We start from the raw sequence: 50,687 nt of genomic DNA, 5'->3' as shown, positions 1-50,687 counted from the left end.
CTGGACATGAATCGAGCGGGCGACCAACTCCTTGCCGGTGCCGTTTTCTCCGGTAATCAGGACCCATCCGGAGGTCGGAGCGGCCATGGCGATCTGCTCCTTGAGTTGCAGGATCGGCCCGCTGGTGCCGATCATCTCATATTCCTTGGCCAGCTTGGCCTTGAGGGAGCGATTTTCTTCCACCAGCTGCCCGACCTTCATGGCATTCTGAATGGCAAGGAGGACCTTCTCCAGGGACAGGGGCTTTTCGATGAAATCGAAGGCTCCGAGCTTGGTGGCCTTGACCGCCGTTTCAATGGTGCCGTGGCCGCTCATCATCACGACCAGCTGGTCGGGAGACGTACTGCGGATGCGGCGAAGCGCTTCAATGCCGTCGATCCCCGGCATCCAGATGTCGAGGAGCACAAGGTCCGGGTTCTCTTCGCGGACGAGAGCGACTCCTTCTTCCCCGTTCTCGGCAAAGAGAGTCCTGAACCCTTCGTCCTGCAGAATCCCCTTGAGGCTCTCACGGATACTTTTTTCGTCGTCAATAATCAGTATATTTTTCATTTCTTCCCTTGCCGGATCGTCAGGCCTGCAAATTGTCGCCGTTCACCGGAAGTTCGACTATGAACCTGGTCCCCTTCGGGTGGTTGTCCTTGACACGAATGTAGCCATTGTGGTCGGAAATTATCGTTGAGACAATGGCAAGGCCGAGACCGGTTCCAGCTTTCTTGGTGGAAAAATACGGCTCGAACAGGCGTGGTTTGTCTTCTGGCGGGATGCCGCAGCCGTTATCGGCCACGGAAAATGTGACCATCTGCATGTCGGGGTTGTAATTCGATTCGACCTCGATGGTCCCCTCTTCGTCGATGGCAGCGACGGCATTTTCGATCAGATTGATAAAAACCCGTTTGACCTGGTCACGATCGAGGCTGAAAACCGGGATGGCAGGATCGGGACTGAAGGAAAAATTGATCTCCTTGTGCCCTTCCTGATACAGGATCAAGGCCTCGCCGATGATTTCATTGAGGTTGTTGGGGGTCGGGTTGCTTGCCGGAAGGCGGGCGAAATTGGAGAATTCGTTGACGAGGTTCTTCAGTTCGTCCACCTGCTTGATAATCATCATGGTGCATTCGTCAAAGACCAGGTCGTCTTCGCCGAAGCGGTCCAGATAACGCCGACGCAACCGTTGGGCAGACAACTGGATCGGCGTCAGGGGGTTTTTGATTTCATGGGCAATACGCCGGGCAACTTCGCGCCAGGCCGCCATGCGCTGGGCTTTCAGCAGCTGAGTCAGATCGTCGAATACCACGACGGTTCCCATGAACTCTCCCGTTTCGTCCCTCAATGTGGTGACGTTGACCAGGAGAGTCACCTTGCTGTCCTGGACCGGAATGGTGACCTGCTTGCGAATGGAATCCTTGCCTGAGTCGAGCAGGTCCTTGAGGAAATCCTTGATCAGCGGCAAGTGCTCGTTACTGACCACCGTACGGAAATTCTTACCGATGACCTTTCCGGGTTTGATGCGCAAGAGCTTTTCCGCCGATTTGTTGATGGTGGTGATGTTCCCCTGCTTGTCCACCGAGATGACTCCGGCCGTGACATTTTTGAGGACGATCTCCATGTACCGCCGCCGCTGGTCGAGTTCGAAGTTGGAACTTTGCAGTTCACGGTTGGCTTCCCTGATCGTCTGCTGTCCGTTGCGCAGGTCGGCGGTCATCTGGTTGAAGGCATCGACAAGGGTACCGATTTCGTCGTCGCTGCGTACGTCGATGCGCACGTCGAGGTCTCCGGCCGCTATGCGGTTGGTCGCCATCGCCAGTTCCTGAATCGGGACCGTAATCCCCCGGGCGAGGTGGAACCCGAACCATGTGGCGAGAAAGATAATCACCAGGGCAATCAGGAGCAGGACAATGACGTAACCTTTTTTGATCTTTTTCTTGAGTAGTTTGGTCTCTTTGTATTGTTCGAAGGAGGTGGAAATCTCCTTCATCTTGTTGACCAGAGAGTAGGGGACGTAGTAGTTGACCACCATGACCCCCACCACATCATTGGGGTTCCAATTGGAATAGATCGGAACGATGCCTCTGATCAGGTCGGCACGCCCGATCGGGGTGATGCGTGTAAAGCGGTTACCCTGGAGGGCCTCGCGAATATTGTCCGATCCGGGGTCAGTAAATTCTGCAATCGGGACCTGCGGGTTGGCGGCACGGACCAGCTCTTCGAGTGTCGAGGAGAAGACCTCCACTATTCCGAGATTGTATTCCTGCTGTTTCAGCTTGATGAGTTCTCGGAGGGCCGGTAGATTTTCCTGGTTGAGAAGCTTATTCTCCTTGGCAATTCGCGCCAACTGTTCTGCATAATAGAGGGCGTTGGCGGCGGAGTTTTTGTAGTACGTCTGGGCAACTTCAAGGGATTCCTGCAGGGAGGATTCGATCTGGGAGTTGAACCAGTTTTCAATGGAGTTGGTGATGAATCCCGCCGAGACGAAGAAGAGAAGCATGGTCGGAACCAGGGAGAGGGCGATGAAGGCAATAACCAGCTTGCTGCGCAGGCGCGCCCCCGGAGTCCCCCGGCGTCGTTCGAGAATCAGTTTGAAAAGATTGCGGAAAATAAGAAACAGAAAGAGGATGATAAGAAGGATGTTGACGTTGATCAACGCCATCACCAGAATGCTGTTCGACTGGGGGAACTTGGAGGTCAGTTCGAAAAGCTGTGTTTCAAAGCGGGAAAAGATGACGACCAGAACAACGATGAAAAAGATCAGGATCCATTCCCGTTTGCGTTTCCGGCTTTCCGTTTTTTCCGTTTGGATGGGTGGAGTATCTGAAGTCATGCATTGTCTCGTGAGTCAAAGGCTAAATACCCAATAATAGGCTGATAACGATGGTTATTGCAAGGCGCAAGGATCGTTTTTGCATAAAAAAAGGCAGCCTCAGGCTGCCTTTTTTTCTTGATGATCAGGGGACTCAGGCCTTGGAGAAGGCCAGTTCCGAGGCGTAGGCCGGCGATTCATTCTGCAGGGACAGGCACAGATCGTCTTCGGTGAATTCCACCAGCTTCCAGCTGTCGGGTGTGGAGAGAATTTTTTCCACCATCTTGTGATTGATGTCATGCCCGGCCTTGAAGGCCTTGATGTGGCCGAGGATTGGGAAGCCCAGGAGACTGAAATCACCGACGGCATCGAGGATCTTGTGGCGGACAAACTCATCAGGGAAGCGAAGCCCCTCGGGGTTGAGAATGGCGTTTTCGTCGATGACAATGGCGTTTTCCATGGACCCCCCGCGGGCGAGACCGTTGGCTTTGAGGAACTCAACTTCCTTGAGAAAGCCGAAGGTGCGTGCGGCACTGATCTCTTTGCGAAAGGTCTCAGGTGTGACCTTGACTGTACGATTTTGCAGAGAAATACAGGGGTGATCAAAGGCGATATCGTAGGTAATGCGGAAGAAGCGCGAGGGGATGATGGTGAGCCGTTTTTCCCCCTCGATCAGGGTAATCGGCTTGCGAATAGAGAGATACTTCCGGCACCGGGGGAGGCTGCGGATGCCGGCCTTCTGGATGAGTTCCACGAAGGGGGCGGCGCTGCCGTCCATGATGGGGATTTCCGGTCCGTCAATGTCGATGTTCAGGTTGTCGATACCGCAGGCGGTCAGGGCGGCCAAAATGTGCTCTACGGTGGAAACGCTCAGGCCGCCCTTGCCGATAACGGTGGCCAGACGGGTGTCGACCACATTGGCGGAGATGGCCTCGATGGAAACGGTCCTGTCGCCTTCGGAGCGGTGAAAAACAATCCCCGTCTTTGCTTCGGCGGGTCGCAGGGTCATATTGATTCGTTGGCCCGAATGGAGGCCGATGCCGGAGATGAAAACAGAGTGAGCGATGGTGCATTGATAAATCATGGCGGAAACATCCTCCCGGGAAACGGCATTTAATATTTAGATATTTACAAAGAATGCAAATAATGTGCCCGCTATTTGTGTATTTTTAAGTACTTGAAAATGCGTTGGAAAGTCGGCTGCGGCATGATGCTTCGAGGGGATGTGTTGAAAATGTGCAAGGCAGGTTGTGGTGTGCGGACCACAGGAGGGGAGGGGGATGCGGCTACAGCCGTCCCGAGCGAAGGATGGCGATTGCCAGCCAGAGGCCGAGAAAAGCGGCAATGGAGTAGCCGAGAAAACCGAGAACGGGAAAGCCAAAAATGAGGGGACCCTTTTCCGTCTGCATGATCAGCGAGGAGCCGACGATCAGTGCCGCGATCAACAGGCTGAAAGAGAGACGGTTGCTCGATTTGTCGAGGTCGGTGATCAGCCTGTCGAGGCCGCGGTGTTCGAGATCAATCTTGAATTTGTTGCGGTTGACGCGGTTGATGAATTCCTTGAGGTCCCGGGGGAGATTTTTTGCCAGGGCGCCATAGGCCTGAACGGTGCGAACCATCTCCCGGGATATGCTGGCCGGAGTCACCCGGTCGGAAAGGAGGGTTTCCATGAAGGGCTTGAGGTGGGAAATCATGTTGAACTCGGGGTCGAGCTGCCGTCCGATCCCTTCTATCGTGACCAACGCCTTGGCGAGCAGCATCAGGTCGGAGGGGAATTTGATCCGGTAACAGCTGAGTATTTCTATGAATTCGGTGAGCATTCGCCCGGCATTGATCTCCTGGAGGGGAATCTCGTAATAGTCGTCGATAAATTCAGAAAGATCGCGTCTCAGGTTCCTTGTGTCGATTTCGTCGGTCAGGTCGCCGGAGTAGAGGAGCAAGGTGATGACCTTTTCGACGTCCCGCTGCAGGATCGCCATCAGCAGGTCGACCAGCTGGAACTTGAGATTCTCGTCGATCCGTCCGACCATGCCGAAGTCGAGGAAACAGACCCTGTTCCCTTCGAGGATGAAGATGTTGCCTGGATGGGGGTCGCCGTGGAAAAACCCGTGGATCAGGACCTGCTTGAGGATGGCATTGGCGCCGTTGCGGGCGATGGTCTGCGGATCGAGCCCCGCCTCGAGGAGACGCGGCAAGTCAGTGATTTTGATCCCTTCCACCAGTTCCATGGCCAGAACCGTCTCGCCCGTGTAGTCCCAATAGACCCGGGGTATGTGGACGGTCGGGTCATCGGCAAAATTGGCGGAAAAGCGATCGATGGTGTGTCCTTCCCGGATGAAGTCCATCTCCCGGTGCAGGGTGCGGCGAAACTCCTTGACGATGCCGATGGGGTCGTAGATTTCCTCGGTGGCGATGTGCTTTTCGATGAGGTAGGCCAGACCCATCAGGATGTCGAGGTCGGTTTCGACGACTTTCTCGATTCCGGGGCGGCGAATCTTGATGACGACTTCCTCGCCGCTGTGCAGACGGCCGCGGTGAACCTGGGCAATGGAGGCAGCGGCGATGGGGAGGGGGGAGAATTCGGCGAAAAGTTCGTGCGCCGGATAGCCGAGTTCGCGTTCCAGTTGCGCCAGAATTTCCGGGAGGGGCCCGGACGGAACGGTGTCCTGGAGTTTGCCGAATTCGTCGGCATACTCCCGGGGGATGACGTCGGGGCGGGTCGAAAGGATCTGCCCGAACTTGATGAACGTCGGTCCCAGCTCTTCCAGCGCCAGGCGCAGGCGCACCGGCTGGGTGAGGCGCTCGATCTCCTTGGGAGCACTGCCGAGGGTGACAATGCGGCGTCCGAGCTCAAGGTAGTAGTTGATATTGAGCTGCTCGATAACGTGGCCGAAGCCGTATTTGATCAGGATTCCGAGGATGTCACGGTAACGCCGGATAGAGCGGATATTGCGGTTGATCCGCGAAAAGGTCAGCATGAAATGAGGCCAGTGGTCGGGGGATTACTTCCCCGCCTCCTTGAGCTGCTTTTCCAAATGTTGAACCTTCTTTCGCACCTTGTCGAATTCATCCCGGGTCACGAGGCCGAGGCGCTCGCAAGCGGCCACGACCTCGTTCTGGGCAACCTCCTGGAGTTTTTTCTGGTTGTCCCGGGCCGTCTGTTGCAGCTTGTCGAAAAGTTCTCTCCCTTTTTCCTCGCTGAGGTTGAACTGGCTGCGCAGGTCGCTTATGAGGTCTTCGGCCTTTTTCTGGGTGAGGGAGATGGCACCGATGCCGGCCAGCATGGTTTTTTCGATGAGCTCAATCATCTTTACCTCCTGGTAAGTGTTTGTCATTTTAAGTAGTTAAAGAGTACCACACCCCTTCGGTCTTTCAATCCACCTCGACAAGGCGACGGATCTTCTCTATCTGGCGGTGGGTCGCCTCTTCGCCGGCGCGAATCGCCTCCTCGGCGCGGTTGAATTCGAGGAGTGTCAGTGCGCCGAGTTCCGGGCGGATAAGGACATCGATATCGTTGGACTCCAGGCGCAGGTCGTTGATCTGGTTTTCCATGATGGCAACGCTCTGGGCACAGACCTTGAAAATCCCCGGCGGCTTGCGCTCTCCCCGGTCTTCCGGGGTATTGTTGAACGGCCAAAGGTCCCTCAGTAGTCTCTCCACCCCCTTGGGAGTGAAGCGCCCCCGTAGCGGTTGCGCTGTCGGAATTTCTTCTGAGGGTAGGGGGATGTAGGTTTCTCTCCGTGATCGGTTCATGGCCGGGATGGCACAAACGCCGATCACGACGTCTGCACCCAGCGCGCGAACGACATCGGCGGGGATGGGGTTGCAGAGTCCGCCGTCGACCAGGAAGCGGTTGCCGAAGCGGACCGGTGTGAAGATTCCGGGGAAGGCCACCGCCGCCCGCAGGGCTTCGAGAAGGTTCCCCTGTCTGATCGTGAGCGCCTCGCCGGTCTCCACGTCGGTGGCGACCAGTGCCATGGGAATCGTCAACTCCTCGAAGGTCCGCACCGGCAGGAGTTCGGAAATGAATCGGGCGACTTTTTTGCCGTCGATGAGTCCGGACGTCGGGAAAATCGGGTCGACAAGGCGAACCAACTGCCGCCAGTCGACGCCGCAGGCGACCCGTTCGATTTCGGCGGCGGTGATCCCCGCCGCGTACAGGGCGCCGATCAGGGCGCCGATGGAGGTCCCGGCGATGAAATCGATGCGCACCCCTTCGGCATCGAGGGCCTTGAGGACCCCGATGTGGGCCAGGCCGCGGGCGGCACCGCTCCCCAGGGCCAATCCGAGGCTGTAACGGTCTCTTTTCAAATGATCTCCAGGAAAACGCCGTGCTGATCCCCCCGGTGTTCAATCGGGACCCCGTCAGCCTGGCCATTATAGAGGGCGGGTCGGCCCTTGGCAAGAGCCGACCGGGCGAAGTGGGGGGGCGGCAAATCCAGAGGAAGATGGAAAGGGGCTGGCCGGGAGGTGAGGGGCGATGTCCCCCGGAAAAGGGTCTTTCCGGGAAAACCTGCAGAGAATGGACGGGCAGCCCCCTTGAAGGAACCCTCCTGCCTCCGATGGCAGGTCGGCAGAGACGAGAAATTTTTTCCGATACTTCGGTCAGTTTCTATGGCTCGGGGAGTAACGATCCCTCTCCGAATAGATGCAGCCGCAGTACTGCTGGCGGTAGAGGCCCATGGCCTTGGATGTGTCGATCCCCTCGCGCCAACCGGAGCGAAAGTCCTGGTAGGCGAAGCTGATGCCGTGCTCACAGGCCAGGGCTTCGCCGATCTCCCGAATCCGCTCGTGCTGCTGATACCGGGAGTAGAGGAGGCTGGTGGTGAAACCGTCGAACCCTTCTGCGGCGGCGGTGCGGGCCGTCTCCTCCAGTCGCGAGCGGTAGCAGTAGTCGCAACGCCAGTCGGGCTTGTCGGCGACATTGCGCAGGAATTCATCGAGGAAATACTCCTGGCGGTAGTCCATTGGGAGTTCGACCTTCCCGGCATATTCCCGGACCGTATCGAGGCGGCGTCGAAATTCCTGGTAGGGGTGGATGTTCGGGTTGAAGAAGAGACCGCTGACGATGTGATTCTGCTGGCGCAGGACCTTGACCGGAATGATGGCGCAGTTGGCGCAGCAAACATGAATGAGGAGTTTCATTGAGCCCGTCCTTTGTCGTCCCATCGGACGTCCTGAAAGAGTCGATGCCGGCATTTTAGCAGCTCACGGAGGAAAAACAAAGGGTCTAAGGGGCCACCAGATCCCAGGCCGGGATGGGGAGCGAGGCCCAGACGCGTTCCGCCATGGCGTTTGCTGCCCGGGGTTCGGCTATCCTGCGGTGCGCCTGCTGGACCAGGGCGCGGTGCAGATTCCGCAGGTCCGTCAGGTAGCGTTCGAGAATCTCCTCTGTCAGTTGCCGGTCGCAGGGGAGGGCGATGTGGGTGCGGCCGTCGCAGGAGGCCAGGACAAGGGCCCGCGCGGTTTCCCTCCCCTCGACTTCGACGGCCGTCCCCTGGGGGTCGTAGAGAGTCAATCGTTCGAAGAACTCGTCGCCGATGACCAGGGGACCGGCGATGGCAAATTCCTGAAGCTTGGGCCGGTAATGATCATAGAGATACTGTTCGGGGAAACGCGGCAGGCCGTCGACGAAGATGTCCCGGATGAGCTCCTCGGCCAGATCAGGCGAATTTGCCGACCCCGCGGCAGGTGGCGGGAGGGGAACTGATTTGCCGGCCTGGGGGAGCGGGGGCCTCAGGAGCGGATCCGTTCCGAGCCACAGGGCCAATTCGGCATCGAGAACGGCGGTGCTCGGGAGCGGGTCGCCGTCCGACCAGGGAAGGAGGCGCAGATTTTTCAGGGTTTCGGTGGCAGGGAGGGGGAGCCCCTGCTGCAGGGCGTTTTCCCTGAGAAGCGCCCGGCGCGGCAGGGGCTGTCCTCCGCTTACGATCTGCCAGAGGAGGCGGCCGAGGGAGGACCGGGAGAAGAGAAAGACCTCTCTCTCCCAGGGCGTCGGCCAAGTCGCCGCCGAGGGGATGGCGAGGTCTCCCTCGTTGATCAGGGAAAGGATTTCCGTCGGCAGGTCGAGGGTCAAAGGATAGATGGCAGGATGGCTTCCCTGGAGGGCATGGCTGGGGATGGTCCGGGTTTCCGTAGGGCCTGTCAGGATCGTCAGGGCCTCACCCGGGGGCGTTTTGCTCAGCCGGATGCGCAGCCCCCCCTCGGGACGGCGGGCCAGGATGGCGAGGGTGAATTGTGCGCCCAATACGTCGAGGAGGGGGGTGCGGAAGTCGGCGCACAGCCAGTCGGGAGTATGGAGGTCGATCCGGCCACCCTCGGCGGCAAGGCCGAGGAGGTAGAGGAACTCATACCCCCAAAGGGGGGTGCCGGGTGGAAGGAGAAAACGTCGGCTCGGCCAGGAGCGGCGGAGATGGGCCGTCAGGATCCTGCGCTCACCGGAGCTTGGGATGCGGCTGGTGCCCAGGGTTCCGTAAATCCTGGCAGGATGGTCTACTGCGCCGAGGGAAAAGATGTCGCCGGCGAGGGCCAGGGCCGGGGGAAGGTCGGCCAGAAACCGGAGGAGGGCAGTGTAGGCGAGAATGGCCGCCGGCGCCACCTCGATCAGCGATTCCCTTCGGCGGAAAGGAAGGGTCGAATTGATGGTTAAAACAGGCGCCGCCACCGAATCGTCGGTCTCCGGTGGCCTTGCCCCCCCAAGGAGGCTCCCCTGGTGGGCCAGGAGGAGCTGCAGGGCCTCGGCTCCCCGCTCGGGGATTGCGTCGAGTCGGAGTTGGCTGAGTCGGCGGAAGAGGTGGTGAAAGCGGACGGCACTCTCGGCCGGCAGGGCGATCTCGTCCTCTGCCGCCCCCAGGGCGGCCCGCAGGTCCTCCGGGAGGGTGTCAAGGGCGAAGTGCATGGCTCTCTCCAGTCCCTCCGGTTGAACGGTGGCGGGGAGCCGGTCGAGAAGAACGAGGGCGATGAGCCGACACAGGGTCAGGGTCCCCTTGCTGTCGGCCAGAGCCCCGGCCGAAAGGGGTGGGGTCCGGTGCTGTTCACTCCGGCGAATCTGGCAGGCCTCGGCCAGAAAGGGGGCGGAAGCCTGCAGGGTGGCCAGGGAGAGGTTGGCCAGATAATGGGACGAAAGCTGATCGGGAGGGACGGCGCCGACGACCGACAGGATTTTCAGCTCCTCCAGAACGCCGTGCAGCGTTTCCTGAAATCCTTCGGCGCTTTCGGTGCCGGAGGCGGACAGAGGGATGGTTTTGAAACGGACAACGGCCTGTTGGCGAATTTCCCAGATGACCAGTTCCCGCGGCGCCCAGGCGACAAAGTGCCGCAGGCCCAGGGCATGGGCGCAGTGGATTCCGGCGTCGAGTCCCTGATCCGCCTCTTTCGGAGGGAAGAGGATGAACCCCCCGGCCATGAAGCTGTCGCGATTGATCCAGAAGACCAGGGGGGGGGAAAGGGGCCCGCCCGGGGTAAGGATCTCCGGAAGGACCTCGACCTTGCGGAAGGGCAACCGTCCCTGATGGATAGCTGCTTCGGCCCAATGAGCGAATTGACGGCAGAGGAGGAGAAGGGTTTCCTGGTTCATGAAGTATGGCTGTCTGGAGGAATTGGTGAAAAAAGCTTCGCCACCGGAGGGTGGTGCAGGCGGAGCAAGTTAAAAGAGGCCGTCACATCGACGGCCCCAGGGGGGGAATCAGCAGGGCTAGAGCTCAATTGCCCCCATTGGCAGAACCCTAACACAGCTCTTTTCCTGTGCCAAAGCAATTTTCCTCGAACGGGGTCATTTGGTGCGCTTCTCGATTTCGATCATCAGGTTTTTGAGCTTCTCCTGGTCGGCCTGGAGCTGGTTGTTTTTCTGCATGAGCTGGTCGTAGTCGCGACGGCAACGGGTCTTGTCCTGCTGCAGCTTGGCAAGGCGCTGGCTCTGCTCCTTCATCATGTCGAGGAGGGCTCGTGCCTCTGCGTTCCACGGGCTATCGGGGTAATCCTTGCGCAACGTTTCGAATGCCGGTGATTTGCCGCCCTCGGCGACTTCATGTACCCCCTGAATAAAAAGGGTCGTTGCCGTGTCGGCGGTTCGAGTATCAAGTCTGTTCACCGCAGCGCAGCCGCCGGTGAGCAACAGGGTCAGGATGAGGATCAGGATGGGCATCGTTGCAACTTTTTCCGGCGGTTGACAAGGTAATTGCTTCCGGGAAGTCCTTTGAGATGTTCTTTCATCTTAGCACATTCCTGGCTGATGGAAAACGGCGAGGGTTCCTCCAGGTTGTCCGAGGGGATAATGGCAATCGATATGGTCAGCAGGGGGAATTTGCGCTCCACATCGAAGCGATCCTTCCCCATGAAATAGCCGGTGAGGCGGTCTTCCTCCGAATAGAGACCCGGAGCCATGGAATCGAAACGTCCGATGAGCTCTTTGGCGATCGGTTCGGCGTGTTCGGGGGTGGTCAGAACGACGTAGTCGTCGCCACCGATATGGCCGACCATATCTTCGGAGGTCCCTGCCGTGGCGACGGCGGCAAGGATCAGATCGCCGACCAGAGCCAGGGCTTCGCTCCCCGCCTTGTAGCCGTAGCGGTCCCCGAAGGCCTTGAAATTGTCCAGATCGATGTACATGTGGGCAAAGGGCTGTCCGAGGCTGATGCGGGCCTGGAGCTCCCGGTCGATGGCCAGATTGCCCGGGAGGTGGGTCAGGGGGTTGGCATCGAGGCGCAGCTGCTCCAGTTCGCGGAGCTTTCGCCCCATAAGGGCGAATTCCCGGGCCAGGTTACCGAACTCATCCTCTCCGGAGACGTCGAGGTGGTGCTCGAACTCGCCGGCAGCGATCTCCTTTGTCGCCCGGACCAGGGAGGCCACCGACTTGTGAATGCTGAAAATGACGGCCAATGCCGAGGGTGCCGAAAGGGCGATCCCGAAAAAAGCGAGGAGCAGGGTGACTCGGTAGGCGTCGGCGCTCTCGGCGCTGAAATCGGAGAGGGAGGCGTCGATGGTCTCCTGCTGGGTTGCGGTCAGCTGGTCGAGAGTGGCCAGGAGCGAACTGCGCAGCGGCGCCAGAATTTCAGTGGAGAAGGATTCGGCCTTGCGCCAGGATCGCGCCCCCAGAAGCTCCCGAAGGTGGGCGCCCTCGTCATGGCAGCGGTCCATTTGCGGGGAAAGGCGGGCGGCAATGATCGGCAGCTCCAGCCCTGAGAGGGCTCCCCAGAGGTCTTTTCTCTCGTTTTGCCGCCGGTCCGCCAGTTCGAGGAGACCCGGATCCTGAAGAATCAGGTACTGCTTCTCCAGGCTTTCCTGGGCAAGGATGTTCTGGCGCAGGGCGCGGAGCAGGTTGAGGGCCTTGAAATCGACGGCCACCAGGTGCTGGGAACGGGCGGTCTGCGTATGGAGGCTCCCCAGGGCATAGATGATCGCCACCAGGCTGAAGATGGTCACCAGGAGGTAGACGGCGATGATTTTCCGGGTCACGGTATATCGGGGCATTGCCATGGATTTCCTTTGGTCGTGCTGCGCCGCGCCGGCAGGGTCTTCCATCGGCCCCTGCTCCGAGTCAGGGAAAGAGAAGGGGTTCTGCTCCCGGCAAGGGGGACCGGTCAAAATGACGATAGGCCAGTGGGGTGGCCACCCGCCCCCTTGGCGTCCGGTTCAGATACCCCTGCTGGAGGAGAAAAGGCTCAATGACATCCTCGATGGTCTCCTTTTCTTCGCCGATGGAAGCCGCCAGGGTTTCGAGGCCGACAGGCCCGCCGGCAAACTTGTCGATGAGGGTGAGCAGAAGCCGCCGATCCATGTGGTCGAACCCGCAGTGGTCGACCTCGAGACGGGTGAGTGCCAGATCGGCCAGGAGCGGATCGATGGTTCCGTTCCCCTTGATCTGGGCGAAATCCCGCACCCGGCGCAGCAGGCGGTTGGCGATGCGGGGCGTCCCGCGACTGCGACGGGCGATCTCGGCCCCCCCCTCATCTTCCACGGGGATCCCGAGAATGCCGGCACTCCGCCTGACAATGGTTGCCAGTTCCTCCTCGGTGTAAAATTCCAGGCGGCAGATCACCCCGAAGCGGTCCCGCAGGGGGGAGGAGAGGAGTCCGGCGCGGGTGGTGGCGCCGATGAGAGTGAATCGGGGGATATCGAGTTTGATAATGCGCGCCGAAGGCCCCTGGCCGATCATGATGTCGAGTTGGTAGTCCTCCATGGCGGGATAGAGGATTTCTTCGACGACGGGGGAGAGGCGGTGGATTTCGTCGATAAAAAGGACATCCCCCTCCTCGAGATTGGTGAGGATGGCCGCCAGGTCTCCGGGTTTTTCGATCACCGGACCCGAGGTGCTCTTGATGCTGACGCCCATTTCGCTGGCGATGATGTTGGCCAGGGTCGTCTTGCCGAGACCCGGAGGGCCGTAAAAGAGGAGATGGTCGAGAGCCTCGCCCCGCTTTCGCGCCGCGTCGATGAAAACCTGGAGATTTTCCTTGGCCCGGACCTGTCCGACATAGTCGTTGAGAAATCGCGGACGCAGCGAGGGGTCGAAGCGGTCATCGTCGCCGTTGCCGGCTGCCGTGATCAGTCGTTCGGTCATCGATGCGGCTCCGGATGAGGGGAAAAAGAGTCGGGGGCCCGGGATTGCGGCGTCACTTGGCCAGCACTTTCAAGGCACCCTTGAGAATCTCTTCCAGTCCGGCGCCGGGGGAGATCTCCAGGGTCTCGAGGACCTTCCTCGCCAGCCCCTCCTTGTAGCCGAGATTGGTCAGGGCCGAAAGGATGTCCTCCATCGGGGCGTTCTCGCCCTTGCCGTCTCCGGCCCGGGCCGCTCCGGGGGGAGCCCCGGCGGTGCGTACGACCTTTTCCCGCAACTCCAGGATCAGCCGCTCGGCGGTCTTCTTGCCGATCCCCGGCAGGGTCGCCAGGCGTTTGGCGTCCCCTTCGGCCAATGCCGTTCTCAGGGCTGCGGTGGGTATGTGGGAGAGGATATTGAGAGCCAGTTTGGGTCCGACTCCCGAGATGGTGATCAGGAGAAGGAACATCGCCTTCTCGTCGTCGGTGAAAAAACCGAAGAGATGGATGGCGTCTTCCCTCACGTGGGTATGCACATGCAGGCGGACTGTCCCGTCATCGGGGAGGGCATAGTAGGTCGAAAGGGGGATGTGCAGCCGATATCCGACTCCGCCGACATCGACGATGATGTGGTCAATGGACTTGTAGGCGACTTCTCCGGTGAGCAGGGAGATCATGGCAGGGACTCGCGCACTGGTCTAGGGGTGAGGACGGGGACGAACCGCCGATTGCAAACGCTGGGAGAGCCCGTGGCTGTGGGCGTGGCAGATGGCCACGGCCAGGGCGTCGGAGGCGTCCTCCTGGGCGATCTCCGGGAGTTTCATGAGCGTTCGCACCATCTGCTGGACCTGATCCTTGCTGGCCCGGCCGTAGCCGACCACCGCGCCTTTGACCTGCAGGGCCGTGTATTCGGCGATCGGCAGTCCGGCGTTGACTCCGGCCAGGAGGGCGACGCCACGGGCATGGCCGAGTTTGAGGGCCGAGAGGGCATTTTTGGCGACGAAGATCTGCTCGACGGCCAGGGCCACGGGGGCGTAGCGCTCGATGACCCGGCAGAGTTCATCGTGAATGGTTTTGAGCCGGAGCGCCAGGTCGTCGCCGCGGCGGGTGGTAATCGCTCCGTTGTCGATATGCAGGAGGCGGTTTCCCCGTTGTTCCACGAGGCCATATCCGGTGATCCTGCTGCCGGGGTCGATGCCGAGAATTATCATGCTTCGCCTTCCGGGAAACGGCGTCGAATAGTGCGAAGAGGCGTCCCGGGGGGTCACCCCATGTGCTGGTCCATGTCGGCGTCGGAGATGTCGAAGTTGGCATAGACGTTCTGTACGTCATCGTTGTCTTCGAGCTTGTCCATCATCTTGATCATCTGCTCCGCCTGCTTCCCCTCCAGGGGGACCATGATCTGGGGGATCATGGTGACTTCGGCGTTTTCCCATTTGAGATCCCGGGCCGACAGAGCGTCCCGGACGTCGATGAAACTGGCGGGGTCGGTGATGACCTCGTAGGCATCACCTTCATCCTTGACGTCCTCGGCTCCGGCTTCCAGCGCCGCTTCGAAAATGGCGTCGAAATCCTGGTCATTGGCAAAAGAGATCAGTCCTTTGCGGTCGAAAAGAAAGGAGACCGAACCGGTGACGCCGAGGCTGCCGTTGTGTTTGGTGAAGATATGCCGTACATCGGCGACGGTGCGGGTGCGGTTGTCCGTCATGAATTCGACGATCACCGCGACTCCGCCGGGGCCATAGCCTTCGAAAGATCCTTCTTCGTAGCTGACCCCGTCGAGCCCTCCACTCCCCTTCTTTATGGCCCGATCGATGGTGTCCTTGGGCATGTTCTCACCCTTGGCCTTGTCGACGGCGGTGCGCAGCCGGGCGTTGGACTCGAGTTCGGCGCCGCCAATTTTGGCGGCAACGGTGATTTCCTTGATGAGTTTCGTAAATATTTTTCCGCGCTTGGCGTCCTGGGCCCCTTTGCGGTGTTTGATATTCGCCCATTTGCTGTGACCTGACATGCTCAGCCTTCTCCTTTTCCGATCTTTGGTGCCCTGATAGGTCTCTGGAAACGGTGCAATGCTATCATGGAAATCCGCCTGCGGACAAGAGTTTTCCCGGATTCCACCCGTGGCCAACAAAGAAAGCCGACCCGGGGGTCGGCTTTCTTTGTTGGCCTCTTAAGTCCTTCTATCGGTCCGTCTCAGAGCTCTCGGGGGTTGGAGCGGTAGGGGCGTATATCCAGTTCGTTGATGATGCCGCTGACCCCCTCCACCTGGCGGGTGGTCTTGAGAACCTCCAGCCGCTGCGCCTCGCTGTGGACGTGCCCTTCGAGAGTCACCTTGCCGTCGGTGACGGAGATATGAAAATGGTACTGGTGCAGTCCCTCAATTATCCTGTTGGACAAAAGGCGGGTTTCAACCTTCTTGCGGATGATCAGGTCCTGGAGAAACTTCTTCGAAGCGTCTTTCTGCTCGGTCAGGTTCTTGTCTTTGACGGCCTCGGAGATCAGCTTGAGAGCCGTTTCCTCGCTGAGCCGGGAGGTGTTGATGACCACGTCGTACTGGAGGGGGTCCTGCCAGTCCCGGTCGAAATAGTATTTGATGAATCCCGCCCGCTGCTGGTCGCTTTTGCGCACCAGGACTCTTGCCAGGTCGGGATCGAGCCACTCCCTCTCGGCCCACCGCTCGACCCGCTCTTCGAAGGGGGCGGTAATCCTGACCCGCAGCACGCTGCTGACCCCCTTGAGGAGATCCTGCCCTCCGCGGCCGTAGATGATGACGTTCCCCTTGAGGGCGTATTCCAGGATGATCAGTTCGATCTGGTGGTAGTCGGCCTCGGTCTGGGCATCGACCGTATCGACGAAGGCCGGCGGCTTTTCATCCACCTTCTCCACCGCTTCGGGGGTCAGACCGTAATCGGGGGCCACCTTCTTGATGGCTTCGCCGTCGACGAGGGTGTAGCCGAGTTTTTCCGCTGCCTTGTGGACGATCGGAATTCCAGCACTCCCCATTTCCCGCGAGATGGTTATGATTGCCATGTCTCTCCTCTTTGCGTGGTCAATGTCGCCAAGGTCTGCGGAAATTCTAGCAATCCGGCTTGACCTTGACAAGAATTTAAATGGAGCCGGCAGTCCGGTCCGGGGCAGGAAGAGAAAACCCCGGGCCGGAGGGGCTCAGTAGACCGGCTTGTAGTCGAAAAAATGTTTGGATTCCACGAATCGAACGGTGCGGCTCTTGGAGCGCATGACGATGGAATGGGTTTCGGCACCGCCGGCGGTGTAACGGACCCCCCGCAGCAATTCGCCGTTGGTGACGCCGGTGGCGGCGAAAAAGACGTCCCCCCGGGCCATGTCCTCGGCGGAATAGATGCGGTCGAAGTCGTCGATCCCCATGGTCTTTGCCCGGTCACGCTCTTCTTTGGTCATGAAGACCAGGCGCCCCTGCATGTCGCCGCCCATGCATTTAAGGGCGGCTGCGGCCAGTACCCCCTCGGGAGCCCCGCCGATCCCCATCAGCAGGTCGACACCGCTGCCGTCGACGGCGGCGGCAATGGCCGGAGCCACGTCGCCGTCGGGGATGAGGTGGATGCGGGCGCCTGCCTTGCGCACTTCCTGGATCATCTTCTCGTGGCGGGGACGGTCGAGAATGACCACCGTAAGGTCTTCGACGTAGCACCCTTTGGCCTCGGCGACACGTTTGAGATTTTCCGTCGGGGAGACGTTGATGTCGATGACTCCCTTGGCCGAAGGGCCGACGACGATCTTGTCCATGTACATGTCGGGGGCGTGGAGGAACCCCCCCCGGGGCGCCATGGCGATGGTGGTGATCGAGCCGTTGGTCCCCTTGGCGCAGATATTGGTCCCTTCCAGGGGGTCGACGGCGATGTCGACTTCCGGAGCGCTGCCGTTCCCGACTTTCTCGCCGATATAGAGCATGGGCGCCTCGTCCATCTCCCCCTCGCCGATGACCACCGTGCCGTCGATGCCGATGGAGTCGAGGGTGCGTCGCATGGCCGTGGTGGCTGCCTCGTCGGCTGCCATTTTTTCGCCCTTGCCGACCCAGCGGCCGCAGGCCAGAGCCGCCGCCTCGGTGACCCTTACCAGTTCTAAAGCCAGATTGCGATCCATGTACTATCTCCTTGTGGCGCATGCCGAACGATTAATGATCGGGCATGATGGCATGATTTAGTGGCAAAAACAAGTTTTTGGGCTGGTCGAGATATGCGGAAATGGATATAGTGGCTCTACTCACAGGATGAATGTCGACGAAGGGAGAAGGGGGAAGCAAATGGGGTCTGGACGATGGATGCTGGCGGTTTTGTTGTTGTGCGTATTTTCGCTCCCTGCCCAGGCAGGCGAGGTGCGCAATATCTCTCCGGTGCAGGCCCGGGATCTGGTGACCGGGGATGCGCGGGTGTTTCTCCTCGATGTCCGGACGCCCGAGGAATATCGCCAGGTGCGCATCGCCGGTGCGCACCTGATCCCCATCGATGCCCTGGTGCGCCGCATCGGCGAGATCCCCGCCGACCGGCCTCTTCTGGTTTACTGCGCCGTCGGCTCGCGCAGCGATCAGGTGGCCGGTTACCTCGCCAGACGGGGGTACGGCGAGGTCTACAATATGGTCGGAGGGGTGATGGGGTGGCAATTGCGCGGTCTGCCGGTGATTCAGGGCGGGCCCTAGCCATGGGAGGGTGAGAATGAGAGATTTTTTCCTCTGGGGGCACCGCGGCGCCGCCGGGGTGGCGCCGGAAAACACCCTGACGTCCTTTCGCGCCGCGGAAGAGGCCGGAGCCGACGGCATCGAGCTCGACGTTCACCTGAGCCGGGACGGGGTCCCGGTGGTGATTCACGATGACACCCTCGAGCGCACCACCGACGGCCGCGGCGCGGTGAACCGGCAGACGCTCGCCGAACTGCGCCGTCTCGATGCCGGCCGCTGGTTCGCCCCGTCCTTCGCCGGCGAACGGCTCCCCACCCTCGAAGAGGTTTTGGCCTGGTCGGCAGAGCGCCTGCGGGTCAATATCGAAATCAAGAGTGCCGTCGCCGGGGCGGCCGTCCTTGCGCTTCTGGCCGCCTATCCCCGGGCCCGGGTCCTCGTCTCTTCCTTCGACCACAGCCTCCTGGAGAGGCTGCGGCCAGAGGCGGCAGATCTCCCGCTCGGCTTTCTGGCCGAATCCCGGTTCTGGCGCCGGGGACTGCAAAGGGCGGCCGCCTGCGGGGCCGAGAGTTTTCATCCCCGGGTCGATCTCGTTTCCCCCTCCATGGTGGATGCCTGCCGCAAACAGGGCCTGGTCCTCTATCCCTGGACCGTCGACGATCCGGTCGTTGCCGGGCGGCTGCGGCGCCTCGGGGCGGCCGGGGTCTTCACCAACGACCCCCTGAGGATTCGCCGTGCCCTCTCCTGATTTTCCCACCCGCGGATAAAAAAACCCGCGCACGGCAGGGGGCGTGCGCGGGGTTTTTTTAGTTTTCCTTGCCGGTCAAAACGCCCCTGGCACTCTCCTCCTCAGGCCGGGCCATCCAAACCGGAATCTCTCAAGGATTGAAACCCAGCAAGCCGGGAGCCCCTCGGGGAAGGGGGGCGTTTGTCCCCTTTTTTCAGTAGTGGTCGTTGGCGGCAACTGATCGTTTTTCTTCCGGTGGCGCGGCGCTGTTGTCGTAGTGGTAGAGGTCGCCGCGGTAATTTTTCAGGACGACGTCGCTGCCGAGGTTCTGCAGATACTCGGGGAGCAAGGGGATCTTGCCGCCGCCGCCGGGAGCGTCGATGACGTAGGCCGGAACCGCCATCCCCGAAGTGTGGCCGCGCAGCGACTGGATCACCGCCAGCCCCTCCTCGACGCTGGTGCGGAAGTGGTTTGTTCCCTGGACCATGTCGGCCTGATATATGTAATAAGGCTTGACCCGGATCGTCAGCAGCTTCTGCATCAGAGCCTTCATCACCTCCGGGTCGTCGTTGACTCCCCGCAGCAGAACGCTCTGGTTCCCCAGGGGGATGCCGACGTCGGCCAGACGGGCGCAGGCTTTGGCGGCGGTTTCCGTCACTTCGTCCGGGTGGTTGAAGTGGGTGTTGAGATAGAGCGGATGATAGCGGCGCAGCATCCGGACGAGCGCCGGGGTGATCCGCTGCGGAAGGACCACCGGAACGCGGCTGCCGATGCGGATGATTTCCACCGTCGGTATGGCGCGCAGCCCCTTGAGGATCGCATCGAGGCGATCGTCGCTCAGGAGGAGGGGGTCTCCCCCGGAGAGGATCACGTCGCGGATTTCCGGGTGAGAGCGGATGTAGTCGAGCCCGCCGTCGATGCTCTTCTGGTCGATCACCATGTTCTCGCCGCCGACCTTGCGCTTGCGGGTGCAGAAGCGACAGTACATGGCGCACTCGGAGCAGACCAGAAAGAGCGCCCGGTCCGGATAACGGTGCACGAGGTTGGGGACCGGGCTCTGGTTCTCCTCGTTGAGCGGATCGACGGGGCAGACCGCGTCGTGCAGCTCCTCCTCGGAGGGGATCGCCTGGCGCCAGATGGGGTCGCCGACGCTGCGGATCAGGCCGAGGTAGTAGGGGTTGATCCGCATCGGATAGCGCTCGGCCACCGCCTCGAGGGGGCGGGGGTCGATGCCGAAGCGGCGGGTGACTTCAGAGGGGCGGGTGATGCTTGCCTGCAGGAGCTTTTGCCAGATCTCCATCCTCTTTTACTCCTCCTTCCCATGGGAAAAGCGTTTGACATAGGTGATGCGGTCATCACCGGGTTTGTAAAAATCGCGGATCCGCGATTCCTCCAGGTAGCCTCCCTTATCGTAGAAGCGCCGGGTCCTCTCGTACCCCCCCTGGGAGGAGGTCTCCAGGCAGACGATCCGGGCGCCCCGGGATCGGGCGTCTTCCTCGGCGTGGGCCATCAATTGCCTGCCGATGCCGCTCCCCTGTACGGCGGGATCGGTGGCGATCCAGTAGATATCAAAGTTCCCCTCGGTCAGGGGGACGGGACCGTAGAGGATGTAGCCAATGGGCGCTCCCTCCTCCCCGGCGACGGCGACGATATAGTCCTTCTGTTCCGGATCGTCGAGAACGATCTGCAGGAGTTCGACGGCGCAGTCGATTTCGGCATCGGTAAAGGCGCCGGTGGCGCGGAGCACGCCCGTGAGTCCGGGAAGGTCTCCCCGGTTAAGGTTTCGCATGAGCGGTCTCCTTGCGCTTGAGGGCCATCTGCAGGATGCGGTCGATCAGCTGTTTGTAGCTAATCCCGGCCTGATCGGCCGCCCGGGCCAGGCCGGCATCGGGGGAGATGTCGGGGTTGGCGTTGATCTCGAGGATGTAGGGGACGCCGTCCCGAAGGCGGATGTCCACCCGGGCGTAATCCCGGCACTCGAGGATCTTGTAGGCGCGCAGCGCCACGTCCTTGACCAGGATTTCCTCTTTGCCCTTCAGCGGCGCCGGGCAGACCGGGACCGTCGCCGCGAATTCGGCGGATTCTTCCCGCCATTTGCCGTCGTAGCTGACGATGGAGTGGCGCAGGCCGGGAGCGAAACGGATTTCCGAGAGGGGGAGGGCCTCAAAGGGTGCGTTGCCGAGGACGGCGGCATTGATTTCGCGGCCGACGATGAATTCCTCGACCAGCGCCCCCTGGCGGTAGGTGCGGTGGACATAGTCGATGCGCCGTTTCAGGTCCCGTTCGTTGTCGACGATGCTGTCGGCGCCGATGCCGAGGGAGGCGTCCTCGAAGCGCGGCTTGACGATCAGGGGGTAGGCCAGATCCCGGATCCGCAGGAACTGCTCGCCGAGCTTGACCAGGGTGTATTTGGGGGTCGGCAGGCCGTGGCGCAGGAGGAGGTCCTTGGTCCGGGCCTTGTCCTGGGTCAATCCCAGGCAGAGGGGAGAGGCCCCGGTGCAGGGATAGTCGAGGAGGTCGAAGAGGGCAGCGACGTGCATCTCCTTGCGGCTGTTCCCCCAGAACCCTTCGCAGAGATTGAAGACGGCGTCGGGGCGCAGGGCGCGCAACTCCTCGATGGTGACGGAGATATCGGACCCCAGGGGGACGAGTTGAGCACTGTGGCCGAGTTCGCGTAACGCCTTCTGGACGGAACGGGCCTCGATTTCGGCGCCCTCCTCGGAGATGCGGTCTCCCGCTTCTCCCTTGAGGAGCTGGGGCGGAACCAGGTTAAAGCAGACTGCGACGTTCATTTATTCCCCCTTGACCAAGATTCAACCGATCACAGGCTGCGTCGGCGACGCTGAGAATCATCTCCCGGTAGGAGAGTCCGGCGGCCCGGGCCGCCTTGGGGAAACAGCTGTTCTGTTCCGGGCGGGGGAGGATGCCGGGGAGGGGGTTGAGTTCGATGATGTTCGGTCGCCCCTCGGCGTCGAGGCGCACATCGATCCGGCACCAGTCCTGGCAGCCGAGGGCGTTGAAGGTGCGGCGGCAGAGTTCTTCGATCTGTTTTTGCAGCAGGGGCTCAAGGGGTGCAGGACAGGAGAAGATTTCCAGAGGGGCCTCTTCCTGGTCCCAGATCCACTTGGCTTCGTAGGAGTAGATGGGGTTGACCCCCGGAGGGAGGGTGCCGAGATTGAGTTCAACGATGGGGAGGACGCGGAGTGCTGCGCCGTTGCCGATGAGGGCGACGGTAAATTCCCGGCCGGGAAGGAATTCTTCCACCAGGGCCGGCTGGCGGTAGGTGTCGAGGACCCATTCGGTCTGGCGGACCAGCTCGCGGCGGTTATGCACCAGGGCCTTGTCCGTGACCCCTTTGCTCGACCCTTCGAGGGTCGGCTTGACCATCAGGGGGTAGCGCAGGCGGCCGGGGAGCTGTGCCGGCGACGCGACGACGCAAAAGCGTGCGGTGGGAATGCGGTGATAGGAGAGGATTTCCTTGGTGCGCCGCTTGTCAAGGCAGATTCCCAGGGTGACCGGGTCGCTCCCCGTGTAGGGGACCCCCAGCATGTCGAGCATGGCGGGGATCTGCGCCTCGCGGCTGGAGCCGTAGAGACCTTCGGCGATGTTGAAGACCAGTTCGGGACGGAGCTGCCGCAGGGTGGCGAAGGCCTCGAGATCGGCTTCGACGAGGGTGACCTCGTGGCAACTGGCCAACGCGTCTTCCACGGCCCGGATGGTATGGATATCATCCCATTCGGCGTAGAGGTCTTCGGCGGGGGAAGAGGGAGGTTCGGACGGATCGGCGGAAACAGGCTGTTCCTGTTCGCCGGCGGATTCCGCCCGCAAATTGAAGGTGAGAGCGATGCGCATGATTAACCCCTTTTTAAAAGCCTGACGTTGCACGGGTTCCCCGCAGGGAATGGGGACTTCGTTCTGTCGGTCCGGGTAGCCTGGCGGCTGGCGGCTATAAAAAGGGGTCGCTTTTTACGCTTGGTCGTCTTGCGCGTTCCCGGACCGGAACGCTGCCCTTGATTGCAGCGTATACTCCCGTTGCCTGGGGCTGTCAATGAGAAAAAAATACGGTAAAATTGCCCTTAAATATTGGGTAATTGTAGCGGCGACAAAAGACGTGGCAAGGCGATGGGAAAAGAAAAATAAATTTTCTTCACGGGGGACTTTGCCTTTGGGTGACGAGGGGGGGATGAGGGCGGCGGGGAGGGGGTAAAAATGGGGGGAGCCGGACAGGCCGGCTCCCCCCAGGATCAAGCTCTTTTGGTTGTCCGATTACTTCTTGTGGCAGTCCTTGCAACCGGTGGGGCCGCTTTTTTTGTCGGCGTGGCACCCTTTGCACAGCTTGTGAAAGGCGTCCTTGGCTTTGGGAGCGGCGGCATCAACGCCGTGGCATTTGGTGCAGGTGCCGGCTTCGACACCCTTGTGGTGGCAGGTGGTGCAGTCGGCGACCAGGGCCTGGTGAGCCTGGTGGGGGAAGGTCACGGTGCCCATGCTGGCTTCGAGTTTGACTTCGGCGGGGCCGTTGTCGGCGAAGGCGATCAGGGCGCCGCCGGCGAGAAAGGTGACGGCGAGCAGGATGGTGATGAAACGTTTCATGATGGTACCTCCTAGGAATTTGCTGGGGCGGACCAGCCCGCCCTCGATTTGATACAGGTATAACGGATAAAAGGGGCCGGCGCATCAGACATCTGGCGTCACGGGACCCGATGTCGGGCAGTCGTTCAATAATTCAGGGTAGTTGGCTGGTTCGGTGCCGAGGTTTTTTTCGTCGCATGTCGGGTCGACTTTGCTGTTTACTCGAGGAGGAAGGGTCTGGTAAGGTAGTGCGCGTTTTGCTTTCCGAGGTCAGCCATGAGTCAGTCCCTCCCCCCGACAGTTTGCCTCGACGGTTTTGCCGTCCGTCTGGTCCGCGAGGACAAGAAGCTGACCCAGCTTTACGTGGCCAAAGTCGTCGGGGTGACGACCGACACCATCTCCCGCTGGGAGAATAACCGTTATCCCAGCATCAAGCGGGAGAACGCCCTGCGTCTGGCCGAGGCTCTGGAAGTGCCGGTGGAGGAGATCCTCCAGGGACGCAGCGGCGAGTGCACTCTGTCCGAACCGGAGGTGCCTCGGCGCCGTTTTTTCCTGGTGGCGATTCCCCTGGTCCTGGGGCTGGCGTTGCTGGCCGCCAGTTATTTCTTCTACCACCGTCAGGAACTCCCCGAGACGAAGATCAGCGGGGAGCGGATCCTCCCCCCCTTCGCCGCTCCGGGGATGGTCATCCCGGTGCGGGTGTGGCTGCTGGCCGACGCCGAGATGACGGGCTTTATCCTCCGAGAGCACTTTCCCCGGGGGTGGAATCTCATCGAATCCAGCCCCCCCCCCTCCAGCCTCGACAACGAAAAAGGGACGGCGCGCTGGATCGTCAAGCCCGGGGAACCCCGGCGGGTGATCTCCTACCTGGTGAAGGTGGACCCCGACGCCGTCCTCGGCAGCAGGGAGACCTTCAGCGGCGAAATCGTCGCCAATCCCAATGGCCGCAGTGTTCCGATGCCCGTCGGCGGCCGGGAGCCGATCGAGGTGGCCCCGTATCAATGGGCCGATCTCAATGGCGACAACATCATTGACGACGGCGAAATGCTCCAGGCCTCCGATACGGTCGATGAAATGAAGGGGGTCCACCTCGACTGGAAGCTCCTGGAAAACATCTGGGACACCGGCGGCTATCGCTGGGATCTCGAGAAGCAGCTTTTTCTCCCATCCTCCCCGCTCCCGGAACCGCCCACCCCCTGACTTCCCCCTCCCCGACAGCCTAGAGGGGTTCTGCCGTCACCTCCATCCCGCTGCCGCCGCGGGTCCGGTAGGTGAAGAGGATAAGGGTACGCCCTTCCTCCCGGGGGAGGTGCCGGAAGACCGCCACGAAATGCTGCAGCCGTCCCCCCTCCCTTCGGTTTTCTTCCATCGCACCCCGTACCCGATCGCGCGCCCGTTCCCGTTCTGCGGCCGTCAGATCGGTGTCGAGAAACTCCGGAATTTTCTCCGGAGCCACCCGCTCGCAGCGGGCGAAGTCGTAACCGAGTCCATCGGCCAATCGCTGGCGGGCTTCCCCGGAAAAGGCCGTGCTGACAAAGGACCAGGCGCCGTCGAAGAGGGCGCGCTGGGAGAGGGGGTGGCGGAAGAGTTCCGCGCGCCGCCAGTATCCCTCCATCGCCTGGAGGCCGGTTGCCATCGAGCCGCAGGTTTCGGCGAGGGCCAACAAAAAAGTCGGGAAGCGGCCGCTGTTGAAGGTCAGATCCATGAGGCGGCCGATCCCCCGCAGGCGCTCGAGCTCGCTGAAAGCGAGCTCGGCCGTTCCCATTACCGTATAGGGCGGGTTGGGATCGTAGCGGATCTTGAAGCGGTCGGCCTGGCTGCGGAGAGGGGCGCCGGGGAGGAGCTTGACCGGCTCGATCTGCAGGTGGTGGGGTTGCAGGGCGAGGACCCGGTCGATGGAGGCGAGAAAATCCCCGTACCCTTCCCCGGGAAGTCCGGCGATGAGGTCGAGATGGAGGTGGATGTTCCCCTCCTTCTGCAGGGAACGGATATTTTTTTCGAGGCGCTCAAGATCGGAGGAGCGGCCGATGGCCTGCAGGGTGCGCGGCAGGGTCGACTGAACGCCGATTTCGAACTGAAACGTTCCCGCCGGGACGCTGCGCAGCAACTCCAGGGTCGCTTCGTCGAGGAGGTGGGCGCCGATTTCGAAATGAAAATGGCTGCTGCGGTTGTGCAGCAGAATGTGGCGGAAAATCTCCCGGGCGCGGCGGGCATCGTAGTTGAAGGTGCGGTCGACCAGCTTGATCCGCGGCACTTCGGCGGCCATGAGGAGATCGAGATCGTCCTTGATTCGCGCCATGGAAAAGGAGCGCACCGAGGTGTCGAGGGCGCTCATGCAAAAGGCGCAGTCGTAGGGGCAGCCGCGGGCGGTCTCGAGATAGACGAAGCCGCGGGAGGTGTCGACAAGCCCGAGGGCGAAGGGGGAGGGGATGCGATCCAGTTCGGTCAGGAGCGGGCCCTCTGGTCCTTCGCTTATCCCCGCCGCTGTCCGCCAGGCCAGGCGCGGCACCGCCGCCGGTTCCTCCCCCCGGAGCCAGGCGCCGAGGAGGGCGTGCAGGGGGAGCTCCCCTTCGCCGCGGACCAGGGCGCTGAGTGCGGGATGGCGGGCGAAAAGCTCTTTGCCTTCGAAGGAGACCTCCGGACCGCCGAGAACGATGCGCACCCCGGGAGCCGCCGCCCCCAGGGCATCGACGAGCTCGAGAGTCTCCCGCCGGTTCCACAGATAGACGGAAAAAGCGACCGCGTCCGGCTCCAGGGCCAGCAGGACCCCCAGGACCGACTCCTTCGGTTCGTGGACGGTGAACTCGCGGATCAGCAGTTCCCCGCAGCCTTCCCTGCAGTAGGCAGCAAGGGAGGGGAGAGCCAGGCTCGGGTGAATGTACTTGCTGTGCAACGTAGTCAGGATCGTTTTCATAACGGACAGGATAGCCAGATCCGCCGGCGGATGGAAAGGGAAAATTGCCCGGCATCCGCCTTCTGTGCTATCCTTTTGCGTTCCAAGGTAACGAAGAAATTCCCCCTTCCCCCTTTCCCGACTGGATTTCGTTTCTATGGCCCGAAAAAAAACCATTCTCGCCGTGGTCGCCGATGCCGGCGGCGAAGTCTTTGAGCATCCCGAACTTCTCATGGCCGGGATGAACGGCATGACCTCCCGGGCGCCGCGGGAGGAGGAACTCATTCCCCTGCCGGAGGGAGGGAGGCTCTTCACGATCCCCGGGACGCCCCCTATCGGGATCAACCGGCGGACCGGAGCCCTCGAAACCGCCGCGCATCTCCCCCGCAGCTGGGGGGGGGGGAAGATTCAGGCCGTGTCGGTTTTCATGCCGCCGGCCTACACCCGCACCCTCCTGCCGGCCGCCGACTATCCGTCCAAGGGGGTGCAGCTCCCCCTCTGGGCCTACACCGCTGTCGGCTGGTGCGTCGAGGAAGAACGTTTTTACGTGGCCGCGGCGCGGGTCGACCGCAACAACCAGTGGGACCCGGATCATTTCGATGACCGTCTCCTCGATCCCCTGGTGCGCAAGGCCCTCATCAAATACCCCGACAACCGCCTCTACGAGCAACTTTCCCGCTGCGCCGTCGACTATCACTGCTTTGCCGCCAAGAACCTCTTCTTCGGGCGCTGGGAAGCGCCGCTGCCGACCTCGCCCGTCTGCAATTCCCGCTGCCTGGGGTGCATCTCTCTCCAGGAGGCCCCCGAGTGCTGTCCCTCCAGCCAGGAAAGGCTGACCTTCGTTCCGAGCGTTGCGGAACTCTGCGAGGTCGCCATCCCCCACCTGCAAGGGGCCGAAAATGCCATCGTCTCCTTCGGGCAGGGGTGCGAGGGGGACCCGATCCTTCAGGCCGACACCATCTGTGCCGCCGTCAGGGAGATGCGCCGCGCCACCCCCCGCGGGACGATCAACTTCAATTCCAATGCCTCGATTCCCGATGCCGTCGACCGCCTCGCCGAGGCCGGAATCGACTCGATCCGCATCTCCCTCAACTCGGCGCAGGAGTCTTTTTACAACGCCTACTACCGTCCCCGGGGCTACCGATTTGCCGATGTGATGGAGTCGGTGCGGAGAGCCAAGAAGGCCGGGCTCTTCACCATGCTCAACTACCTGGTCTTTCCCGGCATCACCGACCGGGAGGAAGAGGTGGCAAGTCTCCTTGCCCTGGTTCGGGAGGCGGAGGTCGATCTGGTGCAGTTGCGTAACCTCAGCATCGACCCGGTGATGTACTGGCAGGCCATGGGGGTCAGCGGCGAGGGGATCGGCATGCGGACGATGATGGACCGGGTGAAAAACGAAGTGCCCCGCCTGCAGTACGGCTACTTCAACCGCACCCGCGAGAATTTTTATCCGGAGGGGTTTGCCACCGACTGGCCCCTGCCGCCGGCATAGCGACCCTCTTCCCGTCCGGTCATTTCGCCGGGGCAATCAGCCTATTTTGTTGTCTTTTCTCCGGGTTTTCCCTCCGCAGGCGCGGAATCCGGTTTCGGATGGAGCTGGTATGGAGTTTGCTGAAGGCCATAGAACCCCCTTCGGCGGGGGAGCAGGGGGTGATCCGGAAAACTCACGGATTGCATTTTTTTTTTAATAATGATAAGGACATGCAGATGAAAGAGAGTCTGGTGCGTACACTCGTCGTCATGGCCTGCGGGGTCGTCATGGCCCTGGCCGCCTATGCCGGGCAAGCCGGTTCGGCAAACGATCTGCGTCCGCTGGCCGCTTCGGCCGCCACGACGGTGCCGTCGGGTTACTGAAAAATCCCGGCGCCGGACCTGGCGGAGAGTCAGTGACCGCGCGTTTCATTTAAAGGGGGGTTATGAAAGTTCTTTTTAGTGCGGCCGGTTTTTTGCTGATCCTGCTGCTGGCCGCCCTGGCCGGTGCGGAGACCCGTTACGTGAGCGATCGTCTGATCGTCACCCTCCGTCAGGGACCGGTGTCCGGATCTCCGGTCCTCAAGACCTTGAAAACCGGGGAAGCGATGGAGGTTCTCGAGGAAGGACCCGAGTATCTGCGTGTCCGGGATAGCGAAGGGGTCGAGGGGTACGTTCAAAAACAGTACATCACCAAGGACCTGCCGAAGGAACTCGTCGTCAAGGGACTGGAGAAGGAGCTGGGACGGCTCAAGGCAAAGATTGCCGATCTGGAAAAGAGCAAGGCGGCTTTAAGTGTCGAACTCGAGGAGGCGCGCAAGGGGAAGCAATCGGTCGCCCAGGAGCTTCAGGGGACGAGCAGCGCCCTGCAGGAGGCCTTGACACGGACGGAAGAGGAACTGAAGAGGGTGACCGAAGAGTATGCCGAATTGCGCCGGCAGTCCGAAAACGTCGTGGCCCTGGCCGAAGAGCGTGACCGGCTGAGGACCGAGAACGAGGCGCTGGGCACCGAAGCCGCTACCCTGCGCCAGGAAAATGAGACGATGCTGCGCACCGGGATGATTCGGTGGTTTCTGGCCGGCGCCGGAGTCTTCTTCGTCGGCTGGCTCGCCGGGAAGCTCTCCCGGAAAAAAAATCGCGTTTTCTGAGTCTGCGGACAGGAAAAACGGCCTCCTGGGGCCGTTTTTTTTTGTTGCGACGGTGATGCGCCAAAGCAGAGACCAGGGGTGCGGGTATCCCCTGTCGCGAGCGGGTTTTTTCAGGGAGGAGAAGAGGGATGGGCATGCGCGACTATTTCCGGCCGGTGGAGAGCTGGTCGGCGGAAAAGGTCCGGGAATTTCTCGCCAGCCATGGCGGCGAGGATTACAATCTCCTCGATGTGCGCCTCGAAGAGGAGTATGCGGAGGGGCACCTGCCGGGGGCCAGATTAATCCCTCTGGCGGAACTCGCCCTGCACTGCCGGGAGGTTGCCGCCGGGTTGCCGACCATCGTCTATTGCGCCAGCGGCGTGCGCAGTAAGGCGGCCGCCACGATTCTGGCCCATGCCGGGTTTTCGGCCGTCTATAACCTCGAGGGGGGGATCCAGGCCTGGAAGGGGCTGGTCGCCGCAGGAACGCCGGAGATGGCCATGACCTTCTTTGCCGCGGCGGAAACCCCGGAAGAACACGTGGCCCTGGCCTGGGTTCTCGAGGAGGGAACCAGGCGGTTCTATGCCGAGGTGGCCGGCAGGGTGCAGGATGTCGAGGCGGCCAACCTCTTCCGTGAACTGGCCCGGGCCGAAGAGAAGCACAAGGCCTCGCTGGTTGCCGTTTATGAAGGGCTCGCCGGTCGCCCCGCCGCCGCCGATTTCCCCCGGGGGATTCTCGCCGGGGAGGCCGGAGCGGGGTGTATGGAAGGGGGGTTCCGGATCGAGGAGGTCCTCTCCTGGACCCGGGGGAAGCAGGTCTGCGACCTTCTCGAGCTCGCCGTCGCCATCGAGGCCGTTGCCTACGACCATTATCTCATCCTGCGCCGGGAGCTCGCCGATGAGAACGCCCGGCGGGTCTTCGAGCTCCTCTCCGACGAAGAACGGCGGCACCTTGTCAAGCTCACGGCCCTGATGGCTCATTTCGTCTGAAGGGACTCGGCCATAAAGCCTTGGGCCTCCTCGAGAAACCGGCGACAGTCCGTTTCGAGGGGCGCATAATGCTCCCTGAGCTCGCTCCCTCCGGCGGCGAGGGGATTGGGATGCTTGAGCCGGCCGGAGATCTGCCGCAGGACCCGGTCGATCGTTCCGACCTGCCCATAGGAAACGAGCCAGTTGCGGGCAATCATCTGCGGGACGATCCGCTGAAGTCCCTCGGGGAGGAGAGCGAAATGGTCTTCCAGCAGCCGGTAGCTTTCCCGGGCGAAGTCCTCGAGGGGGAGGGGATGGTGCTGCGTCCAGTTTTTGGCGAGAAAATGATCGTAGAAAATGTCCACCAGGATCCCCCGATAATGGCCAAAGGAGGGGTCGATTCGGTTTCTGCTGCGGCGGAAATGGACGTTGGTCTGAGCAAAGGCGTCGATCCGGCGGTGCTGTTCCAGTCCTCGACGGATCGCCGAGGGGAAGCGGTCGTCGAGACGCCCCTTGACGAAATCCCCCATCAGGTTGCCGAGGAGGGAGCCGGGAGAGGGGTCGGAGAGGAAAAGGTGGACGAGGTAGTTCAAACCGTTCCCTGCGACCTGTGGGTCAGGTCCCTTCGCTGAAATAGGCCAGTTGCTCGCGGAGGATGCGCATCACCTCCGGGGGGAGCCGATCACTCTGATCCAGGGCCAGCTGATAGAAGAGAATGGCCTGGGTGGTGTGTCCGGAAAAGGCCAGGGTCTTGCCGAATTCGGCTAGGACGCCGCGGTCTTCCCCTTCGTGCTGTAGAAAGGTCAGGTAGAGCTGCCAGGCCTCCTGGAGGGCCCCCTGGAGGAGCCGGATTTTGGCCAGCCCCACCGTTCCGTATTTATCGTACCCATTGGCCAGAACCTTGTGGAAGAGGGGCTCGGCGGCATCGAGATTGCCGATGTTGCGATAGGCGTCCCCCAGACGCGACAGGATGCTCGACGTCCCCGGATTGGTCGCCAGGCATTTCTCCCACAGTTCGATGGCCCGGCGATAGTCCCGCTTCCACCGATAGTAGTTCCCCAGCCCGTAGAGGGCATAGGGGTTGAACGCCTCCAGGGCCAGAGCCCTTTCGTAGTATCCCTTCGATTTCTCAATCTCCCCTCCGGAAAAACAGAGATTGCCGACCATGGTCAGAATGTTGATCAATTCGCCGCCGCTTTCGAGAACCTTCTCGTAGTAGGCGATGGCCTGGTCCACCTGATGGTCTTTGTGGTACAGGTCGGCCAGTCCGAGGAGGATGTAGCGGTCGGAGCCGTCGATGGCCATCCCCTCATGGTAATAGGCGATGGCCTCGTCGAGTCGCCCCAGCACTTTGCAGCAGTCGGCGAGGCGGGTGAGGACGAAAATGTCCCTGGGGCGCAGGGCGAGGTATCTCTGCCAGGATTCGATGGCCTCGGCGTAGAGGTGCTGTTCGCGGCAGGTGTCTCCGAGCCCCCGCAGGGCGAAGAGGTTGTCGGGGGTCCGCTTCAGGACCTCGTGATAGCACCCCCTGGCCGCCGGAAAATCTTTCTGGGCCCTGAAAACATCGCCGAGGCCGGTGAGGATGTAGGGGTTGGACGGTTCGAGTTCCAGGGCCTCCTGGAAAGCCTGTCCGGCCTCGGGAAGGCGGTGCTGCTTGAATAGCCTGTGTCCCAGTTTGGAGAGTTCGATGACGGTTGCATGGCGACCGCCCGTGGGGCTCTTCTCGGAGGGGGAATGTGAGTCTGACAACGATGCACCCTTGCCTTTGATGGGTTTCCCCGAAAGTGACAACCTCTCAGCGTTTTTCAATGGAGATGATTTCGATCCGGGTCCCCCACATGTGAAACCCGACGGTCGCAGGGAGGGTCCGTCCCCGGATATGGACCGGGAGCCCGGCGACGGCAAATTCCGGCGGGAGGTTGGTCGGGTCGTACCGGCGCCCCTCCTTATCGACGATGCCGAAAAAGCCGCCTTCGAGGTCGATGAAGGCCACCTCTCCCCGGATACTGACCATCGTCGCCCCTTCCTTTTCCCCGGCAACAGGTCCGTTGCCGACGGCCGGAGCGGCATGGCAGGCCGAAAGGAGCCAGAGAAGCAGGAGCAGGGACCAGGGTTTCATCGGCACCTCCATCGCGGGGAATCGCTGTGGTTCCCCCGGGTTACAGGGTGAGGATCTTTTTTTTGAGAATCAGGATTTCGAAGGCCATGATCGCCTTGGCGACGAGACGCTGCAGGTCGCCGATCCGGGCCCGGATCCCGCTGCTGTCGCCATCGATATAAAGAATCCCCACCACCCTGCCCATCATGAAGAGGGGGAGAAGGAGGGCCGTTTCCGGCATCCGTCCGCCGAATTCCTGCAGCATCATGGAGTTGAAGGGGGTGCGGGGGATGGGGCCGAGAAAGTTGCTGCCGGTCTCCGCCACCGTCTTCAGGACCGAGGGTTCGTCCAGGGGGATCTGGAATTCATCGAAGCGGGCGATCTCCTCACCGTCCATCATCGCCTTCCAGCCGAAGGCGTTGCCGCCGCGAATCATGAACAGCGCCCCGCGGGGGAACTCCTGGCCGATATATTCGGCGATGCCGTCGGCGATATCCTCGCGGTCGCTGCTTTCGCTCAAGCGGCTGGAGATCGAATCGAGGGTGCAGGGTTCGTCCTCCGGAAGGGGGAGGACCTCGTCGAGGATGTCGACTTCTTCAAGACCGTCGACGACGTCGGCGTCTGGCCATATCTGGGGTGGGGGTGTCGTCTGAGGAGCCGCAGGCGTTGGCAGCGGCCGCCGAGGTGTCGGGGCCTTTGCCACCGGCCTTGCCTGGGGGACGGGGCGGGACGGCGCCGATGGGGGGGAAGGGATCCGGTCTCGGATGATCTGGATATAGCGGGCGGTCCTCTGGACCTGGTAATATTTTTCCAGGGCGCCGAGGAGCCGGACCTCCGGGGTCACCATGGGGCGGATAATGAAGCCGGTCCGGAAGGAGAGTTCATCGATGGCTTTGAGGTCCGAAGGGTCGAGCATCGCCAGGCTCAATTTCCGGTTTTCCAGTTTGACGGGAACAACCTGGTGTTTCACCGCCAGTTCCCGGGGGATCAGGGCGATCACCTCTTCGGGGATGCTGGCAAAGTGGGCCGCAGATTCCATGAAGGGGACGCCGAGTTTCTTGCTTAAAATCCGGGCGATGTCCTCCTCTTCGAGAAAACCCATCTCAAGGAGGTTGGTGCCCAGCTTGCCTCCGAAGATGACCTGATATTTAAGGGCTTCTTCGAGTTGGCCGGCGGTAATCTTTCCCTGCGAAATGAGGAGTTCCCCGAGTTTTACGGCCATCTGAGCGCTCCTGGTCTTGGTGATGAAGGTATTTTTCTGCCCGACCGGGCAGGTTAGCGCCCAGTTTAGGGTCTGGCGCCGGCAATTGCAAGAGGCGTCATGGGGAAGGGCTCACTGTTTTTGCGGCGGCGGGGGCGATTCGGCGAGGTCGGTGCGGGCCATAAGTTCCGTTCTGCCGGCAAGCTTTTCGATGAGGGGGGCGATGGCGGCGCTGAAGGCGGCGAGTTGTTCCTTGGAGACGGGCGCCGCCGAGGCCGTCTTGACACGGTTGGGGTTGACCGGTGCGCCGTTTTTGTACATGCGGAAGCACAGGTGGGGGCCGGTGGCCAGGCCGGTGCTGCCGACGTAGCCGATGACCTGCCCCTGCAGGACCCTTTTCCCCTGGGCGATCCCCCTGGCGAATTTGCTCATGTGCAGATAGAGGGTCTCGTAGGTGGCATTATGGCGGATTTTGATGAAATTGCCGTTGTTCTTTGTGTACCCCTTCTTGACAATGGTGCCGTCGCCGACGGCCTTGATGGGCGTTCCGGTCGGGGCCGCATAGTCGATGGCCGGATGGGCTCTCCACGTTTTGCTGATGGGGTGAAAACGGCGCATGGTGAATCCGGAGGAGATGCGGCTGAAGGGGAGGGGGGCGCGGAGAAAGGCTTTGCGCAGACTCTTCCCCTCGGCATCGTAGTAGGAGGGGGGGTGGTCGCCATCCTGGAAGAGAAAGGCCTGGTAGCTTGTCCCCTGATTGATGAACTCCGCCGCCAGAACCTTGCCGTATCCTGCGGGAATGCCGTCGCGATAGCGCTTTTCGACCAGGGACTGGAAGGCGTCTCCCTGGCGGATGTCGCGGATGAAGTCGATGTCCCAGGCGAAGATGTCGGCCAGGGCCAGGGCCAGTTCGGCATTTTCGCCGACTTCGGCCACGGCCTCGAAAAGGCTGGAGCTAATGGTCCCGCGGATGATGGCGGTCTCCACCGTATAGACGATGGGGACGCGGGCAATGTCGATCTCCTCGCCGTCCCTGCGGATCACCAGCTGGTCGTCGCGGTTGATGTCGTATTCGAAGCGTTCAAAGGTACCGTCGGTCAGGCACAGCTTGAAGGGCTGGCCGACGCAGATCTTGGAGAGGGGGAAGATGTCGCCGCTCTTCCCGGCCAGGGTGTGGATCTCCTGGGGAGAGAGGTGGTCGCCGAGAAGGGTGGTGATGGAGTCTCCCGGGCGGATCTCCCCGTCGACGACTTCCCTCTGAATTTCCGGCTGGATTTCCGGCGGCGGAGCCTTGATTTCAGCGGGGGCGCTTCGGGCCTCACTTTCGGGAAGGGTGGTGCGGGAATCGAGAAAGAAAAAGGCGGCCACGAGGGCGACTGCCAGCACCAGCAGGGGGAGCCGCCAGCGGGGGACGCGAGGCGGGAGGTTGGCGTTGCGGGGAGGGTTGAAATCCATAGTCACGAAAGAGGCCTGTCGTTGGGAATCGCTCCGGACGGGACGCGGTTCTTGTTGCCGATTTTTGATTCGCCGCATGCTAACAGCTTTGCCCTTTCCCTGTCCAGTCCTCAGGGGCCTCCCTTTTCATTCCTCGCATCAATTCGGTTGAATTTTGGGCGGCAAATGGGCTAGGTTCTGGACTGGGCCCCCCTTTTCGGGGCGTCACCGTCGAACCTTTTTTTTGCGCGAGGTGCCCCATGATCAACACGCAGCGCCTGTCGGACGAATTCGCCCGGTTGGCTGCCATTGCCAGTCCTTCCCGCCGGGAAGGGGCGATCTCCGCCTATCTCCAGGAACGGTTCCGCCGCCTCGGGGGGGAAGTGGAGATGGACGACGCCGGTTCCCGGGCCGGAAGCCAGAGCGGCAATCTGGTGGTCCGCTTCCCGGCCTGCGGCAAAGCGGCCGAACCCCTCATGCTTTCGGTGCACATGGACACCGTGGAACCGGCCGACGGCGTGGCGCCGGTTCTTAAGGACGGAGTCTTCACCAGCGCCGGGGAGACCGTCCTCGGCGCCGATGACAAGGCGGGGATTGCCGAAATCATCGAGGCCCTCGAGGTCGTGGCCGAGCAGAAGATCCCCCGCGGGCCGATCGAGGTGGTGCTCACCATCTGCGAGGAAGTCGGGCTGCTGGGCGCCAAACTCCTCGACCCCTCTCTTCTTCGCTCCCGCCGGGGTCTGGCCCTCGACACCTCGGGGGTCGATCTGGCGATTTGCCGCGCCCCCAGCGCCAACAAACTCCGTTTTGAAATCAGCGGCCGCGAATCCCACGCCGGGATCGCCCCGGAGAAGGGGATTTCGGCCATCGTCGTGGCCGCCCGGGCGATGGCGGCCATGCGCCTCGGCCGCATCGATGAGCAGACGACGGCCAATATCGGCACCATCCACGGCGGACAGGCCACCAACATTGTGCCGAAGAAAGTTGTCGTCGAGGGGGAGGCCCGCAGCCATGACCCCGAGCGCCTGGTCCGGCAGACCGCCCACATGATTGCCTGCTTCGAGGAGGCGGCCGAAGCCCTGGCCCTGGTCGTCGACGGCGAATTGGTTCGACCCGAGGTCCTCTGCGAAGTCGTCTCCGAATACCCGGTGATGAACGTTCCCGAGTCGGCCTCCATCCTGGTGCTGCTGCGCGAAGCTTCGGAGGGGCTCGGTCGCACCCTCGAGGTCAAGGGCGCCGGCGGCGGCAGCGATGCCAACATCTTCAACGGCCACGGCATCGAAACGGTCATCCTCGGCACCGGGATGAGCCATGTTCATTCGGTGCAGGAATCGGTCCGGGTGGACGACATGGTGCGGGTCGCCGAACTCCTGGTCGAGGTCATCCGACGGGCATGAAACGTCTTTTTGCCGGGTCCGGAGTCCGCCGATGAAGTTTCCCGTCTCCCCCCTTGTCGCCGCCGTCCCTTTTCCGCCGATCTCCCGGGTCAAGGGGTGGGTCGCCGGGCGCCTTTTCCCGCCGGAGCGCCCCCTGATCGACCTCTGTCAGGCGGTCCCCGACTACTCTCCTCCTTCGGAGCTCACCGGATATCTCGCCTCCTTGCTCGACGATCCCCGGACCTCCAGATACACCCCCGACGAGGGGCTGCCGGAAGTCCGGGAGGCGATTTGCGGCCGCTACCTGAGGCTTTACGGCGGCCTCCTGCGCCCGGAACAGATCTGTCTCACCATCGGCGCCAGCCAGGCCTTCTGGCTGGCCATGGTCACCCTCTGCCGGGCCGGCGATGAGGTCATCGTCCCGCTCCCCTATTATTTCGATCACGCCATGGGGCTGGAGGCCCTGGGGGTCCGCATGGTCCACCCCCCCTTCGACCCGTGCTCCGGAGGCCTTCCCGACCCGGAGGCGATCGCAGCGCTGATGACGGAAAGGACCCGGGCCATCCTGCTGGTCACCCCGAGCAATCCGACCGGCGCGATCACTCCTCCGGCGACCCTGGCGCGCCTCCTGGCCCTGGCCCGGGACCGGGGGGTGGCCCTGGTTCTCGATGAGACCTATCATGCCTTCCTCCCCGGCGGCGTCCGGCCGCACCGACTCTTCTGCGACCCCGGCTGGGAGGATCATCTGGTCCATATCGCCTCCTTCGGCAAGACCTACGCCCTGACCGGATACCGGGCCGGGATGCTCGCTGCGTCCGAGGCCTTCATTCACCAGGCCCTCAAGGTCCAGGACAGCATGGCCGTCTGTCAGCCGCGGATCACCCAGGAGGCGGTGCGCTATGGGGTCACCCATCTCGACGACTGGGTTGCCGGCAATGGCGAGCGGATGCAGCGCCGGCACGATCTCTTCTGTGCCGAGTTCGTCCGCGAGAAGAACCCCTTCTCCCTGGTGGCCAGCGGCGCCTTTTTCGCCTGGGTGCGCCACCCAGGCCCGGGAGGAGGATGGGAGATGGCGCGGCGTCTCGCCGAGGAGGCCCATCTTCTCGTCCTTCCCGGCGAAGCTTTTGGCCCGGGGCTGTCGCCCTATCTGCGACTGGCCTTCGGCAATATCGACGAGAAGGCGATTCCCGAGGGGGTGGGAAGGTTCCGGGACTTTTCCCCCTGAGCCGGTCCCTGACGGATTGCTTTCGCCCTTTTTCTTCCTTCACCCTGGCCGCCGAGGGCGGTTTTTCCTCTCTAGATGAGTGCTGGCGATGAACAAAACCTTTCTGGCTCCTGCCAAGATTAATCTCTGTCTCCATGTGGTGGGGAAACGCCCCGACGGCTATCACGAGCTGGCCATGCTGATGCAGCGGGTTTCCCTCTACGACACCGTCAGGATCGCCCTGGTCGCCGAAGGGGGGGTCCGGGTTGTCTGCAAGGGGGTGGACCTCCCCCCGGGGGGGGAGAATATCGCGGCCCGGGCCGCCCGGCGGATGCTCGAGCTCTCCGGGGCCGACTGCGGCGTGGAGATCGTCATCGACAAGGCGATCCCGGTGGCCGCCGGGCTGGGAGGGGGGTCCTCCGATGCCGCGGCGGTCCTGATGGGGCTCGACGAGATGCTCTCCACCGCCCTCGGGAAAGAGCGGCTCATGGCCGAGGGGGGGAAGCTCGGTGCCGACGTTCCGTTCTTCATCTTCAAGGAGCCGGCCTGGGCCACGGGGATCGGCGATTGCCTCGAGACGGTCCCATCCCTGGCACCCTTCTGGTACGTCCTGGTGAACCCCGGAGTCGCCGTTTCCACGGCCTGGGTTTATCAAAATTTAGGGTTGACTTCCCCGGGGACAGTGGCTAGAATGCCGGGGTTTCTCGAAACAACGGCGGGAGTTGTACGCCTGTTGCATAACGACCTCGAAGGGGTGACCATTCCCCGATATCCGGTGATCGCCTCTCTCAAGGAGCGACTCCTCGGGCTCGGAGCCGCAGGAGCCCTGATGTCCGGGAGCGGGCCGACCGTTTTCGGCGTCTTCGAAGGGGTCGAGGCAGCCCGGGCGGCCTGCGAGGAACTCGCGACGGTCCCCGGGTGGCGCTCTTTTCTGGTGCGGGCTCTCTAGTCCTGTTCTTGCTGCACTTCTTTAATATTGTGTTTTGATGGGGCGTCGCCAAGCGGTAAGGCACCGGATTTTGATTCCGGCATTCCCAGGTTCGAATCCTGGCGCCCCAGCCACAGACTGCGAGAACCCGTTTGCGGGCGGCGGCGGGCCGACGGCAGCGGGGCTTCTGAGAGCTTTTCATTCTTCAGGCTAGGTCATGGTTTCCATGACCTACAGTTTTTCCAAGCAGTCAGTGAGGGTTTAGTGGTGGACAAGCTTAAGATATTCTCCGGAAACTCCAATGTCGCCCTGGCCCGGGAGATCTGCGGCCATCTTGCCGTTCCCCTGGGAAACGCCAAGGTCAAGGCCTTTTCCGACGGCGAGATCATGGTGGAGATCGGGGAGAACGTCCGCGGGCGGGACGTCTATATCATTCAGTCCACCTGCTCTCCGGCGAACCAGAACCTCATGGAGCTTCTGGTGATGGTCGACGCCCTCAAACGGGCCTCCGCCGCGCGCATCACCGCGGTGATCCCCTACTTCGGCTATGCCCGTCAGGACCGCAAGGTCGCGCCGCGGACGCCGATCACCAGCAAGCTCGTCGCCGACCTCATCGCCACGGCCGGAGTCGACCGGGTCCTGACCATGGACCTGCATGCCGGGCAGATCCAGGGATTTTTCAACATTCCCGTCGACCACCTCTATGCCGCCCCGGTCATCCTCGACAATATCAAGTCCCGCTTCGGCGGCAAGGCGGTGGTGGTTTCTCCCGATGCCGGCGGAACCGAACGCGCCCGCGCCTTTGCCAAGCGCCTCGACGCCGGCCTGGCGATCATCGACAAACGGCGCAGCGGTCCCAACGTTTCCGAGGTGATGCACATCATCGGCGACGTCGAGGGACAGGTCTGTCTCATCGTCGATGATATGATCGATACCGCCGGTACCCTCTGCCAGGCGGCGCGGGCTCTCAAGGAGGCCGGAGCGACGGAGGTTTATGCCTGCGCCACCCATGCGGTCCTTTCCGGACCGGCCCTGGAGCGTATCAACGAGAGTTGCCTGAAGGAGGTGTTGGTGACCAACTCCATCCCCGTGGCGGAAAAACTCAAGGACTGCCCCAAACTGCGCCCCCTCTCCGTCGCCGAGCTTCTGGCCGAGGCGATCCGCCGCATCCACGGAGACGAGTCGGTCAGTTCGTTGTTCGTCTAGACAAGCACTATTTCCTGCGCAACAGTGACTCAATAAACCAGTCAGAATCTTGGAGGATTCAATAAATGGCACAGTCGGAACTCAACGTTACCAATCGTGATCGCACCGGAAAAGGGGTTGCTCGCACCCTGCGCCGCGAAGGGCTGATCCCCGCCACCGTCTACGGGCGCGGCCTGGAGCCCTGCTCCATCATTGTCGAGCCCAAGGCTCTGAAAACGGCGATCGCCACCGAGGCGGGGTGGAACACCCTGATCACCCTGAAGGGGGAAGGATCCTTCTCCGGCAAGGTCGTGATCCTCAAAGATATGCAAGTCGACGCTATTCGCCGCAACATGAAGCACGCCGATTTTCAGGTCGTCGACATGAAAAAGAAGATTCATGTCATGGTTCCCGTCCATACCCTCGGAAAACCGGAAGGGGAAAAAGTGGGCGGCATCATGCAGGTCATCCGACATGAACTCGAGGTCGTCTGCCTTCCGACAGCCATCCCGAGCGCCATTGAGGTCGACGTGACCGCAATGAAGATCGGCGATGTGTTGCATATCGAGGATATTGCCCTGCCGGCCGGCATCGAAGTACCGCATGAGGTCAACTTCACCGTCATTATCCTTTCCAGTCCTACGGTCGAAGAAGAAGAGACCGAAGAGGCCGAAGGGGCTGAAGAGGCCTGATCTTGAAGTTGGTGGCTGGCCTGGGCAACCCCGGCGCAAAGTACGAGGGGACCCGGCACAACATCGGTTTCATGGTCGTCCGGTGCCTGGCGGAGCGCTGCGGCGTTTCCCTGAAGAAGAACGGATATCAGGGGGTCTACGGCGTCGGTCGCTGCGCCGGCCAGGAAGTTTCCCTCCTTTTGCCCCAGACCTACATGAATCTCAGCGGCGCCAGTGTCGGCTCCGCCTGCAAATCCCTCGGTGTCGCACCGGGGGATTTGATTGTGGTTCATGATGACATCGACCTCCCCTTCGGCGCCCTGAAGATCCGCTGCGGGGGCGGTCACGGCGGACACAACGGCATCCGCAGCATCCGTGAGGTTCTCGGGACCGGTGACTTTGTGAGGATCAAGGTGGGTGTCGGACGTCCGGGGGGCGGCGACATCGCCGACTATGTATTGAGCGCATTTTCCGGGGCGGAACGCAAGGTTCTGGACAATGTTTTGGTGAACGCGGCCATGGCCGTCGAGGCGGTCCTCGAAAAGGGGGTGACCTGGGCCATGAACGAATTTAACAATCGCGACGCTACTATCTGAAACTGTGGGAAAGGGAGGGTAAGGAAACAATGGAACTGCAAATGTATGCACCGATTCTCGGCGCCGTGGGTTTTGTCATCGCCATCGTGATGTATGGCGTAGTCAAGGCTCAGCCTGTGGGCAACGACCGCATGAAGGAGATCTCCGAAGACATCCACGCCGGTGCCATGACCTTTCTGGGTCGTGAATACCGCGTTCTGGCCATCTTCATCCTTCTGGTCTTCGGGCTGATCGCCATGGGGATGAACTTCCAGACGGCCTTCGCCTTTGTCGGCGGCGCCGCCTGCTCCATGATTTGCGGTTTCATCGGCATGAAGGCCGCGACCCGCGCCAACGTCCGGACCGCCGAGGCTGCCCGGCAGTCCGGTCAGGCCAAGGCCCTGGAGATCGCCTTCAACGGCGGAGCCGTCATGGGTCTGGCCGTCGCGTCCCTCGGCCTCGTCGGCGTCGGTATCGCCTATATCTATTTCGGCGGCAACCCCGAAACGGCGACCTACATCAACGGCTTTGCCATGGGCGCCTCTTCCATCGCCCTCTTTGCCCGCGTCGGCGGCGGCATTTACACCAAGGCAGCCGATGTCGGTTCCGACCTGGTCGGCAAGCTCGAAGCCGGCATCCCCGAAGACGATCCCCGCAATCCCGGTGTCATCGCCGACAACGTCGGTGACTGCGTCGGCGACACGGCCGGCATGGGCGCCGACATCTTTGAATCCTACGTCGGTTCGATCATCGCCACCATCGCCATCGCCGCCGCAGCCGGTCCCGCTCTTCTCGAGCAGCTCGGCGGTGCCGACGTGCGGGCCAACGCCATGCTCCTCCCCCTGGTTCTGGCCATGGTCGGTCTGATCTTCTCCATCATCGGCATCGTCTCGATGAAGGTCCTCAAGGGACTCGATCCGGCCAAGGCCCTGCACTACACGACCTTTGTCGCCGCCGGCGGCTTTCTCGTCGCCGCCTACTTCGTCATCGCCAGCATGCACATTGACAACGGTGTCTTCTGGGCGATCGTCGCCGGAACCCTGGCCGGGATCATCATCGGCCAGATCACCGAGTACTATACCGCCAAGAGCCCCGTGGCCCGTATCGCCGAGGCGAGCAAGACCGGCGCCGCGACCAATATCATCCACGGCCTTGCCGTCGGTCTCGAATCGACCGTACTGCCGGTTCTGATCATCTGCATCGGCATCTATGTCGCCAATTACTATGCCGGCCTCTACGGGATCGGCATTGCCGCCGTCGGCATGCTCGCCACCGTCGGCGTGACCATGACCGTCGACGCCTACGGTCCGATCGCCGACAACGCCGGCGGCATCTCGGAGATGGCCGGCCTCGGTCCCGAAGTGCGCAAGATCACAGACGATCTCGATGCCATCGGCAATACCACCGCCGCCATCGGCAAGGGTTTTGCCATCGGCTCCGCGGCCCTGACCGCCCTGGCGCTCTTCTCCGCCTACGCCACCACCGTCAAGCTCGAAACCATCAACCTGATCGACCCCATGGTTGTCATCGGCCTGCTCATCGGCGGCGCCCTGCCGTTCTTCATCGGCGCCCTGACCATGACCAGCGTCGGCCGGGCCGCCGGCAAGATGGTCGATGAGATCCGCCGTCAATTCCGGGAGATCCCCGGCCTTCTCGAAGGGAAGCCCGGCGTCCGCCCCGAGTCGGAGAAGTGCGTGGACATCTCGGCACGGGCCGCCCTGCGGGAGATGATTTTGCCGGGCATGGTCGCCGTGACCGCCCCCGTCCTCGTCGGTTTCGTTCTCGGCAAGGAAGCCCTCGGTGGAATGCTCGCCGGGGCCACCCTGGCCGGCGTTCTGCTGGCGCTGATGATGTCCAACGGCGGCGGCGCCTGGGACAACGCCAAGAAGTACATCGAAAGAGGTGAACTCGACGGCGAGAAGAAGGGGGGCAGCGCTCACGCCGCTGCGGTCATCGGCGACACCGTCGGCGACCCCTTCAAGGACACCTCCGGTCCGGCGATGAACATCCTCATCAAGCTGATGAGCGTGGTGTCGCTGGTGATCGCTCCGCTCCTCGTCGGCAGATAATCGTCGGGGAAAACCTGGATGAACTCGATAGCCGGGGCCTCTGGTCCCCGGCTATCGTACTTTTACCGAAGAAGAGACCTATGGGATTCAAATGCGGCATTGTCGGCCTCCCCAACGTCGGCAAATCGACCATCTTTAACGCTATCACCTCCGCCGGAGCCGAAGCGGCCAACTATCCGTTCTGTACCATCGAGCCGAATGTCGGCGTCGTCTCCGTCTCCGACCGGCGCCTCGATGCCCTGGCGGAAATCGTCCATCCGGAACGGATTCTGCCGACGAACATGGAATTCGTCGACATCGCCGGGCTGGTCAAGGGAGCCAGCCGCGGGGAAGGGCTGGGGAACCAGTTTCTCGGCCATATTCGTCAGGTCGATGCCATCGCCCACATTGTCCGCTGTTTCGACGACGAGAACGTCGTTCATGTCGACGGCAGTGTCGATCCCCTGCGGGATGTGGAGGTGATCCAGACCGAACTCAACCTTTCCGATCTGGAAACCGTCGAAAAGCGCCTCGTCCGCACCGAAAAGCAGGCCAAAAGCGGCGACAAAAAGCTCAAGGCCGAACTCGACGTCCTTGTCAAGCTCCGCGCCGTCCTCAATGTCGGGCGTCCTGCCAGCGCCGTGGAGCTGGCCGAGGACGAACTGCAGATCCTGCGCGAACTGCACCTGATTACCGCCAAGCCGGTTCTCTATGTGGCCAACGTCTCCGAGGACGACCTGGACGGCAAGCACCCCTTCGTCGGTGAACTCCGGGATTTCGCCGCCAGGGAAGGGGCGGAGATGGTCGTCATCTGCGGCAAGATCGAAGCGGAAATCGCCGAACTCCCCCCCGAGGAAAAGGGGGAGTTTCTTCAGGAACTGGGGCTCGCCGAGTCCGGCCTCGACCGGATGATTCTTGCCGGCTACCATCTCCTCGGGTTGATCACCTATTTTACCGCCGGGGTCAAGGAGGTGCGTGCCTGGACCATCCCCCGGGGGACCAAGGCGCCGGGAGCGGCGGGGGTCATTCACACCGATTTCGAAAAAGGCTTCATTCGCGCCGAGGTCATCGCCTACCAGGATTTCATCGATGCCCGGGGTGAATCCGGCGCCAAGGAAAAGGGGCTGATGCGGCTGGAGGGGAAGGAATACGTGGTTGCCGACGGCGACGTGATGCACTTCCGCTTCAACGTCTAACTTAAATAAGGTTGAAATGCCACGGGAGCTGTGGTATTAGAGATAGTTCTTTTCCAGGCTTGGGCGCAAGGATTGCGCCCGCTCCTTGCTCCGGGATGACCCGGGGCTACAAACCCATGAGGAGGTCAGATTTAATGCGTACGTACGAAACGATTATCATCGTTCATCCCGAGATGGTCGGCGACGAGTATGCCGCCATCGTTGAGAAGTTCAAGAAGGTCCTCATCGACCAGGGCTCGGAGATTCTCAAGTTCGACGAGTGGGGGACCCGCAAGCTTGCCTATATGGTGAAGAAGCAGGGTCGCGGAACCTACCTCTATGTCGCCTATAAGGCACCTGCCCCGGCGATCAAGGAGTTCGAGCGCCGGATGCGGATCGATGAATCGATCATCAAGTTCCAGACCGTGCACCTCGAAAAAGGTCTCACCATCGCTCCCGTGGCTGCTGTCGCCGAAGGGACTCCGTCCGAGGACGAAGGCGAAGAAACCGAAGCCGAGGCCTGAGCCGGGCGCCCACTCATAATTACGGAGGATTCCAGATATGGCATACGAAAAGAAACCTGCTAGACCCGCCGGCGGCCCCCGTCGCCGCTTCACCCGCCGCAAAGGTTGCCGCTTCTGCGGCGACAAGGATCTGACCATCGACTACAAGGAAATCCGCGGCCTCCGCTATTTCGTCTCCGAGCGCGGCAAGATCGTTCCCCGGCGCATTTCCGGGAACTGCGCCGAGCATCAGCGCAAGATCAATGAAGCGATCAAGCGGGCCCGCAACATCGCCCTGCTCCCCTTCACCAGCGCCCATTCCTTTGATTAATCGCTCGTTGCGCGCGCACTCGGGGAATTGATGCCGTGAATCGGCAGTTGCTTTACTTTATGGCCGGCGTCGCCGGCACCCTCTTGCTGCAGGTTGGCGTCGGCGCCCTCGGCCCGGCGGGGATTGTTCTGGCTTTGGCAATCCCGCTCCCTGCCGCCTTCATCGTGATGCGCTGGGGAGGGAAGCTCGGTGGGGTCGTCGTTCTCGGGACCGCCGCCATCATCGCCGCCGGTGGAGAGTTTGTCGCCTGCGGCGGGTACCTTTTGCAATACGCACCCCCCTCCCTTCTCCTGCCGCTTCTTTTGCGGCGAGGGATAGGCTGGGATCGGGCGGTCCTTGCGACCCTGGTCGTGCTGCTAACGACAGGGGGATTGGCCCTCGCCGGCCTCTCCGCCTATCAGGGTCGCAGCGTGGATGCCATGGTCGGTGAGTACGTTGGCAGTGAGGTCGATCGCGCCCTTGCTGCCTACGGAGAGGCCGACATCCCCCAGGACCGGTTGCAGGACGTGCAGCTTTTCCTGAAAAAGTCCGGTGAACTCATGGTTCGGGCCTATCCCGGACTGGCGACAGTCGCCGCCGGCACCCTGCTGTTGTTGACCACCCTGGCCCTCGCCTTGCTGGCGCCTGGCCGCTACCTGTTTCCCGGGGTCCCCTTTCACCTTTGGAGGGTCCCCGAACTGTTGATCTGGCCGCTGATCGTTGCGGGGTTTGCCACGTTCCTTTTTCGCGGTGCGCCCCAGACGGTCGGTATCAATCTGTTGACCATGGTTCTGCCGGTCTATTTTCTGCAGGGCCTGGCCATCGTTACCTACTTTTTCCGCAAACGGGGCTTTTCGCCGTTGTTTCGGGCTGTGGGTTACCTGTTAATCGCGGTCCTCAACCCGCTGCCGCTGATCGTCGCCGGCCTCGGTATTTTCGACCTTTGGGCTGATTTCAGGAAACCCCGAATCAAAAAAACGTAGATCTTTCTTGGGAGGAGATCGATGAACATCATTCTTGTTGAAAATGTGGACGGGCTTGGCACCATCGGCGATATGGTCAAGGTCAAACCCGGCTACGGCCGTAATTTCCTGGTTCCCCAGGGCCTGGCCGTCGAGGCCAATCCCCGCAACGTCAAGGAACTCGACCACCAGAAGCGCCAACTTGAGCGCAAGATGCTCAAGGTGCTGCAGGCCACCGAATTCCTCAAAGGGGAAATCGAAAAGGTCACCTGCGAATTCACTCTGCGCGCCAGCGAGGAAGGGCGCCTCTTCGGCAGCGTGACCTCCATGGAGATCGCCGAGCGTCTTGCTGCGGCCGGCGTCGAAGTCGATCGCAAGAAGATCCAGCTCGACGAGCCGATCAAGGCTCTCGGTGAATTTTCCGTTCCCGTGAAGCTCCAGGCGGGCGTGACCGCCAGCATCAAGGTGAAGGTCGCCGCCGCGGAATAGACCGCACGGCTTTCTCCTTGCTGGGCTGATTTACAGAGGCCGCCCTTGCCGGCGACCTCCGATACTGAACGACTGGCAATTCCAGACCGGCGGGAGGGGTTTATTCTCCCGCCGGTTTTAACCATTTGCCGGAGCAGTTTTTTGCCATGGTCGAAGCACCCTCCCATCGCCTCCCCCCCCAGACCCTGGAAGGGGAGATGTCCGTTCTCGGCGGTGTCCTGCTGGAAAACGAGGCCCTCAACAAGGCCCTTGAAATCCTGCGCCCCGACGATTTTTACCGCGAAGCCCATCGCAAGATCTTCAATGTCCTCATTTACCTCTCCGACAAGGGGGAGCCTGCCGACCTCGTGACCCTGACGGCCGCCCTTGAAGGGAAGGGGGAGCTGGAGGCCATCGGCGGGACCGCCTATCTGTCGACCCTCGTCGATTACGTCCCCACTGCCGCCAACATCGCCTACTATTGCCGCATCGTCAAAGAGAAGTCGATTGCCAGGCATCTGATCAACGTCTCCACGGAAATCGCCACCCGCGGTTACCAGGGGGGGGAGATCGAGGCGACTCTCGACTGGGCGGAAAAGTCGATCTTTGAAATTACCGGGATGAAGAGCAGCCAGTCCTATTTCTCCACCCGGGAGATCATGAAGGACACCTTCAAGGCGATCGAGAGGCTCTACGACCGCAAGGAACTGGTCACCGGCGTCCCCACGGGATTCACCGATCTCGATCTGATGACCGCCGGCCTGCAGGGGGGGGACCTCCTCATCATCGCCGGACGCCCTTCCATGGGGAAGACCGCCTTTGCCATGAACGTCGTCGAGCACGCCGCGGTTTATGCCGAGAAGAAGGTGCCGACGATCATCTTCTCCCTCGAAATGGGGAAGGAGCAGCTGGTGCAGCGTCTGCTCTGCTCCGTCTCCCGCGTCGATGCCAGTCGGCTGCGCACCGGCCATCTCGGCGATTCTGACTGGCCCAAGCTGACCAACGGCGCCGGACTCCTCTCCGAGGCGCCGATCTATATCGACGACACCCCCGCCATATCGGTTCTCGAACTTCGGGCCAAGGCGCGCCGCCTCAAGTCCGAGCGCGACCTCGGCCTGATCGTCGTCGACTACCTGCAGTTGATGAGCGGGCACAATTCCGAGAACCGCCAGCAGGAAATTTCCGAGATATCCCGTTCTCTCAAGGCTCTGGCCAAGGAACTCAAGGTCCCGGTCATCGCCCTCTCCCAGCTCAACCGTTCGCTGGAAAACCGCACGGACAAGCGCCCGATCATGGCCGACCTTCGGGAATCGGGAGCCATCGAGCAGGACGCCGACGTCATCGCCTTCGTTTACCGCGAGGCGGTTTACTGCGAGGCCTGCAGAAAACGGGACGGTTCCTGCGACAAGGGGCACGACAAGGATGCGGAAATTGTCATCGGCAAACAGCGAAACGGTCCGATCGGCACCGTGCATCTGACCTTCCGCGGGGAATACACCCGCTTCGAGAATCAGAGTCGCCGCGACGGCGGCTGATTTTGACCTGTCCCAAGTCTCGAAAGAATAGCCCCGGATCGGGATCCGGGGCTATTCTTTCGTTCGCTGCCTGGGTATTTTGCGCCATGGTACGTATTTTGCTATAAATAGGTCGCCGGGCGCATGGGCTGTCACCGCCGAAGGTGGCGGCGCCCGGGAATGCCGACTCTTTTGGAGGAAGACAGATGAAGAACACCGCCGGTCAATCCCCCTGCCGCCCTGCCGCACTCCTGGGGCGCCGCGGACTCCCGCTCCTTTTGGCCTCCCTCCTCTTTTTCTGGGGGTGCGCCAGCAAGACGATCGTCGTCACCATCCCGCCCAAGGTCGATCTGCAGGCCTACAAGGTGATCGGCGTCATCGAATTCGGCGCCGAAGGGGAGGACGCCCTGAGGCTGGACGCCACCCAGAAATTTCTCCAGAGCCTGCAGGCCGCCCAGCAGGGGGTCCTTCTCCTTGAGCTCGGCAGCGAGAAGGATGTTCTCCGTTCGGTGGGCGCCGAGACCCTCGACGCGCCGGCGATCCGGGCCATTGCCGCCAAAAATGGCGTCGATGCGGTCCTGACCGGCCTGGTGAAGGTCTCCGAAGCGAAACCGGAGCTGCAGCTGGGGAGAGACTTCAAGTCCCTGAGCGCCAAGGCCTCGGTGGATGGCGGCCTCAGTGCCAAAATTCGCGAGAGCCGAAGCGGTGCGACCCTGTGGACCAATTCGGCCAGCGGCAAATGGTCCATCGCCAGCCTGAACATCACCGACCGGGGGTCCTCATCCTTCGGCCTCAGCGATCCCCAGGCCAAATACGACAAGATGGTGACGGCCCTGGTCAACTCTGTGACCGAGGATTTCTGGCCGACCTATCAGCGGCGCCGGGTCGATGAGTAGGTCTCTGGGGCGAGCTGCCGGACTCAAACTCCCCGGTTGCGGGAATTGAAATAATTGCGGATGGCAAAAAAAAATGACGGTCTGCGGACCGTCATTTTTTTTTGGGGGGCATTAGGCCCCCTTCTTGACGAAACGGTAGCCGCGGCCGCGGACGGTAAGGAAATGGACGGGGGCGGCGGGGTCGGTTTCAAAGTACTTGCGCATCCGGACAATGAAGTTGTCGAGGGTGCGGGTTTCGGTGTCGGGAGAAACCCCCCAGACCGCCGAGAGCAGTTCGGCCCGGGAGAGGACCTCTCCTTCGTGGTGGAAGAAGGTGCGCAGCATCCGCACCTCGAGGTCGGTCAGGGCGATCTCTCCCTGGGGGGTGCGGGCGATCTGCTCCTGAAGGTCGATGCTGTTGGCGCCGAAGGTGATCCTCTCTTCCCGCCCCTGCTCGGGACGGTACCATTCGGAGCGCCGCAGGATTCCCTTCACCCGGAGCAGGAACTCCTCGAGGCTGAAGGGCTTGGTCAGGTAATCGTCGGCCCCGGCAAGGAGCCCTTCGACCCGCTCCGCCTCTTCCCCCCGGGCGGTGAGAAAGAGGATCGGCAGACGCCTGTCGGTCCGGCGCAGTCTCCGGCAGACCTCGAGGCCGTCGATCCCCGGGAGCATGCGGTCGAGGACCACCAGGGCGAAGGGGTGGGTCCCGATGGCCTCCAGAGCCTCTTCGCCGCTCTCGACATGGCTCACCCGAAACCCTTCCTCCTCGAGATTGAAGACCAGGCCGCGGGCGATGTTCGGTTCGTCCTCGACGAGGAGGATATGCACCGGGTTCATTGGCGGCTCCCCGGGGGATCCTTGACGAGGGGGAGGAGAAGGTGAACCGTGGTCCCCTTGCCGATCCCCTCGCTCTCCAGCCAGACCTTCCCCCGGTGCAGGCGCACCACGGTGTGAATGATGAACAGCCCCAGACCGGAGCCGCGGATCGTCTCCCCGGGAGGTCGCACGCGATAGAACATGCTGAAGACCTTTTTCTGCTCGTGTTTTTCGATCCCCTTCCCCCGGTCGGCAAAGCTCAGATGGGCATAGGCCCCTTCCCGGTAGAGGTGGACCCGGATGCGCGGCGGGCCGCTGGCGTAGAGGAGGGCATTTTCCAGAAGGTTGCGGAAAACCGTCTCGAGAGAATCGGGTTCGGCGAGGGCACAGAGGCCCGGCTCGATGTCGAGTTCCATGCGCCCGGCCTTGGGAAGGGAATACTGACGGGGGCGGAAGTAGCCGGAGACGAGCTCTGAGATGTTGCAGGGCTTGAGGTTCGGTTTGAGCCCCTTCTGTTCGAGCCGCTGGGTGGTGAGCATGTTGTTGATCAGGGTCCCGAGGCGGTCCGTATCGGCGAGCATGGTGTCGAGGAAGGTTTCCATCTTCTCCGCCGACAGTTTGCGCCGGCGGATCGTCTCGAGGTGCAGCTGCAACGAGGCGAGGGGGGATTTGAGCTCGTGGGTCACCTGGGCGATGAAGTCCCGCTGCGCCCGATAGAGAGCGACCTGGCGCCGCCAGTAGAGAAAGATCACGTAGACCCCGGCGAGGATCGCCGCCAGCAGCACCAGCCCCTCGACGAGAATGAACCAGTCCACCCCCCCCTGAATGAGGTCGGGGCTGTACTTCTCGGCGATCATCCGCAGCCGGCGGTGGCTCCCCATGAACCAGGAGATCCAGAAGACCACCAGGAGGATCCACAGCAGCTGGATGCCGATGATGGCCATCAGGGGGTTGAAAAGGCGTCCGAATCGTTTCATGTCCTCTCTTTACCATCTCCGCCGGCGGCCCGACAAGGGGAATCTCGGCGTGGTTTTACAGAACTATTACAATTCCAAAGGATGGCTTCTGCTAACATGGCCGAAATATTGGGTCGGATTTCCCGGTCCCCAAGGCAAGACAGGATCTTCTCTTATGATCAAGCCTCTGAAAATCGGCCGTTATACCCCGCGCTTCCCTCTGATCCAGGGGGGGATGGGGGTGCGTATCTCCGCCTCCGGCCTCGCCGGTCACGTCGCTCTCTGCGGCGGCATCGGTCTGGTGGCCAGCGCCGGAATCGGCCTCAATACCCCCTTTTACGACGGCAAGAACTTTTTCACCGCCGAGCCGGAAGGCCTCAAGGCCGAACTGCGCAAGGCCTATCAGATCGCCCCGGACGGCATCATAGGCACCAACTGCATGGTGGCGGTGACCAACTATGACGAGATGGTGCGCGCCTCCTGCGAAGGGGGCGCCAAGATCATCGTCAGCGGCGCCGGACTCCCTCTCAACCTTCCGGAGCTGACCGCCGAATGGCCCGAAGTGGCCATCGTCCCCATCGTCTCTTCGGTCAGGGCCGCCACACTCATCGCCCGCAAGTGGCACAAGGGGTGGGACCGTCTCCCCGACGCGGTGG

At 61.8% G+C, this 50,687-nt stretch carries 51 protein-coding genes and 1 tRNA gene (2 of these 52 running past the window's edge); 23 read left to right on the top strand and 29 right to left on the bottom strand.

Annotated elements, in window-relative coordinates; all coding sequences use genetic code 11:
• The 16 genes from DSOUD_RS13300 to glpX form a co-directional block, all read right to left on the bottom strand.
• A protein-coding gene (locus tag DSOUD_RS13300; RefSeq protein ID WP_053551471.1) for a sigma-54-dependent transcriptional regulator crosses the window boundary here: on the bottom strand, positions 1-549 show its beginning. The gene continues 819 nt to the left of window position 1, outside the view; 549 of the gene's 1,368 nt are visible here — the first part of the coding sequence; it begins with the start codon at positions 547-549; its stop codon lies off the left edge, out of view.
• 19 nt (positions 550-568) lie between these two features.
• The gene (locus DSOUD_RS13295; protein WP_053551470.1) at positions 569-2,818 is read right to left on the bottom strand and encodes a sensor histidine kinase; all 2,250 of its coding nucleotides are present in this window, start codon (positions 2,816-2,818) and stop codon (positions 569-571) included.
• 133 nt (positions 2,819-2,951) lie between these two features.
• A complete protein-coding gene (lpxC, locus tag DSOUD_RS13290) occupies positions 2,952-3,881 on the bottom strand; it encodes a UDP-3-O-acyl-N-acetylglucosamine deacetylase (RefSeq protein WP_053551469.1) in 930 nt (309 codons plus the stop codon).
• 202 nt (positions 3,882-4,083) lie between these two features.
• Complete coding sequence (locus DSOUD_RS13285) at positions 4,084-5,775, bottom strand: ABC1 kinase family protein (RefSeq protein WP_053551468.1); 1,692 nt, start codon at positions 5,773-5,775, stop codon at positions 4,084-4,086.
• Positions 5,776-5,799: 24 nt separating this feature from the next.
• Positions 5,800-6,105, bottom strand: coding sequence for a phasin family protein (locus DSOUD_RS13280; RefSeq protein WP_053551467.1), 306 nt, complete (start codon positions 6,103-6,105; stop codon positions 5,800-5,802).
• Positions 6,106-6,169: 64 nt separating this feature from the next.
• Positions 6,170-7,108, bottom strand: a complete 939-nt coding sequence (locus tag DSOUD_RS13275) for a patatin-like phospholipase family protein (protein ID WP_053551466.1) — start codon at positions 7,106-7,108, stop codon at positions 6,170-6,172.
• A gap of 294 nt (positions 7,109-7,402) precedes the next feature.
• Positions 7,403-7,942 carry an epoxyqueuosine reductase QueH gene (locus DSOUD_RS13270; protein WP_053551465.1) on the bottom strand — a complete coding sequence of 180 codons (540 nt, stop codon included), beginning with the start codon at positions 7,940-7,942 and terminating at the stop codon, positions 7,403-7,405.
• 85 nt (positions 7,943-8,027) lie between these two features.
• Positions 8,028-10,373 (bottom strand): hypothetical protein, encoded by a 2,346-nt coding sequence (locus DSOUD_RS13265; protein WP_157671874.1) that lies wholly within the window; start codon positions 10,371-10,373, stop codon positions 8,028-8,030.
• Positions 10,374-10,568: 195 nt separating this feature from the next.
• The gene (locus DSOUD_RS13260) at positions 10,569-10,940 is read right to left on the bottom strand and encodes a hypothetical protein (protein WP_053551463.1); all 372 of its coding nucleotides are present in this window, start codon (positions 10,938-10,940) and stop codon (positions 10,569-10,571) included.
• Positions 10,928-12,265 carry a diguanylate cyclase domain-containing protein gene (locus tag DSOUD_RS13255; RefSeq protein ID WP_053551462.1) on the bottom strand — a complete coding sequence of 446 codons (1,338 nt, stop codon included), beginning with the start codon at positions 12,263-12,265 and terminating at the stop codon, positions 10,928-10,930. Before DSOUD_RS13255 ends, DSOUD_RS13260 begins: the two co-directional genes overlap by 13 nt.
• 67 nt (positions 12,266-12,332) lie before the next feature.
• Positions 12,333-13,355, bottom strand: coding sequence for a Holliday junction branch migration DNA helicase RuvB (ruvB, locus tag DSOUD_RS13250; RefSeq protein WP_053551461.1), 1,023 nt, complete (start codon positions 13,353-13,355; stop codon positions 12,333-12,335).
• 52 nt (positions 13,356-13,407) lie between these two features.
• Entirely contained in the window at positions 13,408-14,007 is a 600-nt protein-coding gene (gene ruvA / locus DSOUD_RS13245) for a Holliday junction branch migration protein RuvA (protein WP_053551460.1), read from the bottom strand.
• Between the two features lie 21 nt (positions 14,008-14,028).
• Positions 14,029-14,541, bottom strand: coding sequence for a crossover junction endodeoxyribonuclease RuvC (gene ruvC, locus DSOUD_RS13240; protein ID WP_053551459.1), 513 nt, complete (start codon positions 14,539-14,541; stop codon positions 14,029-14,031).
• Between the two features lie 53 nt (positions 14,542-14,594).
• Positions 14,595-15,341 (bottom strand): YebC/PmpR family DNA-binding transcriptional regulator, encoded by a 747-nt coding sequence (locus DSOUD_RS13235; protein WP_053551458.1) that lies wholly within the window; start codon positions 15,339-15,341, stop codon positions 14,595-14,597.
• A 182-nt stretch (positions 15,342-15,523) separates the two neighbouring features.
• Entirely contained in the window at positions 15,524-16,360 is an 837-nt protein-coding gene (locus DSOUD_RS13230) for a cytidylate kinase family protein (RefSeq protein WP_053551457.1), read from the bottom strand.
• A 135-nt stretch (positions 16,361-16,495) separates the two neighbouring features.
• Positions 16,496-17,449, bottom strand: coding sequence for a class II fructose-bisphosphatase (gene glpX, locus DSOUD_RS13225; RefSeq protein WP_053551456.1), 954 nt, complete (start codon positions 17,447-17,449; stop codon positions 16,496-16,498).
• A 160-nt stretch (positions 17,450-17,609) separates the two neighbouring features.
• Between glpX and DSOUD_RS13220 the strand changes: the two genes are divergently transcribed.
• A complete protein-coding gene (locus DSOUD_RS13220) occupies positions 17,610-18,002 on the top strand; it encodes a rhodanese-like domain-containing protein (protein WP_053551455.1) in 393 nt (130 codons plus the stop codon).
• 16 nt (positions 18,003-18,018) lie between these two features.
• On the top strand, positions 18,019-18,726 hold the full coding sequence (locus tag DSOUD_RS13215) for a glycerophosphodiester phosphodiesterase (protein WP_053551454.1): 708 nt from the start codon (positions 18,019-18,021) through the stop codon (positions 18,724-18,726).
• 193 nt (positions 18,727-18,919) lie between these two features.
• On the opposite strand, the gene DSOUD_RS13210 is transcribed toward DSOUD_RS13215, so the two are convergent.
• From DSOUD_RS13210 to DSOUD_RS13190, 5 genes are all read right to left on the bottom strand, one after another.
• Positions 18,920-20,005, bottom strand: coding sequence for a KamA family radical SAM protein (locus tag DSOUD_RS13210; protein ID WP_053551453.1), 1,086 nt, complete (start codon positions 20,003-20,005; stop codon positions 18,920-18,922).
• Between the two features lie 6 nt (positions 20,006-20,011).
• Complete coding sequence (locus DSOUD_RS13205; protein WP_082351277.1) at positions 20,012-20,494, bottom strand: GNAT family N-acetyltransferase; 483 nt, start codon at positions 20,492-20,494, stop codon at positions 20,012-20,014.
• Positions 20,481-21,497, bottom strand: a complete 1,017-nt coding sequence (locus tag DSOUD_RS13200; RefSeq protein WP_053551452.1) for a D-alanine--D-alanine ligase family protein — start codon at positions 21,495-21,497, stop codon at positions 20,481-20,483. Before DSOUD_RS13200 ends, DSOUD_RS13205 begins: the two co-directional genes overlap by 14 nt.
• Positions 21,475-22,557, bottom strand: a complete 1,083-nt coding sequence (locus tag DSOUD_RS13195; RefSeq protein ID WP_053551451.1) for a D-alanine--D-alanine ligase family protein — start codon at positions 22,555-22,557, stop codon at positions 21,475-21,477. Before DSOUD_RS13195 ends, DSOUD_RS13200 begins: the two co-directional genes overlap by 23 nt.
• 414 nt (positions 22,558-22,971) lie before the next feature.
• Positions 22,972-23,295, bottom strand: a complete 324-nt coding sequence (locus tag DSOUD_RS13190; RefSeq protein WP_053551450.1) for a cytochrome c3 family protein — start codon at positions 23,293-23,295, stop codon at positions 22,972-22,974.
• Between the two features lie 255 nt (positions 23,296-23,550).
• Here DSOUD_RS13190 and DSOUD_RS13185 point away from each other — a divergent pair, with 255 nt between their 5' ends.
• Positions 23,551-24,474 carry a helix-turn-helix transcriptional regulator gene (locus DSOUD_RS13185; protein WP_053551449.1) on the top strand — a complete coding sequence of 308 codons (924 nt, stop codon included), beginning with the start codon at positions 23,551-23,553 and terminating at the stop codon, positions 24,472-24,474.
• Positions 24,475-24,493: 19 nt separating this feature from the next.
• Here the strand turns inward: DSOUD_RS13185 and DSOUD_RS13180 are convergent, their stop codons facing one another.
• The gene (locus DSOUD_RS13180; protein WP_053551448.1) at positions 24,494-26,188 is read right to left on the bottom strand and encodes a B12-binding domain-containing radical SAM protein; all 1,695 of its coding nucleotides are present in this window, start codon (positions 26,186-26,188) and stop codon (positions 24,494-24,496) included.
• A 136-nt stretch (positions 26,189-26,324) separates the two neighbouring features.
• Here DSOUD_RS13180 and DSOUD_RS13175 point away from each other — a divergent pair, with 136 nt between their 5' ends.
• From DSOUD_RS13175 to DSOUD_RS13160, 4 genes are all read left to right on the top strand, one after another.
• A complete protein-coding gene (locus DSOUD_RS13175) occupies positions 26,325-27,659 on the top strand; it encodes a radical SAM family protein (RefSeq protein ID WP_053551447.1) in 1,335 nt (444 codons plus the stop codon).
• Positions 27,660-27,874: 215 nt separating this feature from the next.
• On the top strand, positions 27,875-28,021 hold the full coding sequence (locus tag DSOUD_RS18545) for a hypothetical protein (protein ID WP_157671873.1): 147 nt from the start codon (positions 27,875-27,877) through the stop codon (positions 28,019-28,021).
• A gap of 62 nt (positions 28,022-28,083) precedes the next feature.
• Positions 28,084-28,785: a TIGR04211 family SH3 domain-containing protein gene (locus DSOUD_RS13165; RefSeq protein ID WP_053551445.1), complete on the top strand. Its 702-nt coding sequence runs from the start codon at positions 28,084-28,086 to the stop codon at positions 28,783-28,785.
• A gap of 128 nt (positions 28,786-28,913) precedes the next feature.
• Positions 28,914-29,753 carry a rhodanese-like domain-containing protein gene (locus DSOUD_RS13160; protein ID WP_053551444.1) on the top strand — a complete coding sequence of 280 codons (840 nt, stop codon included), beginning with the start codon at positions 28,914-28,916 and terminating at the stop codon, positions 29,751-29,753.
• On the opposite strand, the gene DSOUD_RS13155 is transcribed toward DSOUD_RS13160, so the two are convergent.
• From DSOUD_RS13155 to DSOUD_RS13135, 5 genes are all read right to left on the bottom strand, one after another.
• Positions 29,741-30,325, bottom strand: coding sequence for an acyl carrier protein phosphodiesterase (locus DSOUD_RS13155; RefSeq protein ID WP_053551443.1), 585 nt, complete (start codon positions 30,323-30,325; stop codon positions 29,741-29,743). The two genes, DSOUD_RS13160 and DSOUD_RS13155, sit on opposite strands and share 13 nt — an antisense overlap.
• A gap of 22 nt (positions 30,326-30,347) precedes the next feature.
• On the bottom strand, positions 30,348-31,481 hold the full coding sequence (locus DSOUD_RS13150) for a tetratricopeptide repeat protein (protein ID WP_053551442.1): 1,134 nt from the start codon (positions 31,479-31,481) through the stop codon (positions 30,348-30,350).
• A 46-nt stretch (positions 31,482-31,527) separates the two neighbouring features.
• The gene (locus tag DSOUD_RS18730) at positions 31,528-31,851 is read right to left on the bottom strand and encodes a hypothetical protein (protein ID WP_053551441.1); all 324 of its coding nucleotides are present in this window, start codon (positions 31,849-31,851) and stop codon (positions 31,528-31,530) included.
• Positions 31,852-31,891: 40 nt separating this feature from the next.
• Positions 31,892-33,052 (bottom strand): GspE/PulE/PilB domain-containing protein, encoded by a 1,161-nt coding sequence (locus DSOUD_RS13140; protein WP_053551440.1) that lies wholly within the window; start codon positions 33,050-33,052, stop codon positions 31,892-31,894.
• 111 nt (positions 33,053-33,163) lie between these two features.
• On the bottom strand, positions 33,164-34,486 hold the full coding sequence (locus DSOUD_RS13135; protein ID WP_053551439.1) for a M23 family metallopeptidase: 1,323 nt from the start codon (positions 34,484-34,486) through the stop codon (positions 33,164-33,166).
• Between the two features lie 239 nt (positions 34,487-34,725).
• Between DSOUD_RS13135 and DSOUD_RS13130 the strand changes: the two genes are divergently transcribed.
• The 15 genes from DSOUD_RS13130 (at position 34,726) to DSOUD_RS13060 (ending at position 48,280) form a co-directional block, all read left to right on the top strand.
• Positions 34,726-35,862 (top strand): M20/M25/M40 family metallo-hydrolase, encoded by a 1,137-nt coding sequence (locus tag DSOUD_RS13130; RefSeq protein ID WP_053551438.1) that lies wholly within the window; start codon positions 34,726-34,728, stop codon positions 35,860-35,862.
• Between the two features lie 31 nt (positions 35,863-35,893).
• Positions 35,894-37,066 (top strand): aminotransferase, encoded by a 1,173-nt coding sequence (locus tag DSOUD_RS13125; protein WP_053551437.1) that lies wholly within the window; start codon positions 35,894-35,896, stop codon positions 37,064-37,066.
• An 88-nt stretch (positions 37,067-37,154) separates the two neighbouring features.
• A complete protein-coding gene (gene ispE, locus DSOUD_RS13120; RefSeq protein ID WP_053551436.1) occupies positions 37,155-37,994 on the top strand; it encodes a 4-(cytidine 5'-diphospho)-2-C-methyl-D-erythritol kinase in 840 nt (279 codons plus the stop codon).
• 38 nt (positions 37,995-38,032) lie between these two features.
• A tRNA-Gln gene (locus tag DSOUD_RS13115) sits at positions 38,033-38,107 on the top strand.
• Between the two features lie 133 nt (positions 38,108-38,240).
• The gene (locus tag DSOUD_RS13110) at positions 38,241-39,179 is read left to right on the top strand and encodes a ribose-phosphate pyrophosphokinase (protein ID WP_198300317.1); all 939 of its coding nucleotides are present in this window, start codon (positions 38,241-38,243) and stop codon (positions 39,177-39,179) included.
• Positions 39,180-39,244: 65 nt separating this feature from the next.
• Positions 39,245-39,850 (top strand): 50S ribosomal protein L25/general stress protein Ctc, encoded by a 606-nt coding sequence (locus tag DSOUD_RS13105; protein ID WP_053551434.1) that lies wholly within the window; start codon positions 39,245-39,247, stop codon positions 39,848-39,850.
• 11 nt (positions 39,851-39,861) lie between these two features.
• On the top strand, positions 39,862-40,425 hold the full coding sequence (gene pth / locus DSOUD_RS13100; RefSeq protein ID WP_232426546.1) for an aminoacyl-tRNA hydrolase: 564 nt from the start codon (positions 39,862-39,864) through the stop codon (positions 40,423-40,425).
• Positions 40,426-40,454: 29 nt separating this feature from the next.
• Positions 40,455-42,473, top strand: a complete 2,019-nt coding sequence (locus DSOUD_RS13095; RefSeq protein ID WP_053551432.1) for a sodium-translocating pyrophosphatase — start codon at positions 40,455-40,457, stop codon at positions 42,471-42,473.
• An 80-nt stretch (positions 42,474-42,553) separates the two neighbouring features.
• Positions 42,554-43,648, top strand: coding sequence for a redox-regulated ATPase YchF (gene ychF, locus DSOUD_RS13090; RefSeq protein WP_053551431.1), 1,095 nt, complete (start codon positions 42,554-42,556; stop codon positions 43,646-43,648).
• 134 nt (positions 43,649-43,782) lie between these two features.
• Positions 43,783-44,151, top strand: coding sequence for a 30S ribosomal protein S6 (gene rpsF, locus DSOUD_RS13085; protein ID WP_053551430.1), 369 nt, complete (start codon positions 43,783-43,785; stop codon positions 44,149-44,151).
• A 37-nt stretch (positions 44,152-44,188) separates the two neighbouring features.
• Positions 44,189-44,461 (top strand): 30S ribosomal protein S18, encoded by a 273-nt coding sequence (gene rpsR / locus DSOUD_RS13080; protein WP_053551429.1) that lies wholly within the window; start codon positions 44,189-44,191, stop codon positions 44,459-44,461.
• A gap of 35 nt (positions 44,462-44,496) precedes the next feature.
• Complete coding sequence (locus DSOUD_RS13075; RefSeq protein WP_157671872.1) at positions 44,497-45,423, top strand: DUF2232 domain-containing protein; 927 nt, start codon at positions 44,497-44,499, stop codon at positions 45,421-45,423.
• A 21-nt stretch (positions 45,424-45,444) separates the two neighbouring features.
• On the top strand, positions 45,445-45,891 hold the full coding sequence (rplI, locus tag DSOUD_RS13070; protein WP_053551427.1) for a 50S ribosomal protein L9: 447 nt from the start codon (positions 45,445-45,447) through the stop codon (positions 45,889-45,891).
• Positions 45,892-46,037: 146 nt separating this feature from the next.
• Entirely contained in the window at positions 46,038-47,405 is a 1,368-nt protein-coding gene (gene dnaB / locus DSOUD_RS13065) for a replicative DNA helicase (RefSeq protein WP_053552393.1), read from the top strand.
• Between the two features lie 185 nt (positions 47,406-47,590).
• The gene (locus tag DSOUD_RS13060) at positions 47,591-48,280 is read left to right on the top strand and encodes a hypothetical protein (RefSeq protein ID WP_053551426.1); all 690 of its coding nucleotides are present in this window, start codon (positions 47,591-47,593) and stop codon (positions 48,278-48,280) included.
• Between the two features lie 111 nt (positions 48,281-48,391).
• Here the strand turns inward: DSOUD_RS13060 and DSOUD_RS13055 are convergent, their stop codons facing one another.
• Both DSOUD_RS13055 and DSOUD_RS13050 read right to left on the bottom strand, forming a co-directional pair.
• Positions 48,392-49,096 (bottom strand): response regulator transcription factor, encoded by a 705-nt coding sequence (locus DSOUD_RS13055; RefSeq protein WP_053551425.1) that lies wholly within the window; start codon positions 49,094-49,096, stop codon positions 48,392-48,394.
• The gene (locus DSOUD_RS13050; protein WP_053551424.1) at positions 49,093-50,052 is read right to left on the bottom strand and encodes a sensor histidine kinase; all 960 of its coding nucleotides are present in this window, start codon (positions 50,050-50,052) and stop codon (positions 49,093-49,095) included. The genes DSOUD_RS13055 and DSOUD_RS13050 overlap by 4 nt, the downstream gene beginning before the upstream one ends.
• A gap of 154 nt (positions 50,053-50,206) precedes the next feature.
• On the opposite strand from DSOUD_RS13050, the gene DSOUD_RS13045 reads away from it, so the two are divergent.
• On the top strand, positions 50,207-50,687 hold the 5' end (the start) of the coding sequence (locus tag DSOUD_RS13045) for an NAD(P)H-dependent flavin oxidoreductase (protein ID WP_096335441.1). The gene runs 617 nt beyond the window's last position; the window shows 481 of its 1,098 coding nt (coding positions 1-481); its start codon is at positions 50,207-50,209; its stop codon lies beyond the right edge, outside the window.

The organism is Desulfuromonas soudanensis (assembly GCF_001278055.1).
In the GTDB taxonomy this organism is placed as follows: domain Bacteria; phylum Desulfobacterota; class Desulfuromonadia; order Desulfuromonadales; family WTL; genus Deferrimonas; species Deferrimonas soudanensis.
Note: the sequence above shows the minus strand (reverse complement) of the source record. Positions and strands in the feature narration are given on the sequence as shown.

Excerpts from the sequence above, each read along its gene's own strand:
- DSOUD_RS13260 (WP_053551463.1), bottom strand. The coding sequence starts at position 10,940 with ATGCCCATCCTGATCCTCATCCTGACCCTGTTGCTCACCGGCGGCTGC.
- DSOUD_RS13140 (WP_053551440.1), bottom strand. The coding sequence starts at position 33,052 with ATGGCCGTAAAACTCGGGGAACTCCTCATTTCGCAGGGAAAGATTACC.
- lpxC (WP_053551469.1), bottom strand. The coding sequence starts at position 3,881 with ATGATTTATCAATGCACCATCGCTCACTCTGTTTTCATCTCCGGCATC.
- glpX (WP_053551456.1), bottom strand. The coding sequence starts at position 17,449 with ATGGATCGCAATCTGGCTTTAGAACTGGTAAGGGTCACCGAGGCGGCG.
- dnaB (WP_053552393.1), top strand. The coding sequence starts at position 46,038 with ATGGTCGAAGCACCCTCCCATCGCCTCCCCCCCCAGACCCTGGAAGGG.
- DSOUD_RS18730 (WP_053551441.1), bottom strand. The coding sequence starts at position 31,851 with ATGAAACCCTGGTCCCTGCTCCTGCTTCTCTGGCTCCTTTCGGCCTGC.
- DSOUD_RS13285 (WP_053551468.1), bottom strand. The coding sequence starts at position 5,775 with ATGCTGACCTTTTCGCGGATCAACCGCAATATCCGCTCTATCCGGCGT.
- DSOUD_RS13175 (WP_053551447.1), top strand. The coding sequence starts at position 26,325 with ATGGCCCGAAAAAAAACCATTCTCGCCGTGGTCGCCGATGCCGGCGGC.
- DSOUD_RS13295 (WP_053551470.1), bottom strand. The coding sequence starts at position 2,818 with ATGACTTCAGATACTCCACCCATCCAAACGGAAAAAACGGAAAGCCGG.
- DSOUD_RS13165 (WP_053551445.1), top strand. The coding sequence starts at position 28,084 with ATGAAAGTTCTTTTTAGTGCGGCCGGTTTTTTGCTGATCCTGCTGCTG.
- rpsF (WP_053551430.1), top strand. The coding sequence starts at position 43,783 with ATGCGTACGTACGAAACGATTATCATCGTTCATCCCGAGATGGTCGGC.
- DSOUD_RS13160 (WP_053551444.1), top strand. The coding sequence starts at position 28,914 with ATGGGCATGCGCGACTATTTCCGGCCGGTGGAGAGCTGGTCGGCGGAA.
- DSOUD_RS13190 (WP_053551450.1), bottom strand. The coding sequence starts at position 23,295 with ATGAAACGTTTCATCACCATCCTGCTCGCCGTCACCTTTCTCGCCGGC.
- DSOUD_RS13095 (WP_053551432.1), top strand. The coding sequence starts at position 40,455 with ATGGAACTGCAAATGTATGCACCGATTCTCGGCGCCGTGGGTTTTGTC.
- DSOUD_RS13050 (WP_053551424.1), bottom strand. The coding sequence starts at position 50,052 with ATGAAACGATTCGGACGCCTTTTCAACCCCCTGATGGCCATCATCGGC.
- DSOUD_RS13135 (WP_053551439.1), bottom strand. The coding sequence starts at position 34,486 with ATGGATTTCAACCCTCCCCGCAACGCCAACCTCCCGCCTCGCGTCCCC.
- DSOUD_RS13130 (WP_053551438.1), top strand. The coding sequence starts at position 34,726 with ATGATCAACACGCAGCGCCTGTCGGACGAATTCGCCCGGTTGGCTGCC.
- rpsR (WP_053551429.1), top strand. The coding sequence starts at position 44,189 with ATGGCATACGAAAAGAAACCTGCTAGACCCGCCGGCGGCCCCCGTCGC.
- ruvA (WP_053551460.1), bottom strand. The coding sequence starts at position 14,007 with ATGATCTCCCTGCTCACCGGAGAAGTCGCCTACAAGTCCATTGACCAC.
- DSOUD_RS13180 (WP_053551448.1), bottom strand. The coding sequence starts at position 26,188 with ATGAAAACGATCCTGACTACGTTGCACAGCAAGTACATTCACCCGAGC.
- DSOUD_RS13235 (WP_053551458.1), bottom strand. The coding sequence starts at position 15,341 with ATGTCAGGTCACAGCAAATGGGCGAATATCAAACACCGCAAAGGGGCC.
- ychF (WP_053551431.1), top strand. The coding sequence starts at position 42,554 with ATGGGATTCAAATGCGGCATTGTCGGCCTCCCCAACGTCGGCAAATCG.
- DSOUD_RS13215 (WP_053551454.1), top strand. The coding sequence starts at position 18,019 with ATGAGAGATTTTTTCCTCTGGGGGCACCGCGGCGCCGCCGGGGTGGCG.
- DSOUD_RS13200 (WP_053551452.1), bottom strand. The coding sequence starts at position 21,497 with ATGAACGTCGCAGTCTGCTTTAACCTGGTTCCGCCCCAGCTCCTCAAG.
- ruvB (WP_053551461.1), bottom strand. The coding sequence starts at position 13,355 with ATGACCGAACGACTGATCACGGCAGCCGGCAACGGCGACGATGACCGC.
- DSOUD_RS13270 (WP_053551465.1), bottom strand. The coding sequence starts at position 7,942 with ATGAAACTCCTCATTCATGTTTGCTGCGCCAACTGCGCCATCATTCCG.
- DSOUD_RS13265 (WP_157671874.1), bottom strand. The coding sequence starts at position 10,373 with ATGAACCAGGAAACCCTTCTCCTCCTCTGCCGTCAATTCGCTCATTGG.
- DSOUD_RS13210 (WP_053551453.1), bottom strand. The coding sequence starts at position 20,005 with ATGGAGATCTGGCAAAAGCTCCTGCAGGCAAGCATCACCCGCCCCTCT.
- DSOUD_RS13105 (WP_053551434.1), top strand. The coding sequence starts at position 39,245 with ATGGCACAGTCGGAACTCAACGTTACCAATCGTGATCGCACCGGAAAA.
- DSOUD_RS13185 (WP_053551449.1), top strand. The coding sequence starts at position 23,551 with ATGAGTCAGTCCCTCCCCCCGACAGTTTGCCTCGACGGTTTTGCCGTC.
- DSOUD_RS13060 (WP_053551426.1), top strand. The coding sequence starts at position 47,591 with ATGAAGAACACCGCCGGTCAATCCCCCTGCCGCCCTGCCGCACTCCTG.
- rplI (WP_053551427.1), top strand. The coding sequence starts at position 45,445 with ATGAACATCATTCTTGTTGAAAATGTGGACGGGCTTGGCACCATCGGC.
- DSOUD_RS13255 (WP_053551462.1), bottom strand. The coding sequence starts at position 12,265 with ATGCCCCGATATACCGTGACCCGGAAAATCATCGCCGTCTACCTCCTG.
- DSOUD_RS18545 (WP_157671873.1), top strand. The coding sequence starts at position 27,875 with ATGAAAGAGAGTCTGGTGCGTACACTCGTCGTCATGGCCTGCGGGGTC.
- DSOUD_RS13230 (WP_053551457.1), bottom strand. The coding sequence starts at position 16,360 with ATGGCAATCATAACCATCTCGCGGGAAATGGGGAGTGCTGGAATTCCG.
- DSOUD_RS13280 (WP_053551467.1), bottom strand. The coding sequence starts at position 6,105 with ATGATTGAGCTCATCGAAAAAACCATGCTGGCCGGCATCGGTGCCATC.
- DSOUD_RS13195 (WP_053551451.1), bottom strand. The coding sequence starts at position 22,557 with ATGCGCATCGCTCTCACCTTCAATTTGCGGGCGGAATCCGCCGGCGAA.
- DSOUD_RS13220 (WP_053551455.1), top strand. The coding sequence starts at position 17,610 with ATGGGGTCTGGACGATGGATGCTGGCGGTTTTGTTGTTGTGCGTATTT.
- ispE (WP_053551436.1), top strand. The coding sequence starts at position 37,155 with ATGAACAAAACCTTTCTGGCTCCTGCCAAGATTAATCTCTGTCTCCAT.
- DSOUD_RS13125 (WP_053551437.1), top strand. The coding sequence starts at position 35,894 with ATGAAGTTTCCCGTCTCCCCCCTTGTCGCCGCCGTCCCTTTTCCGCCG.
- DSOUD_RS13055 (WP_053551425.1), bottom strand. The coding sequence starts at position 49,096 with ATGAACCCGGTGCATATCCTCCTCGTCGAGGACGAACCGAACATCGCC.
- ruvC (WP_053551459.1), bottom strand. The coding sequence starts at position 14,541 with ATGATAATTCTCGGCATCGACCCCGGCAGCAGGATCACCGGATATGGC.
- DSOUD_RS13205 (WP_082351277.1), bottom strand. The coding sequence starts at position 20,494 with ATGCGAAACCTTAACCGGGGAGACCTTCCCGGACTCACGGGCGTGCTC.